The organism is Streptomyces sp. NPDC004542 (assembly GCF_040610035.1).
GTDB lineage: Bacteria > Actinomycetota > Actinomycetes > Streptomycetales > Streptomycetaceae > Streptomyces.
Genome location: NZ_JBEXLP010000062.1, coordinates 1 through 44,872 on the forward strand (window position 1 = coordinate 1; position 44,872 = coordinate 44,872).

General features: G+C 71.9%; 38 protein-coding genes and 4 pseudogenes. 18 read left to right on the top strand and 24 right to left on the bottom strand.

Annotation, left to right across the window (positions count from 1 at the left end):
* The 5 genes and pseudogenes from ABZX30_RS26985 to ABZX30_RS27005 all read right to left on the bottom strand — a co-directional run.
* Nucleotides 1-3,593 (bottom strand): amino acid adenylation domain-containing protein (locus ABZX30_RS26985; RefSeq protein WP_355937878.1); only part of this gene is annotated, 3,593 nt, incomplete at its 3' end.
* 252 nt (nt 3,594-3,845) lie between these two features.
* A complete protein-coding gene (locus ABZX30_RS26990) occupies nt 3,846-4,055 on the bottom strand; it encodes an MbtH family protein (RefSeq protein ID WP_355937879.1) in 210 nt (69 codons plus the stop codon).
* A gap of 1,593 nt (nt 4,056-5,648) precedes the next feature.
* Entirely contained in the window at nt 5,649-5,843 is a 195-nt protein-coding gene (locus tag ABZX30_RS26995) for a DUF397 domain-containing protein (RefSeq protein ID WP_355937881.1), read from the bottom strand.
* 11 nt (nt 5,844-5,854) lie between these two features.
* Nucleotides 5,855-6,043, bottom strand: a pseudogene (locus ABZX30_RS27000) (Scr1 family TA system antitoxin-like transcriptional regulator); the annotation flags it as partial.
* A gap of 334 nt (nt 6,044-6,377) precedes the next feature.
* Nucleotides 6,378-6,968, bottom strand: a complete 591-nt coding sequence (locus ABZX30_RS27005) for a helix-turn-helix domain-containing protein (protein ID WP_355937883.1) — start codon at nt 6,966-6,968, stop codon at nt 6,378-6,380.
* 191 nt (nt 6,969-7,159) lie between these two features.
* Between ABZX30_RS27005 and ABZX30_RS27010 the strand changes: the two genes are divergently transcribed.
* The gene (locus ABZX30_RS27010; RefSeq protein WP_355937885.1) at nt 7,160-8,542 is read left to right on the top strand and encodes a GAF domain-containing SpoIIE family protein phosphatase; all 1,383 of its coding nucleotides are present in this window, start codon (nt 7,160-7,162) and stop codon (nt 8,540-8,542) included.
* Nucleotides 8,539-9,561 (top strand): MASE1 domain-containing protein, encoded by a 1,023-nt coding sequence (locus tag ABZX30_RS27015; protein ID WP_355937887.1) that lies wholly within the window; start codon nt 8,539-8,541, stop codon nt 9,559-9,561. Before ABZX30_RS27010 ends, ABZX30_RS27015 begins: the two co-directional genes overlap by 4 nt.
* Before the next feature lie 11 nt (nt 9,562-9,572).
* Here ABZX30_RS27015 and ABZX30_RS27020 read toward each other — a convergent pair whose 3' ends face one another.
* From ABZX30_RS27020 to ABZX30_RS27030, 3 genes are all read right to left on the bottom strand, one after another.
* On the bottom strand, nt 9,573-10,007 hold the full coding sequence (locus ABZX30_RS27020; protein WP_355937888.1) for a DUF6299 family protein: 435 nt from the start codon (nt 10,005-10,007) through the stop codon (nt 9,573-9,575).
* A gap of 130 nt (nt 10,008-10,137) precedes the next feature.
* Nucleotides 10,138-10,536 carry a RidA family protein gene (locus ABZX30_RS27025; RefSeq protein ID WP_355937890.1) on the bottom strand — a complete coding sequence of 133 codons (399 nt, stop codon included), beginning with the start codon at nt 10,534-10,536 and terminating at the stop codon, nt 10,138-10,140.
* Nucleotides 10,533-11,660, bottom strand: a complete 1,128-nt coding sequence (locus ABZX30_RS27030; protein ID WP_355937892.1) for an acyl-CoA dehydrogenase family protein — start codon at nt 11,658-11,660, stop codon at nt 10,533-10,535. Before ABZX30_RS27030 ends, ABZX30_RS27025 begins: the two co-directional genes overlap by 4 nt.
* A 138-nt stretch (nt 11,661-11,798) precedes the next feature.
* Here ABZX30_RS27030 and ABZX30_RS27035 point away from each other — a divergent pair, with 138 nt between their 5' ends.
* From ABZX30_RS27035 to ABZX30_RS27045, 3 genes are all read left to right on the top strand, one after another.
* The gene (locus tag ABZX30_RS27035) at nt 11,799-13,415 is read left to right on the top strand and encodes an AMP-binding protein (protein ID WP_355937894.1); all 1,617 of its coding nucleotides are present in this window, start codon (nt 11,799-11,801) and stop codon (nt 13,413-13,415) included.
* A 15-nt stretch (nt 13,416-13,430) separates the two neighbouring features.
* The gene (locus ABZX30_RS27040) at nt 13,431-14,243 is read left to right on the top strand and encodes a PaaX family transcriptional regulator C-terminal domain-containing protein (RefSeq protein WP_355937896.1); all 813 of its coding nucleotides are present in this window, start codon (nt 13,431-13,433) and stop codon (nt 14,241-14,243) included.
* 114 nt (nt 14,244-14,357) lie between these two features.
* Nucleotides 14,358-14,564 (top strand): hypothetical protein, encoded by a 207-nt coding sequence (locus ABZX30_RS27045; protein ID WP_355937898.1) that lies wholly within the window; start codon nt 14,358-14,360, stop codon nt 14,562-14,564.
* Here ABZX30_RS27045 and ABZX30_RS27050 read toward each other — a convergent pair.
* Together ABZX30_RS27050 and ABZX30_RS27055 are read right to left on the bottom strand one after the other, a co-directional pair.
* Nucleotides 14,548-16,830, bottom strand: a pseudogene (locus tag ABZX30_RS27050) (bifunctional salicylyl-CoA 5-hydroxylase/oxidoreductase). The gene ABZX30_RS27045 and the pseudogene ABZX30_RS27050 sit on opposite strands and share 17 nt — an antisense overlap.
* Before the next feature lie 65 nt (nt 16,831-16,895).
* Entirely contained in the window at nt 16,896-17,723 is an 828-nt protein-coding gene (locus ABZX30_RS27055; RefSeq protein ID WP_355937900.1) for an enoyl-CoA hydratase family protein, read from the bottom strand.
* A gap of 320 nt (nt 17,724-18,043) precedes the next feature.
* Between ABZX30_RS27055 and ABZX30_RS27060 the strand changes: the two genes are divergently transcribed.
* Nucleotides 18,044-18,496, top strand: coding sequence for an ATP-binding protein (locus ABZX30_RS27060; protein WP_355937902.1), 453 nt, complete (start codon nt 18,044-18,046; stop codon nt 18,494-18,496).
* Nucleotides 18,497-18,512: 16 nt separating this feature from the next.
* On the opposite strand, the gene argF is transcribed toward ABZX30_RS27060, so the two are convergent.
* The gene (argF, locus tag ABZX30_RS27065) at nt 18,513-19,520 is read right to left on the bottom strand and encodes an ornithine carbamoyltransferase (protein WP_355937904.1); all 1,008 of its coding nucleotides are present in this window, start codon (nt 19,518-19,520) and stop codon (nt 18,513-18,515) included.
* Nucleotides 19,521-19,581: 61 nt separating this feature from the next.
* On the bottom strand, nt 19,582-20,805 hold the full coding sequence (locus tag ABZX30_RS27070; RefSeq protein WP_355937906.1) for an arginine deiminase: 1,224 nt from the start codon (nt 20,803-20,805) through the stop codon (nt 19,582-19,584).
* Between the two features lie 124 nt (nt 20,806-20,929).
* Here ABZX30_RS27070 and ABZX30_RS27075 point away from each other — a divergent pair, with 124 nt between their 5' ends.
* Entirely contained in the window at nt 20,930-21,967 is a 1,038-nt protein-coding gene (locus ABZX30_RS27075; RefSeq protein ID WP_355937908.1) for an SPFH domain-containing protein, read from the top strand.
* Nucleotides 21,964-22,863, top strand: a complete 900-nt coding sequence (locus ABZX30_RS27080) for a hypothetical protein (RefSeq protein WP_355937910.1) — start codon at nt 21,964-21,966, stop codon at nt 22,861-22,863. Before ABZX30_RS27075 ends, ABZX30_RS27080 begins: the two co-directional genes overlap by 4 nt.
* Before the next feature lie 85 nt (nt 22,864-22,948).
* On the opposite strand, the gene ABZX30_RS27085 is transcribed toward ABZX30_RS27080, so the two are convergent.
* The 3 genes and pseudogenes from ABZX30_RS27085 to ABZX30_RS27095 all read right to left on the bottom strand — a co-directional run.
* On the bottom strand, nt 22,949-23,491 hold the full coding sequence (locus ABZX30_RS27085; protein ID WP_355937912.1) for a DUF5825 family protein: 543 nt from the start codon (nt 23,489-23,491) through the stop codon (nt 22,949-22,951).
* Nucleotides 23,488-25,353: a RiPP maturation radical SAM C-methyltransferase gene (locus tag ABZX30_RS27090; RefSeq protein ID WP_355937914.1), complete on the bottom strand. Its 1,866-nt coding sequence runs from the start codon at nt 25,351-25,353 to the stop codon at nt 23,488-23,490. Before ABZX30_RS27090 ends, ABZX30_RS27085 begins: the two co-directional genes overlap by 4 nt.
* A gap of 207 nt (nt 25,354-25,560) precedes the next feature.
* Nucleotides 25,561-25,962, bottom strand: a pseudogene (locus ABZX30_RS27095) (polynucleotide kinase-phosphatase); the annotation flags it as partial.
* Here ABZX30_RS27095 and ABZX30_RS27100 point away from each other — a divergent pair.
* A pseudogene (locus ABZX30_RS27100) lies at nt 25,958-26,278 on the top strand (transposase); the annotation flags it as partial. The pseudogenes ABZX30_RS27095 and ABZX30_RS27100 sit on opposite strands and share 5 nt — an antisense overlap.
* Nucleotides 26,279-26,287: 9 nt before the next feature.
* Here ABZX30_RS27100 and ABZX30_RS27105 read toward each other — a convergent pair.
* Complete coding sequence (locus ABZX30_RS27105) at nt 26,288-27,982, bottom strand: helix-turn-helix domain-containing protein (RefSeq protein ID WP_355937916.1); 1,695 nt, start codon at nt 27,980-27,982, stop codon at nt 26,288-26,290.
* 208 nt (nt 27,983-28,190) lie between these two features.
* Here ABZX30_RS27105 and ABZX30_RS27110 point away from each other — a divergent pair, with 208 nt between their 5' ends.
* Nucleotides 28,191-28,619, top strand: coding sequence for a hypothetical protein (locus ABZX30_RS27110; RefSeq protein ID WP_355937918.1), 429 nt, complete (start codon nt 28,191-28,193; stop codon nt 28,617-28,619).
* A gap of 295 nt (nt 28,620-28,914) precedes the next feature.
* On the opposite strand, the gene ABZX30_RS27115 is transcribed toward ABZX30_RS27110, so the two are convergent.
* The 5 genes from ABZX30_RS27115 to ABZX30_RS27135 form a co-directional block, all read right to left on the bottom strand.
* Nucleotides 28,915-29,838 (bottom strand): LLM class F420-dependent oxidoreductase, encoded by a 924-nt coding sequence (locus tag ABZX30_RS27115; protein WP_355937920.1) that lies wholly within the window; start codon nt 29,836-29,838, stop codon nt 28,915-28,917.
* Between the two features lie 66 nt (nt 29,839-29,904).
* Nucleotides 29,905-30,384, bottom strand: coding sequence for a DUF6099 family protein (locus ABZX30_RS27120; protein WP_355937922.1), 480 nt, complete (start codon nt 30,382-30,384; stop codon nt 29,905-29,907).
* Between the two features lie 187 nt (nt 30,385-30,571).
* Nucleotides 30,572-30,913, bottom strand: coding sequence for a nucleotide pyrophosphohydrolase (locus tag ABZX30_RS27125; protein WP_355937924.1), 342 nt, complete (start codon nt 30,911-30,913; stop codon nt 30,572-30,574).
* Nucleotides 30,910-32,070: an ATP-binding protein gene (locus ABZX30_RS27130; RefSeq protein WP_355937946.1), complete on the bottom strand. Its 1,161-nt coding sequence runs from the start codon at nt 32,068-32,070 to the stop codon at nt 30,910-30,912. Before ABZX30_RS27130 ends, ABZX30_RS27125 begins: the two co-directional genes overlap by 4 nt.
* A gap of 437 nt (nt 32,071-32,507) precedes the next feature.
* A complete protein-coding gene (locus tag ABZX30_RS27135) occupies nt 32,508-32,897 on the bottom strand; it encodes a cell division protein SepF (protein ID WP_355937926.1) in 390 nt (129 codons plus the stop codon).
* Between the two features lie 312 nt (nt 32,898-33,209).
* Here ABZX30_RS27135 and ABZX30_RS27140 point away from each other — a divergent pair, with 312 nt between their 5' ends.
* Nucleotides 33,210-34,892 carry a hypothetical protein gene (locus ABZX30_RS27140; RefSeq protein ID WP_355937928.1) on the top strand — a complete coding sequence of 561 codons (1,683 nt, stop codon included), beginning with the start codon at nt 33,210-33,212 and terminating at the stop codon, nt 34,890-34,892.
* 2 nt (nt 34,893-34,894) lie between these two features.
* Here ABZX30_RS27140 and ABZX30_RS27145 read toward each other — a convergent pair whose 3' ends face one another.
* Nucleotides 34,895-35,410, bottom strand: coding sequence for a YceI family protein (locus tag ABZX30_RS27145; protein WP_355937930.1), 516 nt, complete (start codon nt 35,408-35,410; stop codon nt 34,895-34,897).
* 87 nt (nt 35,411-35,497) lie between these two features.
* Between ABZX30_RS27145 and ABZX30_RS27150 the strand changes: the two genes are divergently transcribed.
* The 5 genes from ABZX30_RS27150 (at nt 35,498) to ABZX30_RS27170 (ending at nt 42,212) form a co-directional block, all read left to right on the top strand.
* Nucleotides 35,498-36,004 carry a MarR family transcriptional regulator gene (locus ABZX30_RS27150; protein ID WP_355937932.1) on the top strand — a complete coding sequence of 169 codons (507 nt, stop codon included), beginning with the start codon at nt 35,498-35,500 and terminating at the stop codon, nt 36,002-36,004.
* A 96-nt stretch (nt 36,005-36,100) separates the two neighbouring features.
* Nucleotides 36,101-37,909: a methylmalonyl-CoA mutase subunit beta gene (locus ABZX30_RS27155; RefSeq protein ID WP_355937934.1), complete on the top strand. Its 1,809-nt coding sequence runs from the start codon at nt 36,101-36,103 to the stop codon at nt 37,907-37,909.
* Nucleotides 37,909-40,083 (top strand): methylmalonyl-CoA mutase, encoded by a 2,175-nt coding sequence (gene scpA / locus ABZX30_RS27160; RefSeq protein WP_355937936.1) that lies wholly within the window; start codon nt 37,909-37,911, stop codon nt 40,081-40,083. The genes ABZX30_RS27155 and scpA overlap by 1 nt, the downstream gene beginning before the upstream one ends.
* Nucleotides 40,084-40,089: 6 nt before the next feature.
* Complete coding sequence (gene meaB, locus ABZX30_RS27165) at nt 40,090-41,094, top strand: methylmalonyl Co-A mutase-associated GTPase MeaB (RefSeq protein WP_355937938.1); 1,005 nt, start codon at nt 40,090-40,092, stop codon at nt 41,092-41,094.
* A gap of 281 nt (nt 41,095-41,375) precedes the next feature.
* Entirely contained in the window at nt 41,376-42,212 is an 837-nt protein-coding gene (locus ABZX30_RS27170) for an alpha/beta hydrolase (RefSeq protein ID WP_355937940.1), read from the top strand.
* Nucleotides 42,213-42,242: 30 nt separating this feature from the next.
* On the opposite strand, the gene ABZX30_RS27175 is transcribed toward ABZX30_RS27170, so the two are convergent.
* On the bottom strand, nt 42,243-42,692 hold the full coding sequence (locus tag ABZX30_RS27175; protein ID WP_355937948.1) for a DUF5709 domain-containing protein: 450 nt from the start codon (nt 42,690-42,692) through the stop codon (nt 42,243-42,245).
* Between the two features lie 326 nt (nt 42,693-43,018).
* On the opposite strand from ABZX30_RS27175, the gene ABZX30_RS27180 reads away from it, so the two are divergent.
* Nucleotides 43,019-44,116, top strand: coding sequence for an LLM class flavin-dependent oxidoreductase (locus ABZX30_RS27180; RefSeq protein WP_355937942.1), 1,098 nt, complete (start codon nt 43,019-43,021; stop codon nt 44,114-44,116).
* The gene (locus ABZX30_RS27185) at nt 44,113-44,727 is read left to right on the top strand and encodes an FMN reductase (RefSeq protein ID WP_355937944.1); all 615 of its coding nucleotides are present in this window, start codon (nt 44,113-44,115) and stop codon (nt 44,725-44,727) included. Before ABZX30_RS27180 ends, ABZX30_RS27185 begins: the two co-directional genes overlap by 4 nt.
* Nucleotides 44,728-44,771: 44 nt before the next feature.
* Here ABZX30_RS27185 and ABZX30_RS27190 read toward each other — a convergent pair.
* Nucleotides 44,772-44,872, bottom strand: a 101-nt coding sequence (locus ABZX30_RS27190) for a sigma factor-like helix-turn-helix DNA-binding protein (RefSeq protein WP_355937950.1), incomplete at its 5' end; no start/stop codon positions are given.

A 44,872-nucleotide genomic window follows, 5' to 3' on the forward strand; every position in this document is an offset into this window, starting at 1 on the left:
ACAAGCACCAACACATGCTCATCCGCACCCACCGCGAACAACCACGCCCGAACCGGCACCTCAACCGACAAGTCGAACGCATGACCAGCCACACGGACGACTTCAGTGGCCAGCTCCATCGGGCCGTCGGCGGCCTGCTGCTCCGTCGGAGTCGGCAGATCCTCGAGGGCCTGGAGCCGCTCGTATGTCTCGTCCGCTTTGGTGACCTCAATCACCGGAAGGTCCAGGGACAGTTCGTCGACGTCGAGGACCCTCTGATAGGGCTCTCCGTCTTCGACCGGGAACACGGTGCGCAGTGCCTCATGACGTTCGAACACATCGCCTAGCGCGGTCTCGAGTGCCTCGCGATCCAGCTGTCCGGTGAGTCCCAGGACAAGCGGCGCGTTGTAGGTCGAACTCGGGCCGTCGAGCTGTCCGATGAACCACAGCCGACGCTGAGCAAAGGACAGCGGTATCCGGCCCGGGCGGTCAACCTTGACCAACGGGGGACGGGTCGGGTCCGAACCCGCCAAGAGCACGGCAAGTTCCGCAACCGTCGGGGCCTCGAACACATCGGCGATCTGCACCTCGATGCCCAGCAGGGCCCGAATACGGCTCACAAGGCGGGTGGCCAGCAGCGAATGCCCGCCGAGATGGAAGAAGTTGTCGTCGACCCCCACGCTCTCCACACCGAGGATCTCGGCGAATGCAGAGCACAGGATTTCTTCTCGCACCGTGGTGGGGACTCTGCGTTCGCCGCTGGTGTACTCGGGTACGGGGAGAGCCTTGCGGTCGACCTTTCCGCTGACGGTCAGCGGAAAGGCATCAAGCATGACGATCGCGGACGGCACCATGTAGCCAGGCAGCCGTTCGGCCGCAAAGTCACGTATCACACCGGGGAGTTCGTGTCCCCCTGAGCCGGGCATACTCCTGCCTCGACTGGCCCCGACGGCAACCACGTATGCCACCAGCCGCTTGTCACCAGGGGTGTCCTCACGAACGATCACCACGGCATGGGCAACCTCCGGGTGGGCGGCTACAACGGCCTGAACCTCACCCAACTCGATCCGATAACCACGGACCTTCACCTGGTCATCCACCCTGCCCGCGAACGCCAACTGACCGCTCGCAGTCCACCTGACCAGGTCGCCCGTCTGATACATCCGCGATCCGTCCGCCGCAAACGGATCGGCAACGAACTTCCGCGCGCTCAGCCCCGGGCGGCCCAGATATCCCCGAGCCACTCCGGCACCCGCGATGTACAGCTCGCCGATCACTCCCTCCGGAACCGGAGCCAGCGACTCATCCAGCACATAGACCCGTGTGTTGGCATTGGGCGTACCGATGGTCGGCTCGTCGCCCGGCTCCAGCGGGCCGGCCATCGTCGAGCACACGGTGACTTCGGTCGGTCCATAGGCATTGATCAAGCGCCGGCCCGGCGCCCAACGCGCCACCAATTCCCCGCTGAGTGCCTCTCCGCCGGACAGGAGAGTGGACACGGATGTCAGATCGTCCGAGCTCAGCACCCCCAACGCGGTGGGCGGAAGCAGCACATGTGTGACGCCGTGCCGGGCGACAACGTCCGCCAGTTCGCCGCCGGGCCGCAGTTCCCCAGCCGGCGCCACGATCAGGCGCGCGCCCGAGCACAGGGCCATCAGCAGCTCCCAGGTGGCCGCATCGAAGCTCGCCGATGCGAACTGGAGCACCTTGCTGCCCTGGTCCAGCGCGCACGGCTCAGCCTGCGCCGCCACGAGATTCACCGCGCCGGCATGCGTCAGCATCACGGCCTTCGGTGTCCCCGTAGAACCGGAGGTGTAGATCACGTACGCCAACCCGCTCGAGACCAGGCCGGTTTCGGGCGTTGTGGCAGGCGCGACCTCGAGCGCGGCCCGCATCGCGGCAGAATCCACAGCGACCGCGAGGACACGCCTGAGCGGAAGGTCGTCAAGGATGTCCTCCTCGCTCAGCAGCACCATGGCCCGGCTGTCAGCCAGCATGGCCGCAATCCGTTCCGCCGGATACCCGGGGTCGATTGGCAGGTACGCCGCCCCTGCCTTCCAGACCGCAAGCAGCGCCACGATGAGCTCGACACCGCGCTCCATCGCCACGGCGACCACCGACTCCGTTCCCACTCCCAGGGTGGAAAGATGGTTTGCCAGCCGATTCGCCCGCATGTCCAGATCCGCGTACGACAGCTGAATTCCATCGGACTCCACCGCCACCGCGTCCGGCGTCCGCGCCACCCAGCCGGAGAACACCTCGGGGATCGTGGTCTCCGCGACGTCGACTGCCGTGTCGTTCCACGCCGTGAGAACGCGATGGCGCTCGTCTTCGTCCAACAGGTTCGCATGGCCGACGGTGTCTGCAGGTGAGGCTGTCACCAGCCATTTCACGATGCTCAGAAAGCGTTTGGACGTTTCCTGCGTCGACTCCGCGTCGTGGAGGTCACTGTTCGCATTGACCCAGAGCTGAATACTCGGTTCGCCGGACCTGTCGTAGACATCGATCCGCGTATTGTCTGTCGGCCCGGTGCCGAGGATGTGGGAGACGATGGCGCAGTCGCCGAATGCCTCCGGGTAATCGAAAGGCATGACGTTGATGTGCAGACTGCACAGCGAGTCGCCGTGAACAAGCCTCAGGTCCCTAAGAGTGTCCTCGTAGCGGTAGCGCTGGCGCCGCAGCCCCTCACGGACTGACTTGTTGGTCTGCCGTACGAGATCCGCAATGGACGTCTCCCGAGCGATCCGGAGCCGAATCGGGATGTTGTTGGAGGTCATGCCAGGAACTCCAAGCTCCTGACGCCCCGCTCGGCCACTGACTGGAAGGCCGATGGTGACATCCCGCTCGCCGGCGACACGGTGTCGATATATCGCGGCGGCAGCGATCATCAGTCCGGCGAGGTTGGTCCTCAGTTTCCGGGCCGCTGCCCTGAGTTCGGTGGACTCATCGGCGTCGATGGCGCCCTTGTGCTGTAGCACTCTGTCCGAGAGCCGGCGCACTCCACGTCCGCCCGATCCGGATTGCTCGGACAGGTCTGCCAGAACCCCGAGCCAATACTCTCGGTCATGACCGAACTCTGCCGAGTCCCTGTAAGCGGCATCCGACTCCAGCAGCACGGACAACGAATCCAGGGCACCGGCATCGCTCTCCGCGCCGGTCAAAAGCGCCGCGTAGATGTCGGCTACCCGGTTCGCAAGTATCCTGGCGGCTCCGCCATCCGCGATCAGGTGGTGGTAGCGCACATACCAGAAGAAGCGGTCCTCGGCGAGCTTGAAGACGGCAAAGGCGAACAGGTAGCCATCGGTCAGAATGGATGCCGTGTGGAAGTCGTCGCGCATCCAGGACTCGGCGGCCGCTCGCGGATCGGGCTCGGAGCTGACATCGAGGAAATGGATCGGATAATCCCGCGCATCGGTGACGCACTGCTTCGGGACGCCGTCATCCAGGTGGAAACTCAGACGGAGGCCATCCGCTTCACCCACGGTGCGCCGCAGGGACTCCACAAAGAGTTCGACGTTCAGCTCACCGAATATCTCCAGGTATTCGGCGATGTTGTAGACCGGGCTCTCAGGTGCGAGTTGCTGTGCCTGCCAGATACCGAGCTGGCCGGCCATCAAGTTCTGGGTCTCACCTTTGTAAACAGCCATTCCCATCCACCCCAAAGTTTCCAACTCGCCTACCGGAAAGCCGGGGTGGGCCGCCGTCCAGGCAGGTCGAATTACGCCCAACTTCCCTGACTTGAAACTGCGCCTCGGTTGCTGGCATTTCGGGACCCGCCCACGGCGGCCTGGAATCACGCCACAGGGGTCATCGTTGCCTCGTTGCCTCGGCCGACCGAAACAGGGCCGACCGAGGCAAGAGAAGCCTTACTTTCCCATGGCCTCGATCAGGCTCTTGGGCCGCATGTCGGTCCAGGACTTCTGGATGTAGTCGAGGCAGTCCTGTCGTCCGGCCTCTCCGAACACGATCTTCCAGCCATCGGGTACATCGACGAAGACGGGCCAGAGCGAGTGCTGCCCCTCGTCGTTGACCAGGACCAGGTAGTTGGCATCGGGGTCATCGAACGGATTAGTCACCACGCCGTCCCTTCTGGGGTGAGTGAAATCGGGCAGCCACCGGCCAGCCCCGAATCACTATCAACCAGGCCCACATGGCTGATCAATCGTCGGCGATCAGCACTTCCGTTGTTCAACTGCGATGTGGCACCAGTTGAACAACCCTGGGGCGCAGACGGAATCTCCGCTGATTGCCGGCCCCCGATGCAGGCACCGGTTTCAACAGGCACACAGCAACGAACAACTACCATCCGTACTGCACTTATAGATACTATCCGGCTCAACAGAGGGAGCTACGGCCACTGCATCAGTGCCTGTTCGCGGCAGGTAGCACGATGTCATCAAGGGGACCGATCCGGCCGCAGGCCAAGAAGCACCAGGCGCACTTCACCCTGCCGGACCACCATCCGTCACGGCAGCTGTAGTTCCGGTGTCGGCGCCGGTCAGGAGCGTCGTGGGGCGGGTGCAGTCTTCGGCAGCTCACTCAAGGGGTCGATCGACCTCACGTACGCCCCCTTGCCCACTCCAACCAGCGCCGGGTCTGACTCAGAGTCGGCTCGTCTACAACGCCGTTAAGCTCGCCAATACGATGTTCCCATGCCGTGCACCGCGTCCAGGGCCTCTTCGAGCGTCCGGGTCTTCCGATCTCGCCGGCGGCCGGGCCGGTCGGTCAGGCCATAAGCGAGCTCCACGACGAGGCGAGAGGAGCGGTCGGGATCCAAGGACTGCGGGAACTCCTGCCTGACACCCTCGCCGGACCGCCTCAGCCGACAGTCCCTGCAGCAGAAGAAGCGACCTTCGGCGGAGCACAGAAGGCATGACGAGTCGGCGCTCGTCGTCTTTGAGCGCGGTCACGATCGGATGGAGGTTCCCCAGTCGTGAGGGAACGGGAACCGGATCCCCGCCTTCCTTCGGCCGTTGACTCCGCGCGTTGGGATGCGGGCCATCCGCAAGGAACAGCTCCAGCCCCGGCCCACCGTACGGAACCTTCTCAATGCGCTTGCCCGCTGGTTCCAGGCCGTGCCGTTTCGCGTAGTTGACGACGCGCCGCCACTCCGCGACCTCGTCGTCATCAGGGTCGATGATCCGAACGCGGCCCTCGGCGACGAGCCGCTCGATCAGCTCTTGAGCCTTCGCCCGCCGGGCCCGCGCGACGGGCCTCTCGCTGTAGGGCGTCCGAGGGCTGGCGGGCACTGCCGGCTCGCTGCCACCAGCGACCGCAGAGTCGTCGTCGATCATCAGGACCCCACCATCCCGCAAGGCATCGGCCGAGCGCCAGTCACTCGGCATCCAGGCTCCACCACCCTCGCTGGAAACGAGGCCGCTCGACTGCCCGTACTGCCGTACAGAGCCGAAAGGCACCCATCAGTAGTGGGAGTCCCCTGGGACTCTTCTGGGACTTCCGGCCCCATCAAGCGGCACGAGCGTGAAAGAGCCGAAAGGTCATTCGCGCAGTTCAGCGACCACACGCCACTCATCGCGGCAGGTCACCGCGTTCACTGGTCTCTTCCGGGACATCTGACAGGCGGCTGCCGCGTCGCCCCGTCCGACCTGAGATGCAGCGGGTCGGACGGGGCGCGGCGGCACCTCTCGGTCCCGGCGGCCGGGTCGGACTCAGCCGGTCCGCTCGACGGCGTACCCGACGAACGCCGTCCAGCTCCCCGGGGCGACGGCGAGGCCGGGACGGGTGGTGTCCTTGGAGTCCCGTACGTGAACGGTGTGGGCGCCGGTGGCCACCTCGACGCACTGGCCACCCTCGCCGCTGCTGTAGGTGCTCTTCACCCGACTCAGTTGCGTTGCGACCCTCATAGCTCTCCCAGCTACCCCTCGACGAAGGCCATCGACTCTCGTGGAGTGAGAGCCTGGGCCCGGATGGTCCCACACCGGGCTTCGAGCTCACGAACGGGTGTCCGCTCGGTGGAGAGGGAGCTGCTCTTCTGAACCTCCGCGTACGCGATGCGCTGTCCCGCCCTGGTCTCGATCAAGGTGTCACCGGCCACGCCGGCGTGACGCAGCAGTTCCAGCCAGTAGATCTGGCAGAAGGTCAGGAGCGCCCGGGCCCGGCGGTCGCCCTTGTCGAGCCGGTAGGCCTGGATGTAGCGGTCGGCGAGCTGCTGGTAGTCCGTCCCGTCCAGGTAGCCGTCGTGGTGGGCGTCCATGGTGTCAAACGAACGTTCCAGCTTGGCCGTGATGGCATCCCGCGCCGCGGCGGTCACTTCTCCTACCCGGAGACGAGGGGGCATGGCATGGACAGCCATGACCGAACCAGCACTGCGGCAAAACCTGCGCAAAGGGTGCGCACATCACCTTTCACCTCTTCGGGCGCCACCCTCACCCGCGGGGTCAACGCGGCCGGCGCAGTCCCGCGACGAGGAGGTCGACCAGCCGCCGTGCGTCGTAGCGGGGGTCGCTGTCCGCGCCGATGCAGAGGTTGCCGACGCCGCGCATGAGTTCGTAGGCCGTCGTGTCGGACCGGATCTCGCCGGAGGCGGCCGCGGCGTCGAGCAGTTCGGTGCACACCGGCAGGAGCCGGTCGAGGAAGTAGGCGTGCAGCGTGTCGGAACCGGCGTCGCCGGACTGCAGCACGGCGGCGAGTCCGTGCTTGGTGACCAGGAAGTCGACGAAGAGGTCGATCCACTGGCGCAGTGCGGCGTACGGGGTCGTGCCAGCCCCCAGCAGCTCCGGGCCGGCCTCGGCGCAGGCCTCCACCTGATGGCGGTAGACGGCGATGATGAGATCCGCCCGGGTCGGGAAGTGGCGGTAGATCGTGCCCGTTCCGACGCCGGCCCTGGCTGCGATGTCGCGTACCGGCGCGTCCACGCCCGAGGTGACGAAGACCGCGGCGGCCGCGTCGAGCAGAGTCCTCTCGTTGCGGCGGGCATCCGCCCGCTTGGGCCGGGCCGCCCGCCCCGCACCTTCGTCGCCGTCGACCACCCCACCGCTCCCTTCGCCTGCCGCGCCATGGGGCGGAACAGCGTTCCGCCCCACTTCTACCGGAACCCGGTTCCAGTTGAAGCATGATGCCAGAGTGCGCGCCGGCGACCCGGACGACGGTCGTCGCACCCGCCGGAGACATCCCTTTTATGGACATATGCCATCCTGTTCTTCAGGGAGGAGGCCGACGGATGGCAGGAACCGCGGACGGGGACCGACCGCAGCAGCCTCGGCTTCCCAACCTGCACTCACGCCTGCGCGCCGAGCTGGGCCGCATCGACGACCAGATGCGCGGCCTGCTGGACGCCATGGACCGGCTCCAGGGCCTGCTGGACGCGGTGGTGGCCATCAGTCGCGAGGTCGAGCTGCCGGCGGTGCTGCACCGCATCGTGACCACCGCCATGGAACTGGTGGGCGCCCACTACGGGGCGCTGGGCGTCCTCGACGAGTCCGGGGACCGCCTGGAGCAGTTCATCGTCGCCGGCCTGTCCGAGAAGGAGTACGGCGATCTCGCCGGGACCGACTTCCCGCTCGGACGGGGAGTCCTCGGCCACCTGATCCACCATCCCGAGCCCCTGCGGGTGGAGAACATCCCGGGCCATCCGTCGTCCGCCGGATTCCCGCCCGGCCACCCGCGCATGCGCAGTCTGCTCGGCGTCGCCATCACCGTCCGCGGCGAGATCTACGGTGACCTCTACCTCTCCGAGCGGCGCGACGGACGGCCCTTCGACGCCCACGACGAGAACGTCGTCCTCGCCCTGGCCGGCGCCGCCGGTATCGCGATCGAGAACGTCCGCCTGTTCGAACAGGTGCGCGTCGGGGCCGAGCAGTTCCAGCGGCTCCTGCTGCCGACCCTGCCCGACCTGCGGCCCTTCACCGCCGCCGCCATCTACCGGCCCGCCGCCGAGCCCAGCCGGCTCGGCGGGGACTGGTACGACGCCATTCCGCTGCCCGGCGGCGTCGTGGCGGTCGTCATCGGTGACGTGGTGGGCCACGATCTGAAGGCCGCCGCCGCCATGGCCTCCACCCGCAACATGCTGCGCGCCCTGCTGTTCGAACGGGGCGGCCCGCCCGGCGCGGTCCTCGCCCAGCTCGACCGCACGCTGCAGGCCATCACGAACCACCCCGTCACCACCACGGCCCTGGCCCGCATGGAACCGGCCGGGCCGGGGTGGCACCTGAACTGGAGCAGCGCGGGCCACGTGCCCCCGCTGCTGATCGCTCCCGGCCGCCGGGCGGAATACCTGTTCGCCGAGCCCGGTCTGCCGCTCGGGGTCGACTGCGGACAGTCCCGCCCCGACCACACGCGCTTCGTGCCCCCGGGCTCCACCGTGGTCTTCTTCACGGACGGGCTGATCGAGCATCCCGAGCGGCCCATCGACGAGAGCCTGGACGAGCTCACCGACCTGGCCACCACGTACGCCGCTCTCCCCCTCCAGGAGTTCGTCCAGGCACTGGCCGACCACCACCCGAGCGACGGTCACGACGACATGGCCGTCCTGGCCCTGCGCGCCCCGGCGGGCCGGGCGTACGACGGACCCCGGGCCACTGCCGAGGCGGAGGACGCCCGATGACTGTCGCGCGGGAACGGCTCCGACACGGTGGCGCGGCCGCCCTGGACGTCTGCGTCGTCGCCGCCCTCTACTACGGCTCGGCCCGGCTCGGCCTGATGCAGCAGCTGGTGCGCGGCCAGGTCACCCCGCTGTGGCCGCCGACCGGTATCGCCCTGGCGGGCCTGCTCCTGCGCGGGCCACGGGTATGGCCCGGGATCACGATCGGCGCGCTCCTCGCCAACCTCTCCCTCGGGCCCTCGGTCCCGGCCGTGCTCGTGATCGCGGCGGGCAACACCCTCGCCCCCTGCTGCTCGTACGCCCTGCTGCGCCGCACGGGGTTCCGCGTCGAACTGGACCGGCTGCGGGACGCGCTCGCACTGATCTTTCTCGGCGCGTTCGCGGGGATGCTGATCAGCGCGACCACGGGCAGCGGGACCCTGGCCCTCACCGGGGCACTGGGCGCGGACCGGTTCTGGCCGACCTGGTGGGTCTGGTGGACCGGCGACGCGATGGGCGTCCTGGTGGTGACACCGGTCCTGCTCGTCCTCCGCTCGGCACGGTGGCCCAGAGGGGCTCCACGGGCCCGTTGGGTGGAGGGACTGCTGCTCGTCGCGGCCACGGTCGGCGTCGGATTCGCCGAGACCGGCAGCACACCCCTGCTGTTCCTCGGCTTCCCGCTGCTGGTCTGGGCCGCCGTCCGCTTCCAGCTGGCCGGGGCCGCGCCCTGCGCCCTGGTCGTGTCGGCCTTCGCGGCCTTCGCCGCGGTCCGGCAGACGGGTCCGTTCGCCGGTCACGACGTGCTCACCGACATGATCTCCCTCCAGGCGTTCAACGGTTCCGCGGCGCTGACCGCCCTGGTCCTCTCGGCGGCCGTCAGCGAGCGCGACCAGTCCCAGCGGGAGATCGCCCGGGCCTGCGGGCATCTCGCCGACATGGTGGCCAAGATCGCCGAGGGTGGTCGCCTGCTGCCGTTCCCCGACAGCGCGAGCGACCAGGACGAGGAGGACGAGCGCGGGAGACGGACCGGAAGACCGCCGTGACCGCGCCCCCGTCAGTGCTGGACGGGGACGAGCACCACGTCCCGCTGTCCGACGGCGTGCAGGCGCGGCACCGGCAGGTAACTCTGGAAGCGCAGTTCCATGAGGGTCGCCTCGACATGGGTGGCGCCGGACACGACCGCGTCCCGGGGGATCCGGCCGGAGTTCTCCCAGCGGTGCTCGGCGCCGTCGCAGTGGGCGGTGCTGCCGGCGATGCCGTACCGGACGGACGAGGCACTCCGGCCGACGGTGGAGCCGACGAAGACCGCGGCCGAGTGGGGTGTGCAGCGGTAGGTGCCGGAGAGGGTGACGGTGCCGTCGGCGGTGAGGCGGCCGGTCCGGTCGACCGTGACGGTGTCCTTCGGGTCGGGGGCAGCGTGGGCGGCGGCACCGGTGAGCAGCAGCGCGGCGGCGCCGGCGGCCGCGGCGAGGACGGGGCGGACGAGCACGAGGGGCCTCCCGGATCGTGGGGTGGGGATGCTTCCACTGGTACCCGCCGGCGCGCGCCACTGGTGGGTCCGGGCGTGACCGTCACCCCATCGGTGGCGCGCCCCGCCGGAGGGGAACGCCCCTGACGGCTCACGGCAGCACGGCGAAGCCGTCCAGTTCCACCATCGCCCGGTCGTCCCACAGCCGTACGACCTCCACGACGGCCATCGCGGGGTAGTCGCGGCCGGCCAGCCTCCGCCAGAGGCGTCCCAGTTCGGGCGCGTGGCGGCGGTAGGCGGCGGCGTCCGTGGTGTAGACGGTGACGCGGGCGAGGCGGTCGGGGGTGCCGCCGGCCGCGCCCAACGCGGTGAGGAGGTTGCCGAGGGCCTGCTCGAACTGTGCGGGGAGGGTGTCGCCGAGGATCCGGCCGTCGGGGTCGAGGGCGGTCTGGCCGGCGAGGAAGACGAGCCGGCCGCCGGTGGCGACGACCGCGTGGGAGAAACCGGTGGGCAAGGAGAGCTCGGGCGGGTTGACGCGCTCGACGGTCATCGGGCCTCCGGACGGGCGTACAGCTCCTTGGCGATGATCCCGCGCTGCACCTCGCTGGCGCCCTCGTAGACGCGCGGGGCGCGCACCTCCCGGTAGAGGTGTTCGAGGAGGTGGCCGCGGCGCAGGGCGCGGGCGCCGTGCAGCTGGACGGCCGCGTCGACGACGTACTGGGCGGTCTCGGTGGCGAGCAGCTTCGCCATCGCCGAGCGCTTGGGGACGTCCGGGGCGCCGGTGTCGTACGCCGTCGCCGCCGCGTACACCATCAGCCGTGCCGCGTCCGTGCGCAGCGCCATCTCCGCGACCCGGTGGGCGACGGACTGGAGGTCGCTCAGCTTGCCGCCGAAGGCGTCGCGGCGGGCGGTGTGGGCGAGGGTGGCGTCCAGCGCCGCCTGCGCCATGCCGACCGCGAAGGCGCCGACGCTGGGCCGGAACAGGTTGAGGGTGCCCATGGCCACCCGGAAGCCGCGGTCCGGCTCGCCGAGGACGTCGTCGGCGGTGACGGGTACGGCGTCGAAGTCCAGGCTGCCGATGGGGTGCGGGGAGAGCATCTCCAGCGCGGCGCCGGTCAGTCCGGGGCGGTCGGCGGGCACCAGGAAGGCGGTCACGCCGCGGGCGCCCGCGGCGGGGGTGGTGCGCGCGAACACGGTGTAGAGGTCGGCTTCGGGCGCGTTGGAGATCCAGCACTTCTCTCCGGTGAGCCGCCAGCGGCCGGGGCCGTCGGGCCGGGCCGTGAGGGACAGGGCCGCCGCGTCCGAGCCCGCGCCCGGCTCGCTCAGGGCGAACGCGGCCACCGCGCTGCCGTCGGCGACGCGGGGCAGCCAGTGCTCGCGTTGGGCCGGGGTGCCGTGGGCGTGGACGGGGTGGGCGCCCAGGCCCTGGAGGGCGAGGGCGGTCTCGGCCTCGGTGCAGAGCCGGGCGAGCGACTCGCGCATCAGGCACAGGTCGAGCGCGCCGGAGGAGAACAGCCGGGCCAGCAGGCCGAGGCGGCCGAGTTCGGCGACGAGCGGGCGGTTGACGCGGCCGGGCTCGCCCTTGCCGGCGAGCGGGCGCAGCCGTTCGGCGGCCAGTGCGCGCAGTTCGGCACACCACGCCGTCTGCTCCGGTTCGAGTGAGAATGCGGACAACGCGACCGGTCCCCTCTCCCTTTCTCCCCTCGCTGCTCCCCCGACGGTATCGCGCAAGCTTGACTGTCGTCACCAAGACGATACGCTCGCTTGCGCGAGCCCACCATCAGCGCCAGTCCGGCAAGGGGGCGAACCGCCATGCACGTCTCCGCCCACGTCGACACCTTCGCGCGCGACCACCTCCCGCCGCCCGGCGAATGGCCCGAGCTGTGCTTCGACCTGCCGGAGCTGCGCTATCCCGACCGGCTGAACTGCGCGGCCGAGCTGCTGGACCACACCGACCCCGGCCGCCCGGTGTTCCACACCCCCTCGGGCCCGTCGTGGACGTACGGCGACCTGCGCGCCCGCGTCGACCACGTGGCCCACGTCCTCACCCGCGACCTCGGGGTGGTCCCGGGCAACCGCGTCCTGCTGCGCGGCCCGACCACGCCGTGGCTCGCCGCGTGCTGGCTGGCGGTGCTGAAGGCGGGCGCGGTCGCGGTCACCGTGCTGGCCCAGCAGCGGCCGCACGAGCTGGTGACGATGTGCACGATCGCCCGGGTGGGGCACGCCCTGTGCGACGTCCGGGCCGTGGACGACCTGGTGAAGGCCGGGATACCGGGCCTGCGGATCACGACGTACGGCGGGGACGCCCCGGACGACCTGCTGCGCCGCGCGACGCCGGGGACGCCGTACCGGGCGGTGGACACCGCGTGCGACGACGTGGCGCTGATCGCGTTCACCTCCGGCACCACCGGCCGCCCCAAGGGGTGCATGCACTTCCACCGGGACGTGCTCGCGATCGCCGACACCTTCTCCGGACATGTGCTCAGGCCCCGGGCGGACGACGTCTTCACCGGCAGTCCCCCGCTGGGTTTCACCTTCGGGCTGGGCGGGCTGGTCGTCTTCCCGATGCGGGCCGGGGCCAGCTCCCTGCTGCTCGAACAGGCCGGGCCCAGGCAGCTGCTGCCCGCGATCGCCGCGCACCGGGTGTCGGTGCTGTTCACCGCGCCGACCGCGTACCGGGCGATGCTCGAGGAACCCGGCAAGCCGGACGGCCACGACCTGTCCTCCCTGCGGCGCTGCGTCTCCGCCGGCGAGAACCTGCCCGCCGCCACCTGGCGGGCCTGGCACGAGCGCACCGGTCTGCGCGTCATCAACGGCATCGGCGCCACCGAACTGCTGCACATCTTCGTGTCGGCCGCCGACGAGCACATCCGGCCCGGGACGACCGGTCTGCCGGTACCGGGCTGGCAGGCGCGGGTGCAGGACGAGCACGGCGACCCCGTGCCCGACGGCGAGCCCGGCCTGCTGGCGGTGCGCGGACCGGTCGGCTGCCGCTACCTCGCCGACCCGCGGCAACGGGAGTACGTGCGCGACGGCTGGAACCTCACCGGTGACCGTTACGTCCGGGAGGGCGACGGATACCTGCGCTACGTGGCCCGCGCCGACGACATGATCATTTCCGCCGGTTACAACATCGCCGGCCCGGAGGTGGAGGACGCGCTGCTGCGCCACCCGGACGTGCTGGAGGCGGCGGTCGTCGGACGGCCGGACGAGGCGCGCGGACAGATCGTGGTGGCGCACGCCGTGCTGCGGGAGGGCGCGGCGCGGGACGCGGAGGCGCTGCGGGCCTTCGTCCGGTCCGAGCTGGCGCCGTACAAGTGCCCGCGCGAGTTCCTCTTCCCGGGCGCGCTGCCGCGCACCGCCACCGGCAAGCTCCAGCGCTTCCGGCTGCGTACCGGAGGTGACCTGCCCGAAGGTGACCAGCAGTGATACCGAAGACCTAAAATGATCAACGTGTCCGAGCAGCACGCCCCCCGGTCCCTCATCGTCACGCTCTACGGCGCGTACGGCCGCTCCATGCCCGGCCCGGTGCCCGTCGCCGAGCTGATCAGACTGCTGGCCGCGGTCGGCGTGGACGCGCCCTCCGTGCGCTCGTCGGTGTCGCGCCTGAAACGGCGCGGGCTGCTGCTGCCGGCCCGCACCGCCGGGGGCGCGGCCGGGTACGAGCTCTCGCCCGAGGCCGTGCAGCTGCTGGACGACGGCGACCGGCGCGTCTACGCCACGGCGGCCCCCGAGGACGAGGGCTGGGTGCTCGCGGTGTTCTCGGTGCCGGAGTCGGAGCGGCAGAAGCGGCACGTGCTGCGCTCCCGGCTGGCCGGCCTGGGCTTCGGCACGGCGGCGCCCGGGGTGTGGATCGCACCGGCGCGGCTGCACGAGGAGACCCGGCACACCCTGCAGCGCCTCGGGCTCGACGCCTACGTCGACTTCTTCCGCGGCGAGCACCTGGGCTTCGCGCCCACCGTGGAGGCGGTCGCCCGCTGGTGGGACCTGGCGGCGATCGCCAAGGCGCACGAGGCGTTCCTCGATGTGCACGCACCCGTACTGCGGGCCTGGGAGCGGCGCTCGGACACCCCTGCCGAGGAGGCGTACCACGACTACCTGCTCGCCCTCGACTCCTGGCGCCACCTGCCCTACACCGACCCCGGCCTGCCCGCCCGGCTGCTGCCCGCCGACTGGCCGGGGGCGCGGTCGGCGGGGGTGTTCCGGGGGCTGCACGAGCGGCTCAGGGACGCCGGGGCGGTCTTCGCCGGAGTGTGACACCTGCCACACCACGCGCCGCCAACAGCCGCGACGCGGTCCGGACCGGGCCGGGCCGGGCACGAGAAGAGCGGGACGCCCGGCCTGGAGGGGCACGTCGCCGCCCCGGCCGAGGTGAGCGGCGAGCGGGACGTGCGGTCCGCGGTGCCGGCGCGCAACGGCATGCTGTCCCTGGTCCCGGTGATCGCGCCGTACGCCGACACCGCGCCGGCCCCGGGTGACCACGCGGTCTCCCGCAGCGCGGGCGCGTTCGTCCTGACCGGCCCGGCGGACGGTCCCAGGCCCACCGTGGGCCGGGCGGAGGTCAGCTCCGCAGGGTGAGCCGGGGCCTGGGGGCGTCCGTGCGTCCGGTCTGCGGCGGTCTGCTGCCCGCCCGGTACGGTGCGGGCCACCGGACGCCGGGCCCCTCGTACCCCTGTTCCGCGGCCGCGTGCAGCGTCCAGTGCGGGTCGTACAGGTGCGGGCGGGCCAGCGCGCACAGGTCCGTGCGGCCCGCCAGGATCAGCGAGTTGACGTCGTCCCAGGAGGAGATCGCGCCGACCGCGATCACCGGGACGCCCACCGAGTTCCGGATGCGGTCCGCGAACGGTGTCTGGTACGACCGCCCGTACTCCGGCCGCTCCTCGGCGACCACCTGCCCGGTCGAGACGTCGATCGCGTCGGCGCCGTGCGCGGCGAAGGCGCGGGCGATCTCGACGGCGTCCTCGGCGGTGGTGCCGCCCTCCGCCCAGTCGGTGGCGGAGATCCGCACGGTCATGGGCCTCTCCTGCGGCCACACCCCGCGTACCGCGTCGAACACCTCCAGCGGGAAGCGCAGCCGCCGCTCCAGCGGGCCGCCTTAGGCGTCCTCGCGCCGGTTGGTCAGCGGGGAGAGGAAGCCGGAGAGCAGATAGCCGTGCGCGCAGTGCAGTTCGAGCAGGTCGAAACCGGCGCGGGCGGCCCGGCAGGCGGCGGCCGCGAACTGCTCGCGGATGTCGGTCAGCTGGGCGCGGGAGAGCTCGCGCGGGGGCTGGCTGCCCGGTGCGTACGGCAGTGGGGAGGCCGCCACGAGCGGCCAGTTGCCGTCGGGCAGCGGTTCGTCGATGCCCTCCCACATCAGCCGGGTGGAGCCCTTGCGGCCACAGTGGCCGAGCTGCACGCCGATCGCGGTGCCCGGGGCCTGCGCGTGCACGAAGTCGGTGATCCGCCGCCAGGCCTCGGTCTGCCTGCCGGTGTACAGGCCCGTGCAGCCGGGGGTGATCCGGCCCTCCTCGCTCACGCACACCATCTCGCTCATCACCAGCCCGGCTCCGCCGAGGGCCCGGGAGCCGAGGTGGACGAGGTGGAAGTCGCCGGGGACGCCGTCCCTGGCCGAGTACATGTCCATGGGTGAGACGACGACCCGGTTGCGCAGGGTCAGGCCGCGCAGCCGGAACGGGGTGAACATCGGGGGCGTGCCGGGCGGGCAGCCGAACTCGCGCTCCACGGCCCCGGTGAAGCGGGCGTCGCGCAGCCGCAGGTTGTCGTGGGTGACCCGGCGGCTGCGGGTGAGCAGGTTGAAGGCGAACTGGCGGGGCGGCTGGCCGAGGTACAGCGACAGGTTCTCGAACCATTGGAGGCTGGCCCGGGCGGCGCGCTGGGTGGAGGCGACGACGGGCCTGCGCTCCGCCTCGTACGCGGCCAGCGCCTCGGCCGTCGTGGGCCGCTCCGTCAGGCAGGCGGCGAGCGCGAGGGCGTCCTCGACGGCGAGCTTGGTGCCGGAGCCGATGGAGAAGTGGGCGGTGTGGGCGGCGTCGCCGAGGAGGACGACGTTGCCGCAGGACCAGCGGTCGTTGACGACCGTGCGGAAGGTGGTCCAGGCCGAGTTGTCGGAACGCAGCGGGCGGCCGCCGAGTGCGCCGGCGAAGAGCTCGGCGCAGCGCTCGACGGACCGCTGCTCGTCCGCCTCCGCGAGACCGGCGGCCCGCCACACCTCCTCGCGCATCTCCACGATCACGGTGGAGGCGTCGGCCGCGTACGGATAGCCGTGCAGCTGCATCACGCCGTGCTCGGTCTCGGCGATCTCGAAGCGGAAGGCGTCGAACGCGAAGTCGGCGGCGAGCCACAGGTAACGGCAGCGGTGCGTGGCCACCCGGGGCCGGAACACATGGGCGTAGGCCTCGCGGGTGGCGCTGTGCACGCCGTCGGCGGCGACGACGAGGTCGTACACCTCGGAGAGCCGGGCCGGACAGGGGGCTTCGCTGCGAAAGCGCAGCTCCACGCCGAGGTCGCGGCACCGCTGGTGCAGGATCTCCAGGAGGCGTTTTCTGCCCAGGGCGGCGAAGCCGTGCCCTCCGGAGGTCTGGCGGGTGGTGCGGTGGACGATGTCGATGTCGTCCCAGCGGACGAACTCCTGCCGGAGGGCTTGGTGGACGACGGGGTCGGCGTGCTCGATACCTCCGAGGGTCTCGTCGGAGAGGACGACTCCGAAGCCGAAGGTGTCGTCGGGGGCGTTGCGTTCCCAGAGGGTTATCTCGCGGGCGGGGTCCAGGCGTTTGAGGAGGGCTGCCGCGTAGAGGCCGCCGGGGCCGCCGCCGATGACCGCGATGCGCCGGGGAGGGCCGGTCATCGCGGGCGGCCGCGGGTCCGTGGCGGCTCGTCGCGCGGTTCCCCGCGCCCCCGGGGACGGCACGGTCACCGCCCTTGCCATGTCGGCGGCCTCTTCTCGGTGAACGCCGCGTGGAACTCCGCGTAGTCCTCGCCGTTCATCAGGAGTGCCTGGGTGGAGGCGTCCAGCTCGACCGCCGCCGCCAGGGGCATGTCCAGTTCGGCCGTGAGCAGGGCCTTGGTCTGCGCGTGGGCCAGGGCCGGGCCGCCGGCGAGGCGGCGGGCGAGGGCCAGCGCCGCCTCGTCCGCGTGGCCCTCCGCGGTCAGCTGGCTGATCAGGCCGATCCGCTCGGCCTCGGGTGCCCGCACGGGCTCGCCCAGCATCAGCAGGCGGGTGGCGTGGCCGAGGCCGACGACCCGCGGCAGCAGGTAGGCCGCGCCCATGTCTCCGCCGGACAGACCGACCCGGGTGAAGAGGAAGGCGAAGCGGGCCGACGGGTCGGCGACCCGGAAGTCGGCGGCGAGGGCGAGCACGGCTCCCGCGCCCGCCGCCACCCCGTGCACGGCCGCGACCACCGGGAAGGGGCACTCCCGTACGGCCCGCACGACCTGCCCGGTCATCCGGTTGAAGTCGAGCAGCTGGGCGGTGTCCATGGCGAGGGTGGCGCCGATGATCTCGTCGACGTCGCCGCCGGAGCAGAACCCGCGGCCCTCGCCGGCCAGCAGCAGGGCCCGGACCGACCGTTCGCGGGACAGCTCGGCGAGCAGGTCGCGCAGGTCGGCGTAGGCGCCGAAGGTGAGGGCGTTGAGCTTGTCGGGGCGGGCCAGGGTGACGGTGGCGACCCCGTCCGCGCGCGCGACGCGCAGGTGCTCCCAGTGGGCGGTGCGGGCGGCGGAGCCGGTGAAGGGACTCATGACGTGCGGCCTCCCGGGGCGGCGGTGCCACGTGACGCATGCTGGCTCTGTCCCACGAAGTTATCACTCGTTTGTGACTGTCGTCAGGAGCACGCGACAGAGTCGGGCGGCCCGGCGGGCCCGCGTCCGATCACATCCGGTCACAGCGGTCACAGGAAGTCGACACTCCGGTAACAGCGCGACTCGGCGCGGGAGGCCGGGCACCGGCCTGGGTAAGCCGCCTGGTACCGGGGGCCGAAGGCTCCCTGCGGTGCCCGTCGAGGGAGTCTGCGGCCGGGCCCCGTACCATGCATACGGTTGAAAGCAGGACCACCTGCGCCATGAACGGACCCGCCTTGTACGAACGCCCCTCAGCCCCCGCCTCCTGGCGCGTCGCGCTGCCGCACACCGCCGCCGCGGTGCCCGTGGCCCGCGCGCTGGTCCGTACGGCGCTGGCCGAGCAGGAGCACGCGGCCGACTGCGACACCGCGGAGCTGCTCACGGCGGAGCTGGTGGCCAACGCCGTGGAACACGCCGCGGGCACCGGTCCGATCGAACTGGTGGTGGAGATCGCGCCCACCGGCTGCCGGGTCGAGGTGCACGACCCGGATCCGGCGCCGCCCGGCCACCTCACCCGGGCCGTCGTCGAGGCGCCCGACCCCTGGCAGGAGGGCGGGCGCGGGCTGCTGCTGATCCGCGCCCTCAGCTCGGCCTGCGGGCACCGGCCCACCGGCGCGGGCAAGGCGGTGTGGTTCAGGCTGCCCGTGCTGCCCGCCCAGCGGCGTCCCGCGTGACCCCGGAAGGGGTGGATCAGGCCAGGGTGGCGACGAGGACGGCCTTGATGGTGTGCAGCCGGTTCTCGGCCTCGTCGAAGACGACCGAGTGCGCCGACTCGAAGACCTCGTCCGTCACTTCCAGGGAGGCCAGGCCGTAGGTCTCGTGGATCTCGCGGCCGGCCTTGGTGCCGAGGTCGTGGAAGGCCGGCAGGCAGTGCAGGAACTTCACGTCCGGGTTGCCGGTGGCGCGCAGCACGTCCATGGTCACCGCGTACGGCGACAGCGCGGCGATCCGCTCGGCCCAGACCTCCTTGGGTTCGCCCATGGACACCCAGACGTCGGTGGCGACGAAGTCGGCGCCGGCGACGCCCTCGTCGACCTGCTCGGTGAGGGTGATGCGGGCGCCGCTGCGCTCGGCGAGCTCGCGGGCGTGAGCGACGACGTCCTGCGCGGGCCAGTACTTCCCGGGCGCCACGATCCGCACGTCCATGCCCAGCAGGGCGCCGGTGACCAGGTAGGAGTTGCCCATGTTGAAGCGCGCGTCACCGAGGTAGGCGAAGGCGATCCGGTCGAGCGGCTTGGCGCAGTGCTCGGTCATGGTGAGCACGTCGGCGAGCATCTGGGTGGGGTGCCAGTCGTCGGTGAGGCCGTTGTAGACGGGGACCGAGGCGTACGCGGCGAGTTCCTCGACGTTCGCCTGACTGTCGCCCCGGTACTCGATGGCATCGAACATGCGGCCCAGCACGCGGGCGGTGTCCTTCACCGACTCCTTGTGCCCGATCTGCGAGCCGGAGGGGTCGAGGTACGTCGTGGTGGCGCCCTGGTCGGCGGCGGCCACCTCGAAGGCGCAGCGGGTGCGCGTCGAGGTCTTCTCGAAGATCAGCGCGATGTTCTTCCCGCTCAGGTACCGCGTCTCGGTTCCCGCCTTCTTGGCGGCCTTCAGCTCGGCGGCCAGCTCGACCAGACCGCGGAACTCCTCCTCGGTGAAGTCCAGCTCCTTGAGGAAGTGGCGGCCGGCGAGGGCGGTCGGGACTGTCGCCATGGGGGCGCTCCGGAGGGGGACGGGAACAGGACACTGGAAGTCTATACGACATTCCACATTTCTATACAGCCATGCGTTCGACGGGGCAGCTCATGCAGCGCGGCCCGCCCCTGCCCCGCCCCAGCTCGCTGCCCGGGATCTCGATCACCTCGATGCCCTGCTTGCGCAGGTGGGTGTTGGTGGTGGCGTTGCGCTCGTAGGCGACGACGACCCCGGGCTCGACGGCGAGGACGTTGCAGCCGTCGTCCCACTGCTCCCGCTCGGCCGCGTGCACGTCCTGGGTGGCGGTGAGCACCCGGATCTCGCTCAGCCCCAGCGCGGCGGCGATCGCGCGGTGCATGTGCTCGGCCGGATGGTCGGTGACCTTGAGTTCCCTGTCCCCGGCGCCCGGCTCGATGGTGTACGAGCGGAGCATGCCGAGGCCGGCGTACTGGGTGAACGTGTCGCCGTCCACCATGGTCATCACGGTGTCGAGGTGCATGAAGGCGCGCCGCTTGGGCATGTCCAGGGCCACGATCGTGCTCGCCGAGCCGGCCGCGAACAGCTTGTGCGCGAGCATCTCCACGGCCTGCGGGGTGGTGCGCTCGCTCATCCCGACGAGGACCGCGCCGTTGCCGATCACCAGGACGTCGCCGCCCTCGATGGTGGACGGGTAGTCGGACTGCCCCCGGGACCAGACGCGGAACGTCTCGTCGCGGAACAGCGGGTGGTGCCGGTAGATCGCCTCGAAGTGCACGGTCTCGCGCTGCCGGGCGGGCAGCCGCATGGCGTTGATGGCGACCCCGTCGTAGATCCAGGCGGAGGTGTCCCGGGTGAACAGGTGGTTGGGCAGGGGGCCGAGCAGGAAGTCGTCCAGCTCCATCACGTGGAAGCGGACGGAGGTCGGCTCCGTGTGCGCCTCGAGGAACTCCCGTTTGGTCATGCCGCCGATCAGCGCCTCGGCCAGCTCGGACGCGGGCAGCGTCTCGAACGCGGCGCGCAGGTGGTCGGTGGCGAGGGGGCCGTACTCCTTCTCGTCGAAGACCCGGTCCAGGACGAGCGATCTGGCCTCGGGGACATCCAGGGTCTCGGCCAGCAGGTCGCCGAAGAGATGGACGGTGACGCCGCGGTCGCGCAGCACGTCGGCGAACCCGTCGTGCTCGGCGCGCGCCCGGCGCACCCAGAGGACGTCGTCGAAGAGGAGGGCGTCCTTGTTGCTGGGGGTGAGCCTTTTGAGCTCCAGATCCGGCCGGTGCAGGATGACGCGGCGCAGCCGCCCGGCCTCGGAGTCGACGTGGAATCCCATGCCTCCATCCTGGCCACCGCCTTCTCGTTTAGCCCTCGCATCGCGGTTTCTTGTTCTCGTCCTATTGACGACAAGTGGGCCGACCGATTATCGTCTCCATGACGAAAAGGAATGAGGGGGTCCGATGGCCGACATCACCCGGCGCCTGGGCTGGCGCCACCTGCGCGGCGCCCCGACGGCGCACATCCGGCACCACCGCTCGGGCACGCTCGTGCACGACGGCCCGGGGCTCAGCTTCTGGTACCGCTCGCTGACCGCCGCGCTGTCCGAGGTGCCGGTGGACGACCGGGAACTGGCGATGACCTTCCACGCCCGCACCGCCGACTTCCAGGACGTGGCGGTGCAGGCGACGGTGACCTACCGGATCAGCGACCCGGCCGTGGCCGCCGCCCGGCTCGACTTCTCCATAGACCCGGACACCGGCGTGTGGCGGGGCGCCCCGCTGGAGCAGCTGGGCACCCTGCTGACCGAGACGGCCCAGCAGCACGCCCTGGACGTGCTGGCCCGCACCCCGCTGGCGGCCGCCCTCGTCGACGGCGTGACGGCGGTGCGCGAGAGGATCGCGGCGGGCCTGGGCGCGGAGCCGCGGCTCCCGGCGACCGGCATCGAGGTCGTCGCCGTCCGGGTGGTGGCGCTGCGGCCCGAGCCGGAGGTGGAGCGGGCCCTGCGGACACCGGCGCGCGAGCAGATCCAGCAGGAGGCCGACCGGGCGACCTACGAACGGCGGGCGGTGGCCGTCGAGCGGGAGCGGGCGATCGCCGAGAACGAACTCGCCAGCCAGATCGAACTGGCCCGCCGCGAGGAGCAACTGGTCGAGCAGCGTGGCACCAACACCCGCCGTGAGGCCGAGGAGCACGCGGCGGCGGACGCGGTACGGGCCCAGGCGGAGGCGGCGCGCACGGTGAAGCTCGCCGAGGCCGAGGCCGCGCGGTCGGTACGGCTGGCCCGCGCGGAGGCCGAGGGCGCGCGGGAGGTCGGCGCGGCACGGGCCGAGGCCCAGGCGGCCTGGCTGCGGGTGCACGCGGAGGTCGATGTCGCGACCCTGCACGCCCTCACGGGGACCCGGCTGGCCGAGAACCTGCCGCGGATCGACAGCGTGACGGTGTCGCCGGACGTGCTGACCGGCCTGCTCGCCAGGCTGGGGACCGGGGAGCCGGCGTGAGCCTCGCCCCGCGCGCCGTGCTGGTCCACCGCACCACGGAGTACGAGGAACTGCTGGCCCGGCACGGCACGCACGGGCAGGCCGCCTTCTTCCTCTCCTCCCGGGGCCGGGACGTCGCGGAAGTGGCCGACCGCCACCGGCGCACCCGGCGGGCGCTGGCCGAGGTCGCCTCGGCGGTGCCGCTGACCTGGCGCCAGACCACGGTCGAGCGGGCCGACCTGGACCGCTTCCTCTTCGCTCCGGAGGACGTGGTCGTGGTGGTCGGCCAGGACGGGCTGGTGGCGAACGCTGCCAAGTACCTCACCGGCCAGCCGGTGGTGGGCATCGACACCGACCCCGGCCGCAATCCGGGGGTGCTGGTGCGGCACCGGCCCGAGGACGCCGCGGCCCTGCTGCCGGGCGTCCCGGCCCGCGGCACCGGCGCCGAGGAGCTCACGATGGTCGAGGCCGTCGCCGACGACACCCAGCGGCTGGTCGCGCTCAACGAGATCTACCTCGGGGCGGCCGGCCACCAGACGGCCCGCTACCGCCTGGGCCTCGACGGCGACGGGGGTGTCGTCGAGGCCCAGGCCTCCTCCGGGGTGCTGGTGGGCACGGGGACGGGGGCGACCGGGTGGCTGCGGTCGGTGTGGCAGGAGCGGGGCAGCCGCCTCGCCCTGCCCGCGCCGGCCGAGGACCGCCTGGTGTGGTTCGTCCGGGAGGCCTGGCCCTCCCCCGCCACGGGGACGTCCCTGGTCGCCGGGGAACTCCGGGCGTCCGCCGCCCTGTCGGTCACCGTCGAGTCCGACCGTCTCATCGCGTTCGGCGACGGCATCGAGAGCGACGCGCTGGAGCTCACCTGGGGCCAGACGGTCCGGGTCGGCGTCTGCGAGCGGCGGCTGCGGCTGGTGGGCTGACACCGGCCCTGACACGGCCGTGCAGGGGCAGCTGCGAACACCGACTGCCGCCGAGGGGCTGCCGCTGAGGGGCTGACGCCGGTCCTCACACGGCGGTGCAGGGCACGGGCCAGCGCCGGATGCGGGGCGGCAGGGTCACCGCCCAGCCGCCGGTGACCAGGACCAGCCGTTCGGCGGCCAGCAGGCCGGCGGCCGTCAGCCGGGCGGGGGGCAGTTCACCGAGGGGCGTGGGCTCCAGCAGCGTGTGGAAGGCGGCGACCAGCTCGGGGTGGTCGAGGGTGAGCCGGGCCGCGCCGCCGGACTGTCTGCGGTCCAGGACGGTGACGAAGTCCGGGCCGCGCCGGTGGTAGAGCAGCCCGTGGCGGTGGCGGGCCCGCCAGTCGGCGGCCTCGGGCCGCTCGCCCGGGTGCTCCGCCGGGGGCGGCAGGTGGCGCAGGGCTGCCACGTCGTACGGCATCCCCGCCCCGGCCGCCTCCCAGGCGACGGTCAGTCCCAGCCCCTGGCACTCCCGCAGGAACCGCACCGCCTGCGCCGTCTCCCGGCCTCCCGCACCCAGCCGCAGCGGCTCGCTCACCTCGACCCGGCGCCCGGTGACCCGGTGCGGTACGGCGGCGGGCAGCCCGGTCATGGGCCCACCCCCGCGCCGTCGGGCAGCCGGACCGGCGTGTCCCAGGTGGGCAGGGAGACGTACGTCCGGCCGTCACGGAACACCAGGCCCACGGCGAGGGCCCGCCGGAGCCAGTCGCCGAGCACGCCGGCGGGAACCTCGTGACCGTCCCTCCCCAGCAGCCGGTGCAGGGCGGGCTCGGTGCGGCCGTCCTCCAGCCGGCGCAGGGCGGCCGCGGCCCAGCCGGTGAAGCGGTGGGTGGTGTGCGGGCGGCCGTGCCGGCGGTCGTGGACCAGGAGGGCTCCCTCCTCCTCACGGCTCTCCTCGTACTCCAGGCGGGAGTGCGGGTGCCCGGCCCGCCACGCGGCGACCGCCTCCTTCAGACGCCGCTCGACCGCGCCGCCGATGCCCGCATCCTCGGTGTCGAACAGGTAGACCAGGTCGGTGAGTTCGCCCTCGGGGAGGTCGTAGACGTGCTGGTACATCGCCGCCGGGCGCCGCTTGCCGAAGCCCAGCTCCGGATCGGTGAAGTGCGGGCTGAACCGCTCCAGCTGGATGCGGTGGGCACCGCTGGGCGGCTGGAGGTGGACGAGGGCCGGGAGCTGGTCGATCACCGGGTCGTAGTCCTCGGCTCTCTCGCCCGGGAAACCGTAGAGGAGGTTCCAGGAGCAGGTGAGCGAGTGGTTCTCGCACTCCCTGAGGGTGCGCACGTTGCGGGCTCCGGTGACCCCCTTGTCCATGAGGTCGAGGACCCTGCTGCCCAGGCTCTCGATGCCGGGCTGGATGTGCACCGTGCCGGAGCGGCCGAGGAGGCCGAGCTGGTCGCGGGTGAGGTTGGACTTGACCTCGTAGTGCAGTCGCAGGTCCCAGCCGCTGTCGACGACCCGGGGCAGGAAGTCCCGGAAGTACGCCATGTCGATGATGTTGTCGACCGTGACGACGTCCAGGATGCGATGACGCCGGACCAGCCGGTCGATCTCCTGCCACAGCCGCTCCCCCGGCTTGGCGCGGAAGGCCATGGAGGTGCCGTTGAGCCCGCAGAAGGTGCAGTGGTGCTTCTCGCCCCACCAGCAGCCCCGCGCCCCCTCGACCACCAGCTTCGGGTGGACGTACTCCACGACCGGGGAGGCCTCCATCACGGCCTGCCACTGGTCGTAGTCGGGCGAGGGGATGTCGGCCGGGGCCACCGTGCGCCGGGCCTCCGGGTTGGCGCGGGAGGCGGGGCCGTCCCACCAGCACAGGCCGGGGACGTCCACGGGCCGGGTGCCGTCGTCCAGGTGGCGCAACAGGGCCGGGAAGGCGTACTCGCCCTCGCCGCGCACCACATGGTCCACGAACGGGTGGTTGCGGTGCAGGGCGTGCCCCATGGGGCCGTCGCAGTTGCTGCCGCCGAAGACCACGGCGAGTCCGGGGCGGCGGCGCTTGAGCTCACGCGCCAGGGCGAGCGAGGCGACGTTCTGCATGAAGGTGGTGGTGAACCCGACGACATCGGGCTCGGCCGCCAGTACCTCGGTCGCGCACCCGGCGACGAACTCCGCCGCGTACGGGCGCATGGCGAGGGCGGTGTCGATGAAGACGCCCCGCGCGGCCGCGTAGTCCCGCAGCCGTGCGGTCCCCCAGTCGGGGTCGTCGTACAGGACGCCGGAGAAGACCCAGTCGCCGAGACCGTGGAAGATCGAGTCGCTGCCGACCTCCACGTAGTCGCCGGGCCGCAGCCGCCCGCCGGAGCGCTCCAGCAGGAACTCCGCCCAGCGCAGCGAACCGTGGAACTCCGTCACCTCGTCACGCGGCCGGGCCTGCCGCACCAGCCGGTGCAGCAGGCCCAGTTGCAGTGAGGGAAGGTCGATCGGATGCCACGGCATCGTCACCAGGTGAACACGCATGCCGTTGTCCGCCGTCCGCCCGGTCAGCGGGTCGGTCTCTTCTCCAGGATGGCCGGCCGGCGGCTGGTGCTCCGGTCCTCGCGCACGACGACCTTCTTGATCTCCATGTCCACTCCCCAGGGACGCGTCACTTCGAACACCCTTGCGCCTTGCGGCTGTTCACCATATGGACGGCGACCTGCGCGACACAAGGGTGTTCCGGGACACTCACAGCCGGGGGTCCACCGGCTCCGACTCCAGCGCCAGCACGCCGAACACCGCCTCGTGCACCCGCCACAGCGGCTCACCGTCCGCGAGCCGGTCCAGGGCCTCCAGGCCCAGCGCGTACTCGCGGATCGCCAGGGACCGCTTGTGGTTCAGGAAGCGGTTGCGCAGGCGGGCGAGGTTCTCGGGGCGCGTGTACTCCGGGCCGTAGACGATCCGCAGGTACTCGCGGCCCCGGCACTTGACGCCCGGCTGGACCAGCCGGCCCTCCTCGTTCCGCACCACCGCGCCCACCGGCTTGACGACCATGCCCTCCCCGCCCCGGCCGGTCATCTCCAGCCACCAGTCGACGCCCGCCCGCACCGACCCCGGGTCCCCGGTGTCGACGTGGAGCCGCCGGGTCGAACTCCACCTGGTCCTGGACGACTACGCCACCCGCAAGACCGAGCCGGTCAAGAAGTGGGTGCTGCGTCACCCCCGCTTCCATCTGCACTTCACCCCCACCTCGGCGTCCTGGCTCAACCTCGTGGAGCGCTGGTTCGCCGAGCTGACCTGCCGCAAACTCCGCCGCTCGGCCCACCGCAGCGTCGTCGAACTCGAACGGGACATCCGCGGCTGGATCAACGAGTGGAACACGAACCCCAAGCCGTTCGTCTGGACGAAGACCGCAGACGACATCCTCGACGCATACTGCACACGAATTAATGACTCAGGACACTAGCCCGGCGTGTCACCAAGGCCGTACGTCGCTGCCGACCTCAGCAGACAGGGTGATCAGCTGCGGCTGTTCGGTGATCCTCAGCCTTGCCGGGGCCGGGACTGAAGTGCCGTCCAGCGACCGTACGGTATGGGCGCCGCGGTCGGCGGGCATGAGCGCGGTCCCGGACTCAGTCCAGCGGACGACGGCCGGTCCCGCCGGGTGATCGGAGGCGGCTGTGAGCAGGTACCGGCACTCCCACACCCGGTCCGGCAGTCCGTCCGAGGGTCCTTGGCCGCAGGCAGTGATGCGGGCCCCGGCCAGCCAGCGCTGCAGCGTGTCCACAGCTCTGGCCGCAGCGGTCGGTGCGCCTCCGGCGGCCTGCAGGACGAGCGGGATCTTGGTGCCGCCCCAGTTGTAGAAGTACATGCGGTCATAGCGCAGGTACATGCCGATCAGGTAGAAGCGGGTCGCGTAGGCGACGGCGCGGGCCCGGCTCAGGGGCCTGTCTTCGGGGATGCGGTACGTCGTCCCGGTGTTCCACAGGCGGGGCCGGACTCCGGCCGTGTGGAAGGTGCGGTCGATCACCTGGGCGAGGCGGACGAAGCTCTCCGGCGGATCGCCGTCCCTGCGGGGGTAGAGCTTCACTCCGGCGACGTCGCAGGCCTGGTACCCGCCGGCCGCGGCGAAGTCGCGCAGGAACCGCTGCGAGGCTGGCTCCCACAGATCCCCGATCGACGGGCACACCACCGTCGCGTCCGGGTCGGCCTGCCGGATCACGGCACCGGCCCGCTGGGTCATCCGGGCGAGCGTCGCGGCGTCGCCGGTGAAGAAGTGCGGGGAGGGGGCGAGCACCCACAGTTCGTACGCCGTGATCCGGCCCGCGTACCGGGTCGCGACGGCCCGGGTGAAGCGTACCCAGTCATCGAGATTGTCGGGCGGGGCGGCACGGGAGCCGTCGAAGTAGGGGCCCAGCGGAGCGTCGGGAGCCGCCCAGGAGGGGGTGCCGCCGAATGTGTACAGGACCGGCAGACGGGCCTTTCGGGCGCCGTCGACCAGTCGGTCCGGCACTCGCCAGTCATACCGCCCGCGCGCGGGTTCGACCTGCGCCCAGCGGGTCTCGCTGTCCCACAGCCGTACGGCACCCACCCGGAAGTCAGGCATCTCCCCGCTGCTGTTGTTCATAGTCACCCCGTAGAACGCGCCCGGCACCGTCGCCGGGTACTGCGACCAGGTCGGCCCCGACACGTCCTGCGCCGTGGTTCGGCCGGTGTGCCATGTGGGGGAGGATGCGGTCGTGCTGAGCGTCACCACGATCAGCAGACAGCCCAGAGCCGCGAACCACCGCAGCAGCCGAGTCTGTTGGCGGGGCGGCCGAGACGGGCGGACGGGGGACGGGAGCGTGGGTCCGGCGCCGTGCGCCGCGTTGTTGCTCCCGGCGATGGTGGAGGTCTCGGCGGCCGACGCCTGGCGTGCCGCCGACCGGACCGCGTCGGCACGTTCCCACAGCCGGTACAGTTCGGCCAATTCGGCGCGTTCGGCGCCGCAGGCGCGGGCGATGCGTTCCACCAGACCGTAGCTGTCCGGCAGGACCTGGCCCCGGCAGTAGCGGTGCAGAGTGGAGGTGCTGATGCCGCAGTCGGCCGCAAGGTCGGCGTAGCTGCGGGCGCTGCGCTCCTTCAGCTCATGCAGGCGCCCGGCTAGCTCCGGTGTCCCCGGTAACCCCATGATCATCCCATTTCGGCGTCCCAGCGCGCCCCGTCGGCGCAGGTGGGAGTGGTCGTTTCATCCCTTTCCCCGACAGGGACGCGGAAGCCTTGTGGCGCAGTTGCAGGGTTCGGCAGTCTCGATCACGCCGTGCACCGGCAGGTCCACGGCGAAACGGGGAACCGCGCCGCCCCACCAAGCGGCGCAGTGAAGGTACGAGAGGTCAATCATGCATCTGCGCACCCGACTCGGCACCGCCATCGGTGCCGGCGCGCTGTTCGCCACCGCACTCGCCGTCACGCCCGCCCACGCGGCGGACTCCGGTGACGTCCATCTCATGGGCGGCTGCCGCGCCGGCATCGTCTGCGGGACGGTCTTCAACAACACCACGCACAAGGTGAAGGTCTGCCTCGACTGGAACGCTCCGGGCTCCGACCAGAGCTACCAGTCCGAGGACCACTGCGCGTCCGTCGCCTACGCCAAGCCCCACAGCATCTACGGGGCACCACAGCTCGTGGACATCGACGCCATCTACATCCCCAGTGGCACCAGCTACTGGGGCGCCTACTCCGGCATCCCGAAGAAGTGGACGCACACCGGCAGCGGCTGGTGGAAGTTCTCCAACGCCACCGACGTCCACATCGACTGGACCAGCTGACCGGGGGAAGTTCAGGGGACCGCGCCTGTCGAACCAAGGCGCGGTCCCGTCATCTCTGAGTCCTTCTCGAGCGAATCCGGCGCTACCCGCGGGTACGCCCTTGACACGCCGACCGAGCGGAGGCGGCGTACCGGGACCGGGGACAGTCAGGGCCGCGCACTGGTCGGCGGCCACTCGGGCCATTCCATGGGCTGGTCGCCGGACTCCTCCTGACGCCGGTGGTAGTAACCGTCCTCGGCCGCCGGATAAGGATGGTCCACGCCGTACGGGCTTTTCGGACCGGTGGGCCGGGCCGCTACGACAGCTGGGACTGGACCTGGCTGGAGATCAGCTCCAGGTGGTCCAGGTCGGCGAGGTCGAGGACCTGGAGGTAGATCCGGCGGGAGCCGATCCCGGCGTACCGGCCGATCTTGTCGACGACCTCGGAGGGGGTGCCCGCCAGGCCGTTGGTCTTCAGCTCGTCGACCTCACGGCCGATGGCGGCGGCCCTGCGGGCGACCTCGTGGTCGTCCTTGCCGACGCAGACGACGAGGGCGTTGGAGTACGTCAGCTCGTCGGGGCGGCGGCCGGCCGCCTCGGCGGCGGCGCGCACCCGGCCGAACTGCTGTTCGCTGTCCTCGACCGAGGCGAACGGCATGTTGAACTCGTCGGCGTACCGGGCGGCCAGCCTCGGGGTGCGGCTCGCGCCCTGTCCGCCGATCAGTACCGGGATCCGCTGCTGGGCGGGCTTGGGCAGCGCGGGCGAGTCGGTGAGGTCGTAGTAGGTGCCGTGGAAGTCGAAGGTGTCGCCGAGCCCGGTCCGCCACAGCCCGGTGACGATCGCCAGCTGTTCCTCGAGGCGGGCGAACTTCTCCTTCGGGAAGGGGATGCCGTACGCCGTGTGCTCCTCCTCGTACCAGCCCGCGCCGATGCCGAGTTCCACCCGGCCGCCGGACATCTGGTCGACCTGGGCGACCTGGATGGCCAGCACGCCGGGCAGCCGGAAGGTGCCGGCGGTCATCAGCGTGCCGAGGCGGATCCGCCGGGTCTCGCGGGCGAGGCCGGCCAGGGTGATCCAGGCGTCGGTGGGGCCGGGGAGGCCGTCCACGTCGCCCATGCGGAGGTAGTGGTCGGAGCGGAAGAAGGCGTCGAACCCGAGGTCCTCGGTGGCCTTCGCCACGGTGAGCAAGGTGTCGTAGGAGGCCCCCTGCTGGGGCTCGGTGAAGATTCGAAGGTCCATACGTCCATCCTGCACGCCGGTCGCCCCGTCGACCGCACCGGCCGGACGCGGATCTTCCGTCGCCGGTCAGCCCGCCTCCCTCTCCGCCAGCGCCGCCGCCTCCCTCTCCCTCGCCGCCAGCTTCCTGAGCATCTCCAGGACGCGGTCCCGGGACTCGTCCGCCGCGTCGATCGCCTCCATGCACTGCCAGTACGTCGCCTCGTCGGCCGCGGCGCTGGCGATGCCGACGAGGGCTATGCCGACCTCGCCGAGCAGGCCGCCGAGGCACAGCAGGGCCTGGCGGGCGTCGTCCAGCTCGGTCAGCTGGGCGGCGCGCAGGTCGCCGGGGTCCAGGGCCGGCGTGTCCAGGACGCCGCAGCCCCGGCCCGCCAGCTCGGTCAGTCCCAGGGCCTCGCCCCGCAGCTCCGGCGGGCCGGAGACCGCGAGACGGCTGCCGATCGCCTGGGCCAGGGCCTGCGCCTGCCACACCTCCGTCAGGGTCTGGGCCGGCTCGCCGCCGGCCGCCAGGGCACGCCTGCTCGTCACGATGAGCCGCACCGCGTCCATACGCTGCCCCCGTCCGTCCGCCGGAACTCATCCTGTTCACTACCCAGAGTGAGAGTCACTGAGACGTAAAGCCAGAGGAAGGCGGAAATCTCTGGACAACAATTCGGATTCGGCGAGCTTTTTGACTCCGCAGAGTAATAACGGAAAGGGATCTTCCGCGGGGTCTTCGACCCCGGGTACCGCGCGTCTACGCGTCCGCCGCCCCCGGCACGGGGAACCTCCGCTCGTTGCGGTCGATCTTGGCGTCCAGGGCGGCCAGCGGGTCGATGCCGAGCACCTCGCACAACTGGAGCAGGTAGGCCAGCACGTCGGCGACCTCGTCCGTGACACGGTGGGCGGTGCCGGGGTCGTCCATGACGCGGGCCGACTCCTCGGGCGTCAGCCACTGAAAGATCTCGACGAGTTCGGAGGCCTCCACGCTGAGGGCGGCCACGAGGTTCTTCGGGGTGTGGTAGGGCTGCCAGTTCCGGGCGGCCGCGAACTCGGCCAGCCGGCGCTGCAGTTTCGCCACGTCCAGGCGTTCGGTCACGGCTCCAGGTGTACCACCGTCACGCCCTCCGCCCCGGCGGCCCATGACGCGTCCCCGACCGTCCCGAGGAGGCGGATGTGTCCGGCCCCGCACGTCCACGCCGCCAGCCGCAGCAGTTCCGCCCGCTGCCGGGAGTCCAGTGCCCGGTCCAGACCGTCGGCGAGGACGGTGAGCGAGCGCAGCGCCGCGGGGACCTCGCCGGGCGGGTCGACGTCCAGGACGCCCGGGCCGGTGAGCATGACCAGGGCCAGGGCCAGGTACCTGAGCTCGCCGTCACCGAGCCGCCCGAGTGCCGTGCGGATGCCGTCGCCGCGGTCGAGCACCGCGCGGACGGTGCCGTCGCCCAGCGGTTCGGCCAGCAGGTCGGCGACGGGACCCGTGCAGCCGGCGCGCACCGCGGCGACCAGGTGGGCGTGCCGCCGGCCGCACTCCGCGCGGGTGCGCCACAGGACGTCGGCGAGGTTGTCGCAGCCGGACAGGAGCCGTCCGGAGCCCAGGGGTACGGCGGCGCGCATGCCCTCGGGCCGGGGATCGCAGGCGAAGACCGAGCGCAGCGCGACGACCATCTGCTCGGCGGCGGCGAGCACCTGGCGCTGTCCCTCCGTCTTGCCCGCCACCCGCAGCGGGAGGAGCGGGGTGCCGAGCCGGTCGTCGGGGAGCGGGGCGCGGGTCACCGGTGACGAGCCCGCCGTGTGCCAGGCGGCCTGCACGGTGCTGCGGCCCGGATCGCGCAGGGCGGTCTCCAGCAGGACCAGCCCGCCTGCCGTCAGCCGCTCGCCCACGATGCGCAGTTCCGGTTCCGCCTGCACCGCGAGGTCGAGCCGAACCGGGCCCTCGGCGCCGTCGGCCGTACAGCCGATGCGGAAGCCGCGGCGCCGCTGGGCGTCGGGCCGGGCCCGCTCCGGCACGCAGGCGGCCGGGTCCCGGAACACCTCCGCGAGCGGCGCGCCGCCCCCGAGCCGGGCCAGCGCCTCGTAGGCCTGGAGCGCCGTCGACTTCCCGCTGCCGCTCGGCCCGGCGAACAAGGTGAGCGGCCCGAGCGGAAACCCGGCGCGCCGGTGCCCGGCGAACGCGGAGAGCCGCAACTCGGTGATCCGCGGCCGCTTCCACGCGGACACCCCGCCGGCCGGGCCGGTGCCCGCCGCCGGTACCGGCAGGCCGCTCACGGCAGCCCGGCCGGGCTCCGACGAAAGGGGCGTCCTTCCCCCTGCTCCGTGAGCGGCCCCGCCCAGTGCCCCGGCCGGCGGGTCGGAGACAGGTCTCGCGCCGGGCGGACCGCACGCCGACGACGCCGCCGACGACGACCCGGACGACGGATCCGGCCCGGCGGCCCGAGCCACCGGCAGCGACGACAGGTCCCGCCCGGCGGCACCGGCCGCTGCCGGAGGCGGTGCGGGGCTGTCGGTCCCGGTGGCGTGGGGTGCTCCGGGGTGTGGGGCGGGGGCGGCGTTCCCGGGGGGCGGGACGGGGGCGGAGGGTGGGGGGAAGACGGGCATGTCCGGACCGTAGGGCTCCGCCGGCACGGCGAACCGTTACCTCCCGTGGACCTTCCTACGATCGGGGGACCGGATCCGTCCGCGACGGACCGCCGGGCTCACGTGCCCGACATGCCCGCGCTCTCCATGAGCCCGCTGACCTCGGTGCCGGGCGGGGTGAGCAGGAAGACGTTCCGGTCGACGCGGTGCATGCCGCTGCCCAGGCCGAAGACGACCCCGGTGCTGAAGTCCAGGACGCGCTTGGCGACCTCGGTCTCGGCGCCCGACAGGTCGAGCAGCACGGGCGCGCCCGCCATGAGCGTCTCGGCCACGTCGCGGGCGTCGGCGAACACATTGACCCGCAGCACCACGAACCGGCGGCGGGTCTCGGTCTCCGCGTCCGGCAGCGAGCGGTGGCCGACCGCGGACGGCCAGGCGTCCCGGCCCCGCAGCGGCACGACCTGGGCGAGCCCCTCCCACTGTTCATCGGTGACGTCGTATCGGTTCACCGGCTCCCCCCGCCCTGACTCGCACTCATTGCCTGCACCGGTCAATTCTTACGCCAAGTCACCCGTTCAGCCCAACAGCGACACGAAGCGCGACCGCCCCGCCCGTTCCACCGCACCACAAAAAAACATATGTGCGATATCAGAAGTCGACCCGAACTCCGCCGTTTCCTGCCGGATCGGGGCTTCTTACCGCTCTCACACCGGACTCTTCACCTCCGCCCGCACCCCGCTCACCGCCCCCCGTTAGCGTCCGGTCCCGTGCACTTGGCAGAGACGCAACGAGTGACACCCGGCCGGCGGACACTGTCGGCGGTGTCCGCCGCCCCGGACTCACCCCCGCAGTGGCACCGCGTGCTGACCGTCCTCGCCGACGTGAGCCTCTTCATCGGCACCCGGGCGGTGTGGACGCAGGCGGCCACGCACCGCCTGGTCCTCGCGGCGGCCATCTCCGTGTGCTACGCGTCGATCCTGGCGACCGGCGTGCTCGCGCTGACGGTCCGCCGGGCCCGCTCCCTGGCCCGCCTGGACCTGCTGGTGCTGGTGACGGCGGTGACGCTCACCGTGTGCACCTGGGCGCTGAACCACAACGGCGGCGACGAGGCGGTCCTGACCACACAGGCCGCCAGGGAACTGGTCCACGGGCACCAGGTCTACGGCCGGCCCTGGCCCTGGCTCTTCGGCCACGGCATCGCCCTGACCCCGACCATAGACGGCGGCTACGACTACACGTACGGCTATCCCCCGCTGGCCCCACTGCTGACCGCGCCGCTGCTGTGGCTGGGGCACGCCGGTTCCGCCGCGACGGCCGCGAGCACGGGCGCGCTGATCGCCGGCACGGTCGCGCTGTGGCGCATGCTGCCGGTGCCGTGGCGGTCGGCGGCGACGATGGCCTGTCTGGGCTTCGGCTTCCTGCCGTCGTACGCCCGGGTCGGCTACCCGGCGATCATGGGTTTGGCCCTGCTCGTCCCGGTCGTGGTGCGCTGGCCCCGGATCGGGCGGGGCGGGCGGCTCGGGACGGCGGGGATCGCGCGGGCCGCGTGCCTGGGGGCGGCGTGCGCGGCGCAGCAGCTGCCCTGGTTCGTCGCGCCGTTCCTGCTGGCCGGGATCTACGCGGTGCGCCGCGGTGAGCTGGGCGGGCGGGCGGCGGCGCTGGTGCTGCTGCGCGTCGCCGGGGTCGCGGCCACGGTCTGGCTGCTGATCAACACGTACTTCGTCGTGCACGAGCCGGGCGGCTGGCTGTCCGGGATCGCGCTGCCGCTGACGCAGGGCGCGGTGCTGCACGGACAGGGCCTGGTGGACGTCTCGCTGTACTTCACCGACGGCAGCGGCCGGCTGGACTGGTACGGCCACGCGAGCATGCTGCTGGCGGCGGCCCTGCTCGCGCTGTTCGTGCTGTTCGTACGGCGGCTGGGTCCGGCGGCGACGGTCCTGCCCTGGTGCGCCTTCTACCTGGCCACCCGCTCGCAGGACGGCTACTACCTGATGATGACCCCGCTGTGGCTGGCGGCGGCGATCACCGTGCCCCTGTCGGACTTCGCCGGCGCCTGGCAGCCCTGGCCCCGGCCGCTGTCCGGCGCGCGGCGGCGCCCCGCCCGGATCGCCGCGGCCGCCCTGCTGCTCGCCCCGGCGCTGGTGAGCGCGGCCATGGCGGTGACGGGCGGGCCGCCGCTGCGGATGGAGCTCACCTCGGTGCGGCGGGTCTCGGCGGGCGCCGTGTCGGAGGTGACCGTGCGGGTGACGAACACCGCGGACGGTGCCCTGGCCCCGCACTTCATGTTCACCACGGGGCAGGGGATGACCAGGTACTGGTCGCCGGTGGGGGGCCCGGCCACGATCCCCGCGCACGCCACGGCGACGGTCGAACTCCGGGCGCCGGACGGGCGGTTCACCGTGCCGCGGCCGGACGTCCGGATCCGGCTGCGCGCGTTCACGGCGAGCCCGCAGACCCTGAGCAGCCAGGACGTGCGGCTGGCCGGGGCCCGCCGGGAAGGCTGAGGTCAGGCCTCGGCGCGGGTGAACCGGAGCGTGGCGGTCACCGTGGTCGGGCCGCTCATCATGCCCAGCTGGTTCCAGCCCATGCCGAACTGGTCGCGGTCCACGGTGAACTCCGTCTCCAGCGTGAGCGCGTCGGCGGCCACGCCCGTCAGGCGGGCGATGAGGGTCTGCGGCCGGCTGACGCCGCGGACGGTGAGCTGACCGGTGATGTGCGCGGTGTCGCCGGCGCGGAGTTCGGCGCCGCGCACGGCGAAGGTGATCTCCGGGTGGTGGTCGGTGTCGAAGAAGTCGGCGGCGCGCAGGTGGGTGTCGCGCTTGGCGTTCCCGGTGTCGAGGGAGGCGGCGTCCAGGGTGACGGTGCCGGTGGCGGAGCCGTCGGGCGCGACCTCGCCCTGGCCGGTGACGGCGCTGAAGGTGCCCTTGACGGTGACCAGACCCCAGAAGGTCTTGTGCCGCAGGGCCACGGTGGAGGCGGTCGGGTCGAGCTGCCAGAGGCCGGTTTCCACGGCGACGGTCATGGTCGTACTCCCAGACTGGTGGTCCAAATTTGGATGACAGCACGCTAGTACCTGATTCAAATTTGGACAACAGGTAGACTCGAAGCCATGGCCACTTCTGCCGAGCGCCCCGCCGACCAGGCCGATCGGCCCGCGTGTCCGCCCCTCGGCGGCGGACTGCTCCCGCCGGAGCTGCGCGCCTGGATGGTCCTGCTGGCCGCGACGGGCACGGTGGAACAGCGCCTGCGCAGCGCCGTGAAGGACACCCTCGACGTCTCCCACGACGAGTTCCTGGTCCTGTGCCTGCTGGCCGAACGGCCCGGCGGCCTGCGCATGACCCAGGTGGCCGACCTCCTGGGCCGCCCGAAGACCCGGCTCACGTACCAGATCGCCTGCCTCCAGCACGCGGGTCTGATCACCCGCAGGTCCGTCTGCGGCGACCGGCGCGGCATCGAGGTGGCCCTCACCGACAAGGCCCGCGAGCGGCTCAGGGAGACCTCCGCCCTGCTGGCCGCGACCGTCCGGCAGGCCCTCGCCGACTCCATGGGCCCCGACCAGCGGGCGGCCGTCTCCGCACTGGTCCCGGACCCCGAGGACGATCCCCTCAAAAGCTGACCGGAAGCGGGGAGGCGCAGGTCACAGCCGACGCGAGGGAAACGTCACAGCCCTCGTCCGTCTCCCGTTCGAGCGCCCTGCCCTAGCATCCGAGCCATGACGGTCCTGCCTGACGACGGGCTCTCACTGGCCGCCGAGTTCCCTGACGCGACACACGAGCAGTGGCACCACCTGGTCGAGGGTGTACTGCGCAAGTCGGGCAAGGAAGTCTCGGGCGAGGCAGCTGAGGACGCTCTGTCCACGACGCTGGAGGACGGGCTGCGCACCCGGCCCCTGTACACCACGCGCGATGCCGCGCCCGATCCCGGCCTGCCCGGTTTCGCCCCGTTCGTACGCGGCGGCCGGCCCGAAGGCAACACCCGGGGCGGCTGGGACGTACGCCAGCGGCACGCGGCGGCCGAGGACGGCGCCGTCCTGACCGACCTGGAGAACGGCGTCACCTCGCTCTGGCTGGTGCTCGGCGAGGGCGGCATCCCGGTGGCCTCGCTCGGCAAGGTGCTCGACGGCGTCTACCTCGACCTGGCGCCGGTCGTGCTCGACGCCGGCCGGGACGTGGCGGCCGCGGCCGAGGCGCTGCTGCGGCTGTACGAGGAGCGGGGCGTCGACCCGAAGGCCGCGCACGGCAACCTGGGCGCGGACCCGCTCGGGTACGAGGCCCGCACCGGCGCCCCCCTGGACTTCGCGCCGGCCGCCGCGCTCGCCGCCCGCTGCGCCGAGTGCCACCCCGGGCTGCGCGCGCTGACCGTGGACGCGCTGCCGTACCACGAGGCGGGCGGCTCGGCCGCGCAGGAGCTGGGCCTGTCCCTGGCCACCGGCGTGGCCTACCTGCGGGAGCTGACCGAGGCGGGCCTCACCGTCGAACAGGCCGCAGGGCAACTGGAGTTCCGGTACGCGGCCACCGCCGACCAGTTCCTGACCATCGCCAAGCTGCGCGCGGCGCGCCGGCTGTGGGCGCGGGTGGCCGAGGTGTGCGGGGCGCCGGGCGCGGGCGCGCAGACGCAGCACGCCGTGACCTCGCCGGTGATGATGACCCGCCGCGACCCGTGGGTGAACATGCTGCGCACGACCGTGGCCACGCTGGCCGCCGGGGTCGGCGGCGCGGACGCCGTCACCGTGCTGCCGTTCGACCACGGCCTGGGCCTGCCGGACGCGTTCGCCCGCCGTATCGCGCGCAACACCTCCACGATCCTGGTCGAGGAGTCGCACCTGGCCCGGGTGATCGACCCGGCGGGCGGTTCCTGGTACGTGGAGCGGCTGACCGCCGAACTCGCCGAGGCGGGCTGGGCGTACTTCCGCGCGATCGAGGGCGACGGCGGCCCGGCGGCCGCCCTGCGCTCCGGCCGGATCCGCACCGACCTGGCGACGACCTGGGCGCAGCGCTCCAAGAGGCTCGCCAAGCGACGCGAACCCGTCACCGGCGTCAGCGAGTTCCCGCTCCTGGCGGAGAAGCCGGTCGAGCGCGAGCCCGCTCCCGAGCCGCCGTCCGGCGGGCTGCCGCGGGTGCGCCGTGACGAGGCGTTCGAGGCCCTGCGCGCCCGCTCGGACGCCCACCTCGCGGCGACCGGCGCCCGCCCCCGGATCTTCCTCGCGACGATCGGACCGGCCGCCGCGTACACCGCGCGCGCGGCCTTCGCCGCCAACCTCTTCCAGGCGGGCGGGATCGAGCCGGTCACCGAGGGCGGTTTCCAGGACAGCGGCGCCGGCGAGGCCGTGCTGTGCTCCAGTGACGCGCTCTACGCGGAACAGGCGGCGCAGACCGCCGAGTTCCTCAAGGCCTCCGGCGCCCGCCACGTGTTCCTCGCGGGCCGCCCCGCCGAGTACGCGGGTGTCGACAGTTACGTCTTCGCGGGCTGCGACGCCGTCGCCGTGCTGTCCGCGACCCTCGACCGCATGGGAGTGTCCTGATGGGAATCCCCGACTTCTCCGGCATCGAGCTGGGGACGCCCGTCGCCGGCGGCAGTGCCGAGGAGTGGCGCACGGCCGTCGAGCGGGCGACCGGGAGCGAGGAGCCGCTGTGGGAGACCCCGGAGGGCATCGGGGTCAAGCCGCTGTACACCGGGCGTGACCTGGAGGGCCTGGACTTCCTGGGGACGTACCCGGGTATCGCCCCGTACCTGCGCGGCCCGTACCCGACGATGTACGTCAACCAGCCCTGGACGATCCGCCAGTACGCGGGCTTCTCCACCGCCGAGGAGTCCAACGCGTTCTACCGGCGCAACCTGGCGGCCGGTCAGAAGGGCCTGTCGGTCGCCTTCGACCTGCCCACGCACCGGGGGTACGACAGCGACCACCCGCGGGTGACCGGTGACGTCGGCATGGCGGGCGTCGCCATCGACTCGATCCTCGACATGCGCCGGCTGTTCGACGGCATCCCGCTGGACCGGATGACCGTGTCGATGACGATGAACGGCGCGGTGCTGCCGGTCCTGGCGCTGTACATCGTGGCGGCGGAGGAGCAGGGCGTACCTCCCGAGAAGCTGGCCGGGACCATCCAGAACGACATCCTCAAGGAGTTCATGGTCCGCAACACCTACATCTATCCGCCGAAGCCGTCGATGCGGATCATCTCCGACATCTTCGCGTACACCTCGCGGCGGATGCCCCGCTACAACTCGATCTCCATCTCCGGGTACCACATCCAGGAGGCGGGCGCGACGGCCGACCTGGAGCTGGCGTACACCCTCGCCGACGGCGTGGAGTACATCCGGGCCGGGCGGGAGGCGGGCCTGGACGTGGACGCGTTCGCGCCCCGGCTGTCGTTCTTCTGGGCGATCGGCATGAACTTCTTCATGGAGATCGCGAAGCTCAGGGCGGCCCGGCTGCTGTGGGCCAAGCTGGTCGCGCAGTTCGAGCCGAAGAACGCCAAGTCCCTCTCCCTGCGCACCCATGCGCAGACCTCCGGCTGGTCGCTGACCGCGCAGGACGTGTTCAACAACGTCACCCGTACCTGCGTGGAGGCGATGGCGGCGACCCAGGGGCACACCCAGTCGCTGCACACCAACGCCCTCGACGAGGCGCTGGCGCTGCCCACCGACTTCTCCGCGCGCATCGCCCGCAACACCCAGCTGCTCATCCAGCAGGAGTCCGGCACCACCCGGGTGATCGACCCGTGGGGCGGCAGCGCGTACGTGGAGAAGCTGACGTACGACCTCGCCCGCAAGGCCTGGCAGCACATCCAGGAGGTGGAGCAGGCGGGCGGCATGGCGCAGGCCATCGACGCGGGCATTCCGAAGCTGCGGGTGGAGGAGGCCGCGGCCCGCACGCAGGCCCGGATCGACTCGGGACGCCAGCCGGTGATCGGCGTCAACAAGTACCGCGTGGACAGTGACGAGCAGATCGAGGTGCTCAAGGTCGACAACTCCTCGGTGCGGGCCCAGCAGATCGAGAAACTGCGGCGGCTGCGCGCGGAGCGGGACGAGACCGCCTGCCGGGACGCGCTGGACGCGCTGACCCGGGCCGCCGACGGCAAGGACAACCTGCTGGAGCTGGCCGTGCGCGCGGCCCGCGCCAAGGCGACCGTCGGCGAGATCTCCGACGCCCTGGAGAAGGTGTACGGCCGGCACGCGAGCCAGATCCGTACGATCTCCGGCGTGTACCGCAACGAAGCAGGCCAGTCCCCGAACGTGGACCGCACCCGTGCCCTGGTGGACGCCTTCGAGGAGGCCGAGGGACGCCGGCCGCGCATCCTGGTCGCCAAGATGGGCCAGGACGGCCACGACCGCGGCCAGAAGGTGATCGCGACGGCCTTCGCCGACCTCGGCTTCGACGTGGACGTCGGCCCGCTGTTCCAGACGCCGCAGGAGGTCGCCCGCCAGGCGGTCGAGGCGGACGTCCACGTGGTCGGCGTGTCCTCGCTGGCCGCCGGCCACCTCACCCTCGTGCCGGCGCTGCGCGAGAAGCTCGCCGAGGAGGGCCGCGAGGACATCATGATCGTGGTCGGCGGGGTGATCCCGCCGCAGGACGTGCCGGTGCTGCTGGAGATGGGCGCGGCGGCCGTGTTCCTGCCCGGGACGGTGATCCCGGACGCGGCCCACGACCTGGTGAAGCGGCTGTCGGCCGACCTCGGCCACGACCTGTAGTCCGCCGTGGCAGCGATCGGTCTCGACACGTATGTGAAGGGTGTGCTCGACGGGAAGCGGGCGATCGTGGCCCGGGCCATCACGCTCGTCGAGTCCACCCGCCCGCAGCACCGGGCGCTGGCGCAGGAGTTGCTCACCGAGCTGCTCCCGCACAGCGGCCGGGCGCGGCGGATCGGCATCAGCGGGGTGCCGGGGGTGGGCAAGTCCACGTTCATCGACGCGTTCGGCACGCTGCTGACCTCGCTGGGGCACCGGGTGGCGGTGCTGGCCGTCGACCCGTCCTCCACCCGTACCGGGGGCTCGATCCTGGGCGACAAGACCCGGATGGAGCGCCTCGCGGTGGACCCGGCGGCGTTCGTGCGGCCCTCCCCCAGCGCGGGCACGCTGGGCGGGGTGGCGAAGGCGACCCGTGAGTCCATGGTCGTGATGGAGGCGGCGGGCTACGACGTGATCCTGGTGGAGACCGTCGGCGTGGGCCAGTCGGAGACGGCGGTCGCCGACATGGTCGACTCCTTCCTCCTGCTGACCCTGGCCCGCACCGGCGACCAGTTGCAGGGCATCAAGAAGGGCGTCCTGGAGCTGGCCGACGTGATCGCCGTCAACAAGGCGGACGGCCCGCACGAGCGCGACGCGCGGGCGGCGGCCCGTGAACTGGCGGGCGCGCTGCGCCTGATGCACGGCAAGGACGCGTTCTGGACGCCGCCGGTGCTGAGCTGCAGCGCGCGTGAGTCGACCGGCCTGGAGACGGTCTGGGAACGGCTCGAACAGCACCGCACCCTGCTGGACTCCACCGGCCGGCTCACCGCCAAGCGGCGGGACCAGCAGGTCGACTGGACCTGGGCCATGGTCCGCGACGAGCTGTTGGGCCGGCTGTACGCGGACCCGGCGGTGCGGCAGGCCGCGCCCGGCCTCGAACAGCAGGTCAGGGACGGCTCGTTGACGGCGACCCGCGCCGCGGAGCGCATCCTGCGGGCGTTCGAGTCGGACGCGGCCGCGCCGCCCGGGGGGTGAGCCCGGGCACGGCACGGCGCCGCTCCGGGCGATGTCCCGGGCCGCGCCCCGGAACCGCGGGTCTCACCCCGGGCGGCCTCGCCCTGGTCGAGACGGCTCCCGGCGTCACGGTGAAGGACCACCCAGACCCTGATCGTGGGCACCCGAGAGGACCTCGCCGAGCGACGCTACGGAGGCCTCCGGTTCGAACAGCAGGTCTGAGCCGCTCGCCGCGCTGACCGTGGCCGTCCCGGCTAGGCTCGATCGGTGGCGACACCTTCCAATCCGCGGAGGAACCAGTTATGGGCACTGTGACCACGCCGGACGGCACCACCATCTTCTACAAGGACTGGGGTCCCCGGGACGGCCGGCCGATCGTCTTCCATCACGGCTGGCCGCTCAGTTCGGACGACTGGGACGCCCAGTTGCTGTACTTCCTGGCCAAGGGGTACCGCGTCATCGCCCACGACCGCCGGGGGCACGGGCGCTCGAGCCAGCCCGCGAACGGCCACGACATGGACACCTACGTCGCCGACGTCAACGTGCTGACCGACGCCCTGGATCTCCAGGGAGCGGTGCACGTCGGGCACTCCACCGGCGGGGGCGAGGTGGCGCGCTACGTGGCACAGGCCAAGCCCGGCCGGGTGTCCAAGGCGGTGCTCGTCGCGGCCGTCCCCCCGGTCATGGTGAAGAAGGACAGCAATCCCGAGGGCACGCCGATCGAGGTCTTCGACGGGTTCCGCGCCGCTCTCGCCGCCAACCGGGCCCAGTTCTTCATCGACGTCCCCACAGGACCCTTCTACGGCTTCAACCGGCCCGGGGCCGAGGTGTCCCAGGGACTGATCGACCGGTGGTGGCTGCAGGGGATGACGGGTGCGGCGAACGCCCACTACGCATGCATCAAGGCGTTCTCCGAGACCGACTTCACCGAGGACCTGCGGAAGATCGACGTGCCCGTCCTCGTGATGCACGGGACGGACGACCAGGTCGTGCCGTACGCGGACTCGGGCCCGAAATCCGCCGAGCTGCTCAGGAACGGCACGCTCAAGAGTTACGAGGGCTACCCCCACGGGATGCTGTCGACGCATCCCGAGGTCCTCAACCCCGACATCCTCGCCTTCGTGGAGGGGCAGGGCTGAGGCCGCCGTCGCGGGGCGCCCGCCGCCCGCTCAGTAGATCCCGGAGTCGGGGATCAGGTGCATCGCGGCCTCCTCGGCCGACGCGCCGGCGCCGTCCAGACCGAGGTCGGAGGCGATCAGATCGGACTCGGTGTTCCGGCGGCTGCCCTCGTCCGGTGCGACCAGCCGTCCGGCGCGCTCGTCCCCGACCTCGTCGTCGATGAGCTCACCGTCCGTGTCCCAGGTGTCGCCCAGGCCGTCACCCTGCGGGACACCGATGTCCGGCACCTCCTCGGCCAGCCGCTCGTCCAGGGTCTCGCCCCTGAGCCGCTCCGCCGCCGTGACGCCCGTGTGCTCCACGCCCCACGGCCTCTCCGGGGGCGAGTAGCCCTCGTCCAGGGCCTGCTCGCCGGCCCGGTAGTCAAGGGTGTCCGAGGCGTCGAGCAGCCCGGCGTCGTCCTGCACGCCGGAACCGTCCGGCTGGTAGACCTCGTCACCCATCGCTTCGTCGGCCACTCGCGCTCCCTCGTCGTCCGGGGGCCGGAGGGCCGGGGCAGCCCCCTCTCCAGGCCCGTCCGCTGCACCACGCCGTCCCGGCGAACACGGTGACGGGCCACAAGTGTCCCCTTCCGGCTGCCCCGCCACCTCCTCGGCGCCGCAACCGTGCACTCCTGGGCAAGAACCGGGCGCGCGAAGGACGCCGGGCCCCGTCCCCGGCCCGGAGTGGGCACGGACGGTCAAGCTCCGCTGCGCACACGGACACGTCGACCGCCCGGCCGGTGCCTACATTTCCGGCACCCACACAGTCGCCGGCACGAAGAGGCCCCATGCAGTTCGGAATTTTCTCGGTGGGGGACGTGACCCCCGACCCGACCAGCGGCCGTACGCCGTCGGAGCACGAACGGATCAAGGCGATGGTCGCCATCGCCGTCAAGGCGGAGGAGGTCGGTCTGGACGTCTTCGCGACCGGTGAGCACCACAACCCGCCGTTCGTGCCGTCGTCCCCGACCACGATGCTCGGCTACATCGCCGCCCGCACCGAGAAGCTGGTCCTGTCCACCGCCACGACGCTGATCACCACCAACGACCCGGTGAAGATCGCCGAGGACTACGCGATGCTGCAGCACCTCGCGGACGGGCGCGTCGACCTGATGACGGGCCGCGGCAACACCGGCCCGGTGTATCCGTGGTTCGGGCAGGACATCCGGCAGGGTCTCGCCCTCGCCAAGGAGAACTACGCCCTGCTGCGCCGGCTGTGGCGCGAGGACGTGGTGGACTGGGAAGGCAAGTTCCGCACCCCGCTCCAGAGCTTCACCTCCACCCCGCGCCCGCTGGACGGCGTACCGCCGTTCGTCTGGCACGGCTCCATCCGCTCCCCGGAGATCGCCGACCTGGCGGCGTTCCACGGCGACGGCTTCTTCCACAACAACATCTTCTGGCCGGCCGACCACACCAGGCGGATGGTCCAGTTGTACCGGCGGCGGTACGCGCACTACGGGCACGGCACGCCCCAGCAGGCGATCGTCGGGCTGGGCGGCCAGGTGTTCATGCGCAAGAACTCCCAGGACGCGGTACGGGAGTTCCGGCCGTACTTCGACAACGCGCCCGTGTACGGGCACGGGCCCTCGCTCGAGGAGTTCACCGAGCAGACCCCGCTGACCGTGGGCTCTCCCCAGCAGGTCATCGAGCGGACCCTGTCCTTCCGCACAGTCGTCGGCGACTACCAGCGGCAGCTGTTCCTGATGGACCACGCGGGCCTGCCCCTGAAGACCGTCCTGGAACAGCTCGACCTGCTCGGCGAGGAGGTGGTGCCCGTACTGCGCAAGGAGTTCGCGATCGGCCGCTCGGCCGACGTGCCGGACGCCCCGACCCACGCGGCCCGGGTGGCCGCCGCGGCACCCGCCCAGGAAGGCACGGCCGCATGAAACTGGTGGTCGTGTCCGCGGGGCTGAGTTCCCCCTCCTCCACGCGCCTGCTCGCCGACCGTCTCGCCGAGTCGGTCCAGGACCGGCTCGGTGCGGAGCACGCCGTGCAGACCGTCGTCGTCGAACTGCGCGAACTGGCCGTCGCCATCGCCAACAACCTGGTCACCGGGTGGCCTCAGCCCCCGCTGGCCGCCGCGATAGCCGAGGTGACGGGCGCCGACGGTCTGATCGCCGTGAGCCCGGTGTTCTCCGCCTCCTACAGCGGGCTGTTCAAGTCCTTCTTCGACCTGATCGACCCCGACGCCCTCACCGCCAAGCCGGTGCTCATCGCGGCCACGGGAGGCACGGCCCGCCACTCCCTGGTCCTGGAACACGCCCTGCGCCCGCTCTTCGCCTACCTGCGCGCGGCACTCGCCCCGACCGCCGTCTACGCGGCGTCCGAGGACTGGGGGTCGGGTGGCGACGCGTACGCCGAAGGCCTGCCCGCACGCATACGGCGGTCAGCCGACGAGCTCGCCGCCCTCATGGCCGCCCGCCCGGAGCGGACCGAAACCGAGGACGACGACATCACCGCACTCGAACAACAGCTGTCCGACCTGCGCTTCGACTGAGACCGACCCGGTGGGGCAGCGCACGTCGCTGCCCCGCCCACCCCTCAGCTGGTGCTGAGCATGCCCGCGCGCAGCCGGTTCAGCAGGCGGGAGATCAGCCGGGAGACATGCATCTGGGAGACACCCAGCCGCTCACCGATCTGCG

Excerpts from the sequence above, each read along its gene's own strand:
- ABZX30_RS26995 (WP_355937881.1), bottom strand. The coding sequence starts at position 5,843 with ATGAGGGTCGCAACGCAACTGAGTCGGGTGAAGAGCACCTACAGCAGC.
- ABZX30_RS27010 (WP_355937885.1), top strand. The coding sequence starts at position 7,160 with ATGGCAGGAACCGCGGACGGGGACCGACCGCAGCAGCCTCGGCTTCCC.
- ABZX30_RS27015 (WP_355937887.1), top strand. The coding sequence starts at position 8,539 with ATGACTGTCGCGCGGGAACGGCTCCGACACGGTGGCGCGGCCGCCCTG.
- ABZX30_RS27025 (WP_355937890.1), bottom strand. The coding sequence starts at position 10,536 with ATGACCGTCGAGCGCGTCAACCCGCCCGAGCTCTCCTTGCCCACCGGT.
- ABZX30_RS27035 (WP_355937894.1), top strand. The coding sequence starts at position 11,799 with ATGCACGTCTCCGCCCACGTCGACACCTTCGCGCGCGACCACCTCCCG.
- ABZX30_RS27040 (WP_355937896.1), top strand. The coding sequence starts at position 13,431 with ATGATCAACGTGTCCGAGCAGCACGCCCCCCGGTCCCTCATCGTCACG.
- ABZX30_RS27055 (WP_355937900.1), bottom strand. The coding sequence starts at position 17,723 with ATGAGTCCCTTCACCGGCTCCGCCGCCCGCACCGCCCACTGGGAGCAC.
- ABZX30_RS27060 (WP_355937902.1), top strand. The coding sequence starts at position 18,044 with ATGAACGGACCCGCCTTGTACGAACGCCCCTCAGCCCCCGCCTCCTGG.
- argF (WP_355937904.1), bottom strand. The coding sequence starts at position 19,520 with ATGGCGACAGTCCCGACCGCCCTCGCCGGCCGCCACTTCCTCAAGGAG.
- ABZX30_RS27070 (WP_355937906.1), bottom strand. The coding sequence starts at position 20,805 with ATGGGATTCCACGTCGACTCCGAGGCCGGGCGGCTGCGCCGCGTCATC.
- ABZX30_RS27075 (WP_355937908.1), top strand. The coding sequence starts at position 20,930 with ATGGCCGACATCACCCGGCGCCTGGGCTGGCGCCACCTGCGCGGCGCC.
- ABZX30_RS27085 (WP_355937912.1), bottom strand. The coding sequence starts at position 23,491 with ATGACCGGGCTGCCCGCCGCCGTACCGCACCGGGTCACCGGGCGCCGG.
- ABZX30_RS27090 (WP_355937914.1), bottom strand. The coding sequence starts at position 25,353 with ATGCGTGTTCACCTGGTGACGATGCCGTGGCATCCGATCGACCTTCCC.
- ABZX30_RS27105 (WP_355937916.1), bottom strand. The coding sequence starts at position 27,982 with ATGGGGTTACCGGGGACACCGGAGCTAGCCGGGCGCCTGCATGAGCTG.
- ABZX30_RS27110 (WP_355937918.1), top strand. The coding sequence starts at position 28,191 with ATGCATCTGCGCACCCGACTCGGCACCGCCATCGGTGCCGGCGCGCTG.
- ABZX30_RS27115 (WP_355937920.1), bottom strand. The coding sequence starts at position 29,838 with ATGGACCTTCGAATCTTCACCGAGCCCCAGCAGGGGGCCTCCTACGAC.
- ABZX30_RS27120 (WP_355937922.1), bottom strand. The coding sequence starts at position 30,384 with ATGGACGCGGTGCGGCTCATCGTGACGAGCAGGCGTGCCCTGGCGGCC.
- ABZX30_RS27145 (WP_355937930.1), bottom strand. The coding sequence starts at position 35,410 with ATGACCGTCGCCGTGGAAACCGGCCTCTGGCAGCTCGACCCGACCGCC.
- ABZX30_RS27150 (WP_355937932.1), top strand. The coding sequence starts at position 35,498 with ATGGCCACTTCTGCCGAGCGCCCCGCCGACCAGGCCGATCGGCCCGCG.
- ABZX30_RS27155 (WP_355937934.1), top strand. The coding sequence starts at position 36,101 with ATGACGGTCCTGCCTGACGACGGGCTCTCACTGGCCGCCGAGTTCCCT.
- scpA (WP_355937936.1), top strand. The coding sequence starts at position 37,909 with ATGGGAATCCCCGACTTCTCCGGCATCGAGCTGGGGACGCCCGTCGCC.
- ABZX30_RS27170 (WP_355937940.1), top strand. The coding sequence starts at position 41,376 with ATGGGCACTGTGACCACGCCGGACGGCACCACCATCTTCTACAAGGAC.
- ABZX30_RS27175 (WP_355937948.1), bottom strand. The coding sequence starts at position 42,692 with ATGGGTGACGAGGTCTACCAGCCGGACGGTTCCGGCGTGCAGGACGAC.
- ABZX30_RS27180 (WP_355937942.1), top strand. The coding sequence starts at position 43,019 with ATGCAGTTCGGAATTTTCTCGGTGGGGGACGTGACCCCCGACCCGACC.
- ABZX30_RS27185 (WP_355937944.1), top strand. The coding sequence starts at position 44,113 with ATGAAACTGGTGGTCGTGTCCGCGGGGCTGAGTTCCCCCTCCTCCACG.